At 60.5% G+C, this 57,671-nt stretch carries 48 protein-coding genes and 3 pseudogenes (1 of these 51 running past the window's edge); 26 read left to right on the top strand and 25 right to left on the bottom strand.

The window, feature by feature from the left end; genetic code table 11:
* The 17 genes from NKK50_RS10135 to NKK50_RS10055 form a co-directional block, all read right to left on the bottom strand.
* A protein-coding gene (locus tag NKK50_RS10135; protein ID WP_352543335.1) for an ABC transporter ATP-binding protein crosses the window boundary here: on the bottom strand, positions 1-356 show its start. It extends 1,537 nt beyond the left edge of the window; only the first 356 of its 1,893 coding nucleotides appear in the window; it begins with the start codon at positions 354-356; its stop codon lies beyond the left edge, outside the window.
* Positions 356-2,224 (bottom strand): ABC transporter ATP-binding protein, encoded by a 1,869-nt coding sequence (locus tag NKK50_RS10130; RefSeq protein WP_352543334.1) that lies wholly within the window; start codon positions 2,222-2,224, stop codon positions 356-358. The genes NKK50_RS10135 and NKK50_RS10130 overlap by 1 nt, the downstream gene beginning before the upstream one ends.
* A gap of 85 nt (positions 2,225-2,309) precedes the next feature.
* Complete coding sequence (locus NKK50_RS10125; protein WP_023727115.1) at positions 2,310-3,203, bottom strand: SIR2 family NAD-dependent protein deacylase; 894 nt, start codon at positions 3,201-3,203, stop codon at positions 2,310-2,312.
* Between the two features lie 32 nt (positions 3,204-3,235).
* A complete protein-coding gene (gene nifT, locus NKK50_RS10120) occupies positions 3,236-3,448 on the bottom strand; it encodes a putative nitrogen fixation protein NifT (RefSeq protein WP_023672220.1) in 213 nt (70 codons plus the stop codon).
* A complete protein-coding gene (locus NKK50_RS10115) occupies positions 3,445-3,765 on the bottom strand; it encodes a nitrogen fixation protein NifZ (RefSeq protein WP_023672219.1) in 321 nt (106 codons plus the stop codon). The genes nifT and NKK50_RS10115 overlap by 4 nt, the downstream gene beginning before the upstream one ends.
* Before the next feature lie 98 nt (positions 3,766-3,863).
* The gene (locus NKK50_RS10110; protein WP_023672218.1) at positions 3,864-4,058 is read right to left on the bottom strand and encodes a 4Fe-4S dicluster domain-containing protein; all 195 of its coding nucleotides are present in this window, start codon (positions 4,056-4,058) and stop codon (positions 3,864-3,866) included.
* Positions 4,059-4,089: 31 nt separating this feature from the next.
* Positions 4,090-5,568 carry a nitrogenase cofactor biosynthesis protein NifB gene (gene nifB, locus NKK50_RS10105; RefSeq protein ID WP_352543333.1) on the bottom strand — a complete coding sequence of 493 codons (1,479 nt, stop codon included), beginning with the start codon at positions 5,566-5,568 and terminating at the stop codon, positions 4,090-4,092.
* 375 nt (positions 5,569-5,943) lie between these two features.
* The gene (locus tag NKK50_RS10100) at positions 5,944-6,258 is read right to left on the bottom strand and encodes a hypothetical protein (RefSeq protein ID WP_023672216.1); all 315 of its coding nucleotides are present in this window, start codon (positions 6,256-6,258) and stop codon (positions 5,944-5,946) included.
* A 51-nt stretch (positions 6,259-6,309) separates the two neighbouring features.
* Entirely contained in the window at positions 6,310-6,609 is a 300-nt protein-coding gene (locus NKK50_RS10095; RefSeq protein WP_023806340.1) for a ferredoxin family protein, read from the bottom strand.
* An 11-nt stretch (positions 6,610-6,620) separates the two neighbouring features.
* A complete protein-coding gene (locus NKK50_RS10090; protein WP_023712672.1) occupies positions 6,621-7,928 on the bottom strand; it encodes an FAD-binding protein in 1,308 nt (435 codons plus the stop codon).
* Positions 7,929-7,938: 10 nt separating this feature from the next.
* Entirely contained in the window at positions 7,939-9,048 is a 1,110-nt protein-coding gene (locus NKK50_RS10085) for an electron transfer flavoprotein subunit alpha/FixB family protein (protein WP_023724582.1), read from the bottom strand.
* Between the two features lie 17 nt (positions 9,049-9,065).
* Complete coding sequence (locus NKK50_RS10080) at positions 9,066-9,917, bottom strand: electron transfer flavoprotein subunit beta/FixA family protein (protein ID WP_023672212.1); 852 nt, start codon at positions 9,915-9,917, stop codon at positions 9,066-9,068.
* Between the two features lie 185 nt (positions 9,918-10,102).
* Positions 10,103-10,483 carry a nitrogenase stabilizing/protective protein NifW gene (gene nifW / locus NKK50_RS10075; protein ID WP_023687348.1) on the bottom strand — a complete coding sequence of 127 codons (381 nt, stop codon included), beginning with the start codon at positions 10,481-10,483 and terminating at the stop codon, positions 10,103-10,105.
* Positions 10,480-11,688 (bottom strand): homocitrate synthase, encoded by a 1,209-nt coding sequence (nifV, locus tag NKK50_RS10070; protein ID WP_352543332.1) that lies wholly within the window; start codon positions 11,686-11,688, stop codon positions 10,480-10,482. The genes nifW and nifV overlap by 4 nt, the downstream gene beginning before the upstream one ends.
* A 25-nt stretch (positions 11,689-11,713) precedes the next feature.
* Positions 11,714-12,880, bottom strand: coding sequence for a cysteine desulfurase NifS (gene nifS / locus NKK50_RS10065; protein ID WP_023685015.1), 1,167 nt, complete (start codon positions 12,878-12,880; stop codon positions 11,714-11,716).
* Between the two features lie 36 nt (positions 12,881-12,916).
* Positions 12,917-13,267, bottom strand: coding sequence for a hypothetical protein (locus NKK50_RS10060; protein ID WP_155921674.1), 351 nt, complete (start codon positions 13,265-13,267; stop codon positions 12,917-12,919).
* Positions 13,268-13,322: 55 nt separating this feature from the next.
* A complete protein-coding gene (locus NKK50_RS10055; RefSeq protein ID WP_023672207.1) occupies positions 13,323-13,643 on the bottom strand; it encodes a HesB/IscA family protein in 321 nt (106 codons plus the stop codon).
* Positions 13,644-14,179: 536 nt separating this feature from the next.
* On the opposite strand from NKK50_RS10055, the gene hemP reads away from it, so the two are divergent.
* The 6 genes from hemP to NKK50_RS10025 all read left to right on the top strand — a co-directional run bounded on the left by hemP (position 14,180) and on the right by NKK50_RS10025 (position 19,918).
* Positions 14,180-14,284, top strand: a complete 105-nt coding sequence (gene hemP / locus NKK50_RS10050; RefSeq protein WP_352543331.1) for a hemin uptake protein HemP — start codon at positions 14,180-14,182, stop codon at positions 14,282-14,284.
* A gap of 30 nt (positions 14,285-14,314) precedes the next feature.
* Positions 14,315-15,406, top strand: a complete 1,092-nt coding sequence (locus tag NKK50_RS10045; RefSeq protein ID WP_352543330.1) for a hemin-degrading factor — start codon at positions 14,315-14,317, stop codon at positions 15,404-15,406.
* An 844-nt stretch (positions 15,407-16,250) separates the two neighbouring features.
* Positions 16,251-17,468 carry a cytochrome P450 gene (locus NKK50_RS10040; protein ID WP_352543329.1) on the top strand — a complete coding sequence of 406 codons (1,218 nt, stop codon included), beginning with the start codon at positions 16,251-16,253 and terminating at the stop codon, positions 17,466-17,468.
* A 40-nt stretch (positions 17,469-17,508) separates the two neighbouring features.
* Complete coding sequence (locus NKK50_RS10035) at positions 17,509-17,700, top strand: ferredoxin (RefSeq protein WP_081725572.1); 192 nt, start codon at positions 17,509-17,511, stop codon at positions 17,698-17,700.
* Between the two features lie 332 nt (positions 17,701-18,032).
* The gene (locus NKK50_RS10030) at positions 18,033-18,644 is read left to right on the top strand and encodes a nitrogen fixation protein NifQ (protein ID WP_023687343.1); all 612 of its coding nucleotides are present in this window, start codon (positions 18,033-18,035) and stop codon (positions 18,642-18,644) included.
* Between the two features lie 776 nt (positions 18,645-19,420).
* Positions 19,421-19,918 carry a hypothetical protein gene (locus tag NKK50_RS10025; RefSeq protein ID WP_023706369.1) on the top strand — a complete coding sequence of 166 codons (498 nt, stop codon included), beginning with the start codon at positions 19,421-19,423 and terminating at the stop codon, positions 19,916-19,918.
* 269 nt (positions 19,919-20,187) lie between these two features.
* On the opposite strand, the gene NKK50_RS10020 is transcribed toward NKK50_RS10025, so the two are convergent.
* The 3 genes from NKK50_RS10020 to NKK50_RS10010 form a co-directional block, all read right to left on the bottom strand.
* Positions 20,188-20,430: a hypothetical protein gene (locus NKK50_RS10020; protein ID WP_352543328.1), complete on the bottom strand. Its 243-nt coding sequence runs from the start codon at positions 20,428-20,430 to the stop codon at positions 20,188-20,190.
* Positions 20,431-20,478: 48 nt separating this feature from the next.
* The gene (locus NKK50_RS10015; protein WP_352543327.1) at positions 20,479-20,886 is read right to left on the bottom strand and encodes a hypothetical protein; all 408 of its coding nucleotides are present in this window, start codon (positions 20,884-20,886) and stop codon (positions 20,479-20,481) included.
* 289 nt (positions 20,887-21,175) lie between these two features.
* On the bottom strand, positions 21,176-21,379 hold the full coding sequence (locus NKK50_RS10010; protein WP_023731283.1) for a DUF6471 domain-containing protein: 204 nt from the start codon (positions 21,377-21,379) through the stop codon (positions 21,176-21,178).
* An 89-nt stretch (positions 21,380-21,468) separates the two neighbouring features.
* On the opposite strand from NKK50_RS10010, the pseudogene NKK50_RS10005 reads away from it, so the two are divergent.
* From NKK50_RS10005 to NKK50_RS09980, 6 genes and pseudogenes are all read left to right on the top strand, one after another.
* Positions 21,469-21,948, top strand: a pseudogene (locus tag NKK50_RS10005) (transposase); the annotation flags it as partial.
* Between the two features lie 284 nt (positions 21,949-22,232).
* Positions 22,233-23,666: a hypothetical protein gene (locus NKK50_RS10000; protein WP_352543514.1), complete on the top strand. Its 1,434-nt coding sequence runs from the start codon at positions 22,233-22,235 to the stop codon at positions 23,664-23,666.
* Positions 23,659-24,477, top strand: coding sequence for a hypothetical protein (locus NKK50_RS09995; RefSeq protein WP_023687338.1), 819 nt, complete (start codon positions 23,659-23,661; stop codon positions 24,475-24,477). Before NKK50_RS10000 ends, NKK50_RS09995 begins: the two co-directional genes overlap by 8 nt.
* On the top strand, positions 24,477-25,790 hold the full coding sequence (locus NKK50_RS09990) for a hypothetical protein (protein ID WP_023672193.1): 1,314 nt from the start codon (positions 24,477-24,479) through the stop codon (positions 25,788-25,790). Before NKK50_RS09995 ends, NKK50_RS09990 begins: the two co-directional genes overlap by 1 nt.
* Positions 25,787-26,827, top strand: coding sequence for an OmpA family protein (locus NKK50_RS09985; RefSeq protein ID WP_031198374.1), 1,041 nt, complete (start codon positions 25,787-25,789; stop codon positions 26,825-26,827). The genes NKK50_RS09990 and NKK50_RS09985 overlap by 4 nt, the downstream gene beginning before the upstream one ends.
* Before the next feature lie 59 nt (positions 26,828-26,886).
* A complete protein-coding gene (locus tag NKK50_RS09980; protein WP_352543326.1) occupies positions 26,887-28,041 on the top strand; it encodes a DUF4236 domain-containing protein in 1,155 nt (384 codons plus the stop codon).
* Positions 28,042-28,074: 33 nt separating this feature from the next.
* Here NKK50_RS09980 and NKK50_RS09975 read toward each other — a convergent pair whose 3' ends face one another.
* Positions 28,075-28,668: a thermonuclease family protein gene (locus NKK50_RS09975; protein ID WP_352543513.1), complete on the bottom strand. Its 594-nt coding sequence runs from the start codon at positions 28,666-28,668 to the stop codon at positions 28,075-28,077.
* Positions 28,669-29,440: 772 nt separating this feature from the next.
* Between NKK50_RS09975 and NKK50_RS09970 the strand changes: the two genes are divergently transcribed.
* The 4 genes and pseudogenes from NKK50_RS09970 (at position 29,441) to NKK50_RS09955 (ending at position 41,660) form a co-directional block, all read left to right on the top strand.
* Positions 29,441-35,029 (top strand): DUF3320 domain-containing protein, encoded by a 5,589-nt coding sequence (locus NKK50_RS09970; RefSeq protein ID WP_352543325.1) that lies wholly within the window; start codon positions 29,441-29,443, stop codon positions 35,027-35,029.
* Positions 35,030-35,100: 71 nt separating this feature from the next.
* Positions 35,101-36,360, top strand: a complete 1,260-nt coding sequence (locus tag NKK50_RS09965; RefSeq protein WP_352543324.1) for a metallophosphoesterase family protein — start codon at positions 35,101-35,103, stop codon at positions 36,358-36,360.
* Entirely contained in the window at positions 36,357-39,827 is a 3,471-nt protein-coding gene (locus NKK50_RS09960) for an AAA family ATPase (RefSeq protein WP_352543323.1), read from the top strand. Before NKK50_RS09965 ends, NKK50_RS09960 begins: the two co-directional genes overlap by 4 nt.
* A gap of 637 nt (positions 39,828-40,464) precedes the next feature.
* Positions 40,465-41,660: pseudogene (locus NKK50_RS09955) on the top strand (IS256 family transposase).
* Between the two features lie 145 nt (positions 41,661-41,805).
* Here the strand turns inward: NKK50_RS09955 and NKK50_RS09950 are convergent.
* The 4 genes from NKK50_RS09950 to NKK50_RS09935 form a co-directional block, all read right to left on the bottom strand.
* Positions 41,806-43,023, bottom strand: a complete 1,218-nt coding sequence (locus NKK50_RS09950; protein WP_352543512.1) for an MFS transporter — start codon at positions 43,021-43,023, stop codon at positions 41,806-41,808.
* A gap of 57 nt (positions 43,024-43,080) precedes the next feature.
* The gene (gene rpoN, locus NKK50_RS09945) at positions 43,081-44,517 is read right to left on the bottom strand and encodes an RNA polymerase factor sigma-54 (protein ID WP_352543322.1); all 1,437 of its coding nucleotides are present in this window, start codon (positions 44,515-44,517) and stop codon (positions 43,081-43,083) included.
* 69 nt (positions 44,518-44,586) lie between these two features.
* Complete coding sequence (locus tag NKK50_RS09940; RefSeq protein ID WP_352543321.1) at positions 44,587-45,120, bottom strand: peroxiredoxin; 534 nt, start codon at positions 45,118-45,120, stop codon at positions 44,587-44,589.
* Positions 45,121-46,306: 1,186 nt separating this feature from the next.
* Positions 46,307-46,609, bottom strand: coding sequence for a hypothetical protein (locus tag NKK50_RS09935; RefSeq protein ID WP_352543320.1), 303 nt, complete (start codon positions 46,607-46,609; stop codon positions 46,307-46,309).
* A 157-nt stretch (positions 46,610-46,766) separates the two neighbouring features.
* Here NKK50_RS09935 and NKK50_RS09930 point away from each other — a divergent pair, with 157 nt between their 5' ends.
* The 10 genes and pseudogenes from NKK50_RS09930 to NKK50_RS09885 form a co-directional block, all read left to right on the top strand.
* On the top strand, positions 46,767-47,969 hold the full coding sequence (locus tag NKK50_RS09930; RefSeq protein ID WP_352543319.1) for a cytochrome P450: 1,203 nt from the start codon (positions 46,767-46,769) through the stop codon (positions 47,967-47,969).
* A 91-nt stretch (positions 47,970-48,060) separates the two neighbouring features.
* On the top strand, positions 48,061-49,350 hold the full coding sequence (locus tag NKK50_RS09925) for a cytochrome P450 (RefSeq protein WP_352543318.1): 1,290 nt from the start codon (positions 48,061-48,063) through the stop codon (positions 49,348-49,350).
* Positions 49,334-49,477 (top strand): annotated as a pseudogene (locus NKK50_RS31310) (ferredoxin); the annotation flags it as partial. The gene NKK50_RS09925 and the pseudogene NKK50_RS31310, both read left to right, overlap by 17 nt.
* Before the next feature lie 168 nt (positions 49,478-49,645).
* Complete coding sequence (locus tag NKK50_RS09915) at positions 49,646-50,488, top strand: SDR family oxidoreductase (RefSeq protein ID WP_352543511.1); 843 nt, start codon at positions 49,646-49,648, stop codon at positions 50,486-50,488.
* Positions 50,488-51,831: a cytochrome P450 gene (locus NKK50_RS09910; protein WP_352543317.1), complete on the top strand. Its 1,344-nt coding sequence runs from the start codon at positions 50,488-50,490 to the stop codon at positions 51,829-51,831. Before NKK50_RS09915 ends, NKK50_RS09910 begins: the two co-directional genes overlap by 1 nt.
* Before the next feature lie 147 nt (positions 51,832-51,978).
* Complete coding sequence (locus tag NKK50_RS09905) at positions 51,979-52,968, top strand: polyprenyl synthetase family protein (protein ID WP_352543316.1); 990 nt, start codon at positions 51,979-51,981, stop codon at positions 52,966-52,968.
* 145 nt (positions 52,969-53,113) lie between these two features.
* Complete coding sequence (locus NKK50_RS09900) at positions 53,114-54,664, top strand: hypothetical protein (RefSeq protein ID WP_352543315.1); 1,551 nt, start codon at positions 53,114-53,116, stop codon at positions 54,662-54,664.
* Entirely contained in the window at positions 54,661-55,563 is a 903-nt protein-coding gene (locus NKK50_RS09895) for a terpene synthase family protein (RefSeq protein WP_352543314.1), read from the top strand. The genes NKK50_RS09900 and NKK50_RS09895 overlap by 4 nt, the downstream gene beginning before the upstream one ends.
* A gap of 28 nt (positions 55,564-55,591) precedes the next feature.
* On the top strand, positions 55,592-56,695 hold the full coding sequence (gene fni, locus NKK50_RS09890) for a type 2 isopentenyl-diphosphate Delta-isomerase (protein WP_502896571.1): 1,104 nt from the start codon (positions 55,592-55,594) through the stop codon (positions 56,693-56,695).
* A 408-nt stretch (positions 56,696-57,103) separates the two neighbouring features.
* A partial coding sequence (locus NKK50_RS09885) for an IS256 family transposase (RefSeq protein WP_352543313.1) occupies positions 57,104-57,671 on the top strand: 568 nt, incomplete at its 3' end.

Genomic DNA, 57,671 nt, shown 5'->3' with positions numbered 1-57,671 from the left:
AAGGCTTCCTGCATGTAGCCGGCGGCGAAATTGACCAAAATCGCCGAAAGGAACGCGCCGACGGCCGCAAGCTGGGCTGAGCGATCGGGCCTTGCCGGGTTCATGCCGAGGTCGATCGCGTAGCGGATGATCAAGGGGATGAGAAGCTGCGTCCCGGTGAAGATCAGCATCGCGACAATCGTGACAACTACCTTTGCCCGGTAGGGATGGACGAAGCCCCAGATGCGACGGAGGATGCTCTTGTCGAAAGCCCGGCCGAACATCTCCTCCTCGATCCGGTGCGAGCCGACGACCGCGCGCGGAGGGCGTCTCCCGTGGTCACGTTCGGCTTCGAGTTCGCCGCGGCCCTGGTCCATCAGCGGGCGCCCCCATCCTGGCTAATAATGCTATCACCCGGGCGCGTCTGGAGATCGTAAAGGGCCCTGTAGCGTCCCCGCTTCGCCAGAAGCTCTTCATGCGTGCCGCGTTCTACGATTTCGCCGTTATCGACAAAAAGGATTTGATCGGCATGCTTAAGCGCACTCAGCCGGTGCGCGATGATGATCGTCACCCGATCCTTTGCGAAGCGCCGCATCGCCGCGCGAATGCGCAGCTCGGTGCCGGCATCGATCGCGGCCATCGAGTCGTCGAAAATGATGAGGGAGGGGCGCAGCATCATGGTGCGAGCAATCGTGAGACGCTGGCGCTGGCCGCCAGAGAGAGAAACGCCGCGTTCGCCCACGACCGTCTCATACCCTGCCGGGAGCCCGAGGATGTAGTCGTGGAGCTGGGCGAATTCTCCAGCGCGTTCAATTCGCTGTCTCTTCGCCCAGGGATCGCCATAAGCGATGTTGTTCTCGATCGTTGTGGTGAATAGGAACGCATCCTGCTGTACAACCGCGACCGCCTTGCGAAGGCTCTCGAGGGTGACATTGCGTATGTCCTGGCCGTCCAACGTGATGGCGCCACCGGTCACGTCGTAAAAGCGGGGGACCAGATGAGCCATCGTCGATTTGCCGGAACCCGGCGGACCGACGATCGCGATCGTCTCGCCTCTCCGGGCCTCAAAGCTGAGGTTCTTCAGAATGGCGCGGTTTTCGGCGTTGGGGTAGGCAAATGAGACATTGTGGAAGCGCAGAGTGCCGTCACTTATCTCAAGCGGTCTGGCCTCGAGAGCATCCCTGATGGTGATCTCCTGATCGAGGAGACCGAAAAGCCGCGAACCGCAGCTAGAAGCGCGGGCAAACGCATTGACCATGAGACCGATCTGGCGGACTGGCATTTGCAGCATGGTCATGAAGGTCAGGAAGGTCGCCATGGTTCCGACGCTGATCTCGCCAGCGACGAGCTTGTTGCCACCGATCCCAAGCACCAATCCCATTGCGAAAAAGTAGGACAAGGTCATCGCCGACGTGTTGGGTACGTAGATGTCAACGAGATCGTTGGCGAGGTCGAGCGCGTTCTTGGAAGCGCCGTCGAACTTCAGCATCTCATAGGATTGAGCCGCAAAAGCTCGGACCACACGGATACCTGCGAGATTTTCCTTCATCACGCGGCTTAGTACCGAAAGGCGCTCATAGAGGTCGAGCCAGGTGGCGCGCAGCTTAAGCTGTGTGGTCGATGAGCGCCAAGCGACAAAAGGCACGAAGCTGAGCGCGGCCAAGCCGAGCACGGGATCGGTCGAGATCATCATGTAAGCGCCAATCCCGATCAGCATCGTCAGCAGGAGCACCCGCATGAGCCCGGTGGAAAAATACATCCGCACGCCTTCGAGATCGAGCATTCCGGCGGTTATCAGATCGCCTGAATGGGCCCGGTCGTGAAAGGAAAAGCTGAGACGCTGGATCTTGTCGTAGTAGGCGAGCCGCAATTCGTACGCGACATGATGCCCGACGGCTTCGGCAAAATAGTTCTGCGCCATCGTGAAAACGCCGCGTAGCGCGCTGACGGCGAGCAGCAGGAGAGCCGGGGCCCAGAGCGCTTGTCCTGCCGCAGCCCCCGCGACACCGCCCCCGATAGCTGTCTGGGTCTGGTCGACAGCCCGGCCGAGAAGCTGGGGAATGAGCAACTGGAGGATTGCCGCCATGATCGTCGAGCCCATAGCGAGGGCAACCTGCCACGGATGGCGCAGATTCATACGCGTGATGCGCAACAGCGTACTCAAATCCCGGCCCCAGCGCTCCGCTTCAACATGGGCCAACGAATTCAGTGCGTTCGTTGCGCCGCTGACAGCTTCACTGTTCACGGGTGTATTCCCGACTGCATTTTGCGCCTTCGAGGAAAGCCGAAGCAGACATCATCAAAGGCATCCGCCATTGTTAATCCCGTCCTCAACCTGCAGCCGTGCCCGTTCCCACAAGCCGAGCCGCCGCTTGACTTAGTGGCATGTCGATCACCGTGATTCCGCTTGCCGCAAGAAAACGCGCTTCGTTTCTGGTCAGGGTTTCCGCGTCCATTACGGTGCAATAGGGACCGCGGGAGCGCTTCATGATCTGTCTGGCGTAGGTGCGCAGCATCTGATCGTTGAAGCGGCAGCCAACGAAGAAAAATCCACGGGTGATGCGCCGTTCCTTCACAGCGTCTGGGATCGGTGTCTGGATATCAATCTCGGACAGGACTTCGACGTAGTCGGAATCTGCGACGAGAAAGTTTTGCGCGGGCTTAATACTCCCGTGAGGTGAATAGAGAACCGTCTTGGCCCCCAATCGGGGGTCGAGCTCCCTCCCGGACAAATCGTAGGTTTTCGTCCAAATGTTGCCGATTTCATTCGCGCGCGTGACGCCTTGTATCTCAACGACGTCCGTTCGGCCGGTCTCTACCAGAGCCGTGCGCACCGCGCTGTCATACCAGCTGTCGATGATGAGGGAGAGTGGCAGCCTTGCGAGCCAGGCGTGGAAGGGGGTCGGCCCCACCGGCGCTGCGAATATGTCGGTCATCCAAGCTTGAAGCGTCCGGCGATGCCGGCGCTGTTCGATGAACTGTGCAACCGACCACATATTGGTGCGGATCCTGGAAGGGGCTGGAGCCCGTGCATTGAGTGCCGCGGCAACAACCTCCGGGGTATGCGGCACAGGCGGTTCCACACAGTTCAACTCAAGAAGACCCGGACCGAGATAGGGGATCACCTCATCGGCGGCGAGCGCTTCCTTCGCCAGGTCAAGCAGCTTTTCAGCAAAACTGTCCCGCACAATGACGAGGTGGCCCGATGTCAGGATCGTGTTCATCTCGTTTCCTCGCGACGCACCTAGGGGCAGCATCAGCCCTCTTCGGAAATCTTCCTTGCCTCGACGGTGATCGGCAGACGCGTATCATGTGGGAGATCGGGTAGGAGGAGCCGCCACCCGTTCCTGAGCGTGACCGTTCCGCCCCACAACTCTTCCTTCTCGAGTTTGATGATCGGCTCTTCGAGGTCCTTTTTGGGGACATACGCCGACAAACCAGCATCGGTCCTGCGGATCATGACTTTCATCTGGCCGTCCCTTCATTGGTATTGCTTTCAGCACTGCAGGGCGCCTCGGCCTCGTCGAGGCTCATCAGTTCACGCGCTCGCATACCGACGACGGTGCCACGGTCGATCCACTCGACCGCATAGATGAAGAACTGCTGGAGAAAGGTGCCAATGTCGCGCACATATCCCTCGTCCCCCTTCCGCACGAGATTTTCGCCGATCTCCCTGCCAGGATAGGTGCCGTCATTCTTTATGTGGCGAGTGGCACGTACCCGCTCTCCCGGCATGAATCGTGGAGGCCTGCGGATTTCGATCTCCTCTTCGCGTCCGAGCGACATGTCCGTTCCCTGATTTCTCTTGCGGCTGAGATTGCGAACAAGGCGTTCCAGGCGTCCTGCGTAGACAGCCCCCAACCATGTCGGCAGTCCAATGTCCGTTACGCAGGAACGCAGGTCTTCGGCACCGGACATACCGAGGCACATTGCTGCGCATCGAAGACCCCCTCGCATTCGGTGCACTTCTGTGACTCGATCACGTAGCTCTCGCCTTTGAACTTGATCGCGCCGGAAGGACATTCGAATTCGCAGGCGCCGCATTGGGTGCATTGGGATGCGATGATCTTGAAAGCCATTTTAACTCCTGGTCCGAATGAATGAGACAGCTCAGGCCGTCGCCGCGAGTGTGGGGGTCCCAGATGCGGCGATGTAAATCGCGCTGATTGCTGTCTCGATATAGTCATGGGCACAGGCATCGGTGGCCCTGATTCCAGCCTCCGCGAGCTGATCCTGCGGGCAATTTCCAATCTTGGCGCACAGCACGATATCTATGCCTTGAAGCGCTGCGATGACGCCATCGAGGGCGGCTTCTGCGCCCCAGCCGCCAAGGCAATACTTGTCCACCTTCCGATGCCCGACGAAGCTGATCCCTTTCAGCGAGGCTTGATAAACCTGGAATTCCTTCGCATGGCCGAAATGCTCATTGACGCGGCCGCCGCCCTTGGTCGCCACCGCGAAGAGAAGGGACTTGCCGGGGCTCGCTGCCTTGACCAATCCCATCGCTTCTCTCCTAGCCTCGACGTGATCACGGCGCTCCTCCGCGACCAGCTCCCGATAGGCCTTGCGTTTGCTGGCATCGTAGGTGACCTCGCCGGGAATCCGGTCGACTGTGAATTCCTGGCCACGATCTTCTCCGAGCAGGCCCACGGCATCTGCCCGGCACTGCCGGCAGTGGCGCATCAACTGGGCGCCGTTTTCGACACGATCCTGAAGAGCCTTCATCTCCATTGCGTTTGGGCCGCGCTGCCCGCTCAGACCGTAGTGCGTGCCGTGGGCCGGGTCCGAAATCAGCGGCATAAGGTTGTGCAGGAACGCGCCTCGCTCCTTAATCCATCTATTCACCTCGATCAGATGCTCATCATTCACGCCCGGGATCACCACCGAGTTGATTTTGGTGAGGATGCCCCGCGCGGTCAGCATCTCCAGGCCCAACATCTGCCGCTGGTGCAGGATCCGGGTGGCTTCAATGCCGATGTAGCGGCGATGATCGTGAAAGATCCAAGGATAGATCTTTGCACCGACCTCAGGGTCGACCATGTTGATCGTGATCGTCACGTGATCGACATTCATGTCAGCAAGCTCATCGACATGGTCGGGCAGCGCCAGCCCATTCGTGGATATGCAAAACTTGATGTCTGGGATTTCCCTGGCGACCCTGGCGAAGGTCGCCTTCGTCTTCTTCCAGTCGTAGCAGGCGTCGCCCGGTCCGGCGATGCCGAGCACGGAAAGCTGCGGCACCTCGTTGGCGACCGCGATCACCTTGCGTAGCGCCTGATCGGGCGTCAGCTTTTCAGAGGCCACCCCAGGCCGGCTTTCGTTGGCGCAGTCATATTTGCGATTGCAGTAGTTGCACTGGATGTTGCAGCCCGGCGCGACCGCGACGTGCATACGCGCGAAATAGTGATGCGCCTCTTCTGAAAAGCAGGGGTGATCCTTGATCTTCTCCCAGACAGCCGGATCCGTGTCGTCGGGCTTTGTCGACGAGCCGCAGGACGAAGACGCGCAGCCCCCGAGTTTCATGGTGCCAAGCAACTGGTCACCGAATGTCGTGCTGAGGCTCTCAAGCGAAATTGCCGGTGCAGACATGAACGGCTCCGTTGCTGCGTGATGTCGCAGTTCAAAGCGCAAGAGCTATGCCAGCCCAAAGAGCTGTTTCGGTTCATTGAATAGGCTTCCCGTGTCACATTCCTTCGGATTGCTCCGACACACCTGTCGGGCTTACGACAGTGGACAGGCAAATAGGGTCGCGAGGCTTAGCAGCCTCGGGCGCGCAGAGTGTGAGCGAGACCACTCCGGGCTGCTTACGCTTGACGTCATCACGACGTCCCGAATTTCTTAACCTTGATACCATGCCGGCGCAGGGCGTAGCCGATTATCCAGGGCGTGAGGCCAGGGATACGAGCCGCCCTGGCAAAACCCAACCGGCCTTGTCAATCGCGTCGATCAGCCACTAGCGTTCCGTCAGATGCGGGCGACAAGCGGCATGGTTCGGACGCCGGCCGTAAGGGGAGATACCTTGCTGCGGAGGCGCCGATGCGACTGGCCGGCAGCCGCAATCCGCTCGATCTGGTACAGCCTGTGGTATGAGGCGGCGAGTGCCTGATTGAGGTGCGTGGGTGTTGCCGGCAGTGGCGGCAATCTCCGGCTCTCCTTCAGCGTCCAGACGACGACTTCTCCATCACCCGTCTGCAGAAACGTGGGCAGGACGTTCACGACAATTGCCCAGCGTATGGCGAGCGTAATCTCCAGCTCGCTTGGCGCGGTCAGCACCTTCACATATCGTAGAGTCCCTGAGCGCGGTATCTGCTTAGGGCATGCGTGCGCCGGTCATCCGAATTTAAAGAGGATTCCGAAACCGCCGCGTGGATAGTTCCACTCGATCTCACCAGTCGTCCCGCACAAAATCCGGCAGGTGCCGCACTCCATGCAGCCGTCGGCAGTGATCTCCACTTGACCCTTGTCGTTCAACTCATAACATTTCGCCGGGCAGACGTGGGTCAGCGCGAGCAAATTCGCGCTCGGCTTCTGGTGCGGTCGCACTTTGATGTGCGGGCGGCCGGAATCCACCAAGTAGCGGTTCTGGTAAAGCTTGTCCTCGACACGTGACTTCGTCGCTGCGCTGGTCATTTCGTCTCCCCTCAGCGCCACGCCAATGCAAGGCGGACCGCGTCGCTGACCAGCCCCCAGCGCGAGCGCGCCTTGATGAAGGCCGCCGTGGTCGCCTTTTCCTTCTCGATCTTCGGCGTGCCGTCGACACGCATGAAGTTCTGCGCAGCTTGCGACATCAACCGCGGATAAGTCGTGAAATAATTGCATGAATTGGTGTGGAGCAAGGCCGGCATGTCTTTGTATTTCCTCAGGTCCTTGACCACGAAGGACTTGTCCAGCATGGCTTTGTAAAGGGCGAGATTCCGTTTGTTCATCGGACCGTTGCGGCTCTTGACCTCGACGATTGCCTCAGCCGCAATGCGGCCGGAGGTCATGGCGAGGTTCGAACCCTCGCGGTGAATGGCGTTGTTCAGTTGCGCGGCATCGCCGACCACGACCCAACCATCGCCAAAGAGCTGCGGAATAGCCTTGTAGCCGCCTTCGGGAATGAGGTGTGCGGAATATTCTTTCACTTCCGAGCCGGCGATCAGCGGCCGGATCGAAGGATGGCTCTTCAAGGCATCAAGGAGAACGTAGGGGCTCTCGACCATCGCGGCAAAATCGGAGACGAGGCAGCCAATGCCCAGTGAGATGGACTCCTTGTTGGTATAGAGGAAGCCGAGCCCGGCCATGCTGCGGGAGGTCGTGCCCACCGCCTCGATCACGCAGCCCTCATCGCCCTTTACGCCGAACCGCTGCTCAATGACCTCTTCGGGCAAGAAATGCATTTCCTTGACGGCGAGGGCCACGGTTTGCGGCTTTGGCATCTCGCGCAGGCCGGCTCGAGTGCCAAGCAGTCCGCAGACACCTTCTGCGAGAACGACCACGTCCGCGTAGATGGCTCCGCCCGCCCGGTCTGTGCGGACGCCGATCACCCTGTCATTGGCATCACGGATGAGTTCCGTCACGGTCGTCTCGCACAGAACGGTCGCGCCGGCCGCGCGCACCTTACGCGAAAACCATTTATCGAACTGGGCACGGATGATCGTGTACCGGTTGGGCTTCGCCTCATTGAAGTCGTCCGACCTATAGTGAATCCCTGTATGGGATGTGTCGTCCATCACCCAAAGCCGCTGTTCAACCAAATGCCGCTCGAGAGGCGCATCATCCCGGAAATCCGGGATGATCTTCTCCAGCATGTTGGCGTACATGATGGCACCCTGGACATTCTTGGAGCCCGGATATTCACCCCGCTCCAACTGCAGCACCTTCAGGCCATGGCTGGCCATGGTGTAAGCAGCTGCGTTTCCGGACATGCCTGCCCCAACAACAATGGCGTCGAAGTTTTCCTCGATCATGTCCATCCCCTTAGCTCGAAAGCTTATCGCGACTGTGGGGCGACAGCCGCCGGGTGAAGGCTTCCGTCAGTGCGGGCAGGAAGCGGATCGCGTCGGTGACGATTCCGAGGTGAGCGAAATCGAAAATCGGCGCGTTCGGGTCGGTGTTGATGGCCACGATGAGATCCGCCCCCTCCACGCCAACCCGATGCTGGACGGCGCCGGAAATCCCGGCCGCTATGTAAAGCTTCGGCCGGATCGTCTTGCCAGTTTGGCCGATCTGCCGATCAGCTGGCATCCAGCTCTTCTGGACCAACGGACGCGAACAGCCGTGCTCGGCGCCGATTGCTCGTGCGAGGTTCTTCACAAGCTGCAGGTTCTCCGCCGCGCCAAGACCAAGGCCTCCCGCAACCACGACGTCGGCATAGGCAAGGTTTGCCTTCGCCGACTGATTGTCCGGCAGGAAGCCGAGGACTTTGGTAGCGATCTCGTCCTCGGCAAGCGAAAGCTTGTGCCGGATGACCCGCCCGACCGGTTTATCCGTCCGCTGCGGCATGGGCATGACCCTCGGCCGCACGGTCGCCATCTGCGGGCGGAAATTGAGCGTATAGATCGTGCACAACAAGGAACCGCCGAAAGTCGGACGCGTGGCGGCGAGCGAACTGTCGGTATCCACATCGAGTTCGGTGCAGTCGGCCGTGAGCCCCGTCTGCAAGGTCGTCGCCACGGAGCCGGCAAGATCCCTGCCCAGTGTGGTGGCACCGAGAAGAAGGATTTCGGGTTTGTGGGTATCGACCAGATCCGTCAGCGCCTTGGTGAAAGGTTCATTCCGATAGTCGGCGAGCAGGGGCGCCTCGGCGATGTAGACAAGGTCAGCGCCATACGCGAATGCTTCGGCAACGGCGTTCCCGACGGCCTCTCCCGGCGGTCCAAGCACGACGCCTGCAAGCTGGACCTGAAGCTTGTCTGCTAAGTTGCGGCCTTCGCCGAGCAGTTCGAATGATACCGGATGGACCTCGCCACGTTCGAGCTCGATGAAAACCCAAACGTGCCGATAGTCCTTGAAACGGGCGGGCAATTCCTTCTTTATGCCGGCGCGGCCGGCGGCAGGGCGAGGGGTTTCTCCGTTCGCGGTCGACATCGTTTTGCTCCTTGCCGTCACGCGCCGCCGTTAAAGGCGAGCTCATGTTCCAGCGCCGGCTGGCGGGTGAAGATTGCGGTGATGAGTTCGTCAGCGACATCGCGCAAGGCCTTCTCGGCGGTGTCGATTTGTGCCGCCTTTTCAGCTCGAGCAGGAGGGGCGAAAACACGTTTGACGACCGTCGGTGAACCGCGCAGACCGCATTTGGTGAGATCCTCAATGCCGGCGTCGGCCGCGCTCCATTTCAAGACCTGGCTGCGCGCGGCGCACAAGGCGTCCTGGATCGAGCCCCGGCGGATCTCGTTTGTGCCTTCCAGCATGGTGATGAGGCAAGGGAGCCTGCTCTTCAGCATCTGTGTGCCGCCTTCGGAACGGCGCTCGACCTTGATCTCGCGTGCAGCAAGGTCGACAGAAGGGATCTTCGCGACATAGGTCAGTTGCAGGAGTCCGAGGCGCTTGGCGATGCCGGGCCCGACCTGGGCGGTGTCGCCATCGATCGTCTGCTTGCCGGTGAAGACGAGGTCTGGCGTGCCGAACGTCTCGCCAATCTTCGCGATTGCCTGGGAAAGGGCGAACGAGGTTGCCAGCGTGTCGGAGCCGGCAAAATAGCGGTCGGTCAAGAGCACCGCTCGGTCGGCGCCGTAACCGAGCGCCTTGCGCAGCGCGTCCTCTGCCATGGGCGGACCCATGGTGAGCACAGTGACTTCGCCGCCATGTGCGTCGCGCAGTCTGAGCGCTTCTTCGAGGGCGAACAGGTCGTAAGGGTTGATGATGGTCGGAACACCCTGGCGCATGATCGTGTTCGTGACCGGATGGACCCTTATCTGTGCCGAGTCCGGCACCTGCTTGATGCAGATTACGATGTGCATTGGCGGTTTCTCTAGGCTCCTGTCCGGGTCCGGCATTGCGGTTATCTCCTTTGTCCGCATTATTCGTGCCAAGTCTCTTGCGCTCCCCCTTTCCTACAACTTCGGCTGGTTGCTTCTGACGGCGCTGTGGTGATGACCGCATTTGGCGGCTGCTCGACATTGTCGCGTCGCACCCTTGTCGCCGATCATTCCCGTCCGAACCGCTTCAGTACCGAGTCGAACGGAACAAAGGTGTGACCCGGCGCGGCAGGTTTGTTCGGATCGTGGTCCTTGAGCACCTTGAAAATCCGATGCGTGAGCGGCGAGGAAATCGCAAAGTCCTCGTAAGCTCGTTCGAGCGTCGCGCGCACCCTCGCGGCAATCACCTGGTCGGGCAGACCGGAGAAATCTTCTTCGGCGAGGTATTGGCCCACACGCTTCATGATATGGAGCCGCGAGACATTCAGTACCTTCGGGTCATAGGCGACGCCTAGGACTGAGAAGAATTCCTCTGCAGCCGACAAGCGCTTCAGTCGTGCGAGGATGTCGGTGACATCCATGGGGCGGCTGTCAGCGGAACAATTCATTGCATTCTTCCTGGTCGCAAAACTGTGGCCTTTGTGCGCTCGCGCACGGCTGACTTGGACCCGCACAGCTCGATGAGGGATGGCTCGCTGCACATTCCATCGTAGAGCTCGACCAGTCGAGTTGCAGTGACGGTCGATTTGGTCTCGGCCGCCTCGCGTCGGACGCGGGCCACCATCGCGGCTGCCAGATCCGGGTCGAGATCGCGACCGCTTTCGCTCAGCACATGGGCAATCGCAGTGGCGCCGGAATGCTTGCCGATGACGATCCGCCGGCAGCGGCCCACGAGAGTCGGATCGAGCCCCTGATAAGTACGCGAGTCCTTCAGCAGCCCTGCGACGTGAATGCCGGATTCGTGGGTGAAAACATCGGCGCCGACGACCGGCTTAGTGGCTGCGGTCTGCCGGCGGGCGGCCCAAGCCACCTGGGCGGCGAGGCCGGGCAATGCGGTCAGCTCAATGCCGGTGTCTGCGCCGTCGAAGACTGCCATTGCGGCGGCCACCTCCTCCAGCGCGGCATTGCCCGCACGCTCGCCGAGCCCCAGGACGGTGACGGAGGCATGGCGCGCGCCTGCGCGGATCGCCGCCAGCGTGTTGGCGCCAGCAAGTCCGAGATCGTTGTGCGCATGAAATTCAAGGTCGATTGGAGACTGCACCACGAGCTGGGCGACAAGTTCGAAGGTCGAAAACGGGTCGAGAACACCGACTGTGTCGGCCAGCCTCACGCGGCTTGCGCCGGCGCGTGCGGCCGTCTCGATGACGCGGGCGAGATGATCCCGATTGGCCCGCGAGGCATCCTCGCAGCCCACCGCGACGAAGAAGCCGGCATCGGCGGCGCGCCTGACCATATGATCGATGACCTGGAGCGCTCCCGCCTTGTCGAGGCCGAGCTTGGCGGCAAGTTGGATGTCCGACGCAGGCAGCGACAAATTGACCGCTTGGACGCCGCTCTCGATCGCTGCATCGAGATCCAACGACGTCATCCGGCACCAGGCCATGAGCTGAACCGGAAGACGCCGCGCTACCACGGCGCGAATTGTTTCCATCTCGTCGACGCCCATGACCGGCGTGCCGATCTCGATCTCTGTCACGCCAGCCGCCGCAAGAGACTCAGCGATCTCCAGCTTTTCCGTCGTGGTGAAGGCGACGCCCGGCGCCTGCTCGCCATCGCGCAAGGTCGTATCGTTGAGGGAGACATGACCGGTCATGACAGGCAGCCTGTTCTTCTGCGGCTCACGCATAGACCGGACTACCCGGCCCAGAACCGGAAAAGCTGCGCAGCTTCCCCACGATTCCCGGCATGACCTCGAGCACCCGGTCGATGTCCTCTTCGCTGTTGTCCCGCGCCAAGGAGAAGCGGACTGCCGCGTGTGGCGTTTTCATCGCGCTTAGGACATGGCTTGGTTCCAGAGAGCCGGAGGTGCAGGCCGAGCCAGAGGAACACGCGATGCCAATGCGGCTGAGGAGAAGTGGAATTCCATCACTTTCGACATGTTCGAAGGAGATGTTTGCGGTGTTGGGCAACCGTTGCAAGGGATCACCAGTGACACAGGTGCTTGGGATGCGCTGGAGGATCCCGCCCTCCAGGCGATCGCGGAGCGACTTTACCCGTGTGGTCTCGTCGTCCATGAATTTCAAGGCGAGTTCGGCCGCCGTGCCGAGCCCGGCTATGCCGGGCGTATTCTCGGTTCCAGCACGCCGGTTGTGCTCTTGGTGACCCCCCTTGATCAGCGAATGGAAATCGACGCCACGTTTTACGAAAAGCGCACCGATCCCTTTCGGCCCGTGCAGCTTGTGGCCGGAGAGCGACAGCATGTCGATTGCGGTCGACTTCAGGTCCATCGGAAGCTTGCCGACCGCCTGCACAGCATCGGTATGGAATAGGGCGCCCACTTCCTTGGCCAACTCGGAAAGCCTTGCCACGGGGAAGATCACACCAGTCTCGTTGTTCGCCCACATTATTGACACGATTGCAACCTGTGGGGTGAGGGCGGCCATATAGGCGTCGAGATCGAGCCGACCACGGCAATCCACCGGGATCCTGTGCACCTTGAGGCGGCGGGTCTTCTCAAGATGCGCGCAGAGCGTCAGCACGGCGGGATGCTCGACCGCGGACGTCACGATCTCGGTTCGGTTGGGCGCCGCCTCGAGCGCTGAAAGAAGCGCTGCATTGTCGCTTTCTGTCCCACCCGAGGTGAAAGTGATCTCATCCTCGAACTCCGCGCCGATCAGAGCTTGCAACTGCCTCCGCGCCTTTCTCACCGCCGCACTGACTGAGGCGCCAAGAGCGTGTGCCGACGAAGGGTTGCCGAATTGATCCCTAAAGAACGGCAACATCGCTTGCACGACCTCAGGATCGACCCGTGTGGTTGCGTTGTTGTCGAGGTAGACAGGCTTCATAGGTGCGATCCTCAGTTAAACAGAATGACGCGAGCGCTAGACCGACTCGTTGAGCCTCTGGCGCATGCCGTTGATGATCATTTGAACTGGCAGCGCGCGCAGGCGCCCGGAGTGTTTGACGTAAACCGGATCTCCGTCGATATGGACATGTTCGCAGTGGCCGTAGGTCAGCCCGCAGGTAAGGACGCCCGAACGCGATAACGCTACCGATGAGCCGAATTTGGCGCAGCGGCGCGATTTGTCCGCAAGCAGCTCGGGTGCCACCAGGAACCGAGCTGCTTCGGGAGGCGACGTTCTTTGAATCCTACTGGGAGCGAATGGCGGTCCCGAGATCGGCTTTGACCTTGTCTTGTTTTTTAGGACGGGGACATCTGTTGTGCCGGCCATATAAGTCTCCTCTGCCGCAAAATCACTCTGTCGGCCGCACAGACGCTTCGGGCGTTTAACTGAAGGACTTGCCGCAGCCGCACTTTTCGCGCGCATTGGGGTTATCGAAGACAAAACCGGAAGATTGGAGCCCGGTGAGGAAGTCGACGGTCATGCCGGCTACATGGGGTTGGGAGCCCGCGTCCACGAACAGCTTGACCCCATCTGTGTCAGTGATCGCGTCGCCCTCGCGCGACACGCTCTCCAGGCCCATTAAGTATTTGAAGCCTGCGCAGCCGCCGGCCTCGACCATAATGCGAAAGCCTTCCGCCGGCTCGCTGGCACGGCAAAGAGCAGTCTTGAAGGCGGCAACAGCGTTGTCGGTGAGCGTAATCATGGCTCCATTCTCCTCAGTCCGCGACCTGCTTGCCCATCACGTTGCATGCACCGTGCCAAAGCCAAAAAACGTTTCAACACAGCGCGGCATCTCTCGCACTGGTGCCTCTTGATTGCTGATAAGGTGTCGGCCAATCGACACGTGCTGTCGGGTTTGTCGGGTCCGGCACGAGGGATGTTGGCCTGAGTTCTTGGGTGAACTCACATCACCAAGGACAGAACTTCTTCTGAGCTTGCCTCGGCGCAATTGGCACGGTTTTTGAAGCTCCGTTTGGCGAGACGGCAAGAGCATGCCGATCCACAACCATGCCGTGGGTGCCATCGCGATGGATGGGGCGAAGCAAGGGAGTAACATGTCAGGACCGTGGTCAGATACGCGTTGTTGGCAAAGCAGCGCCGCTCGTGGCATCCGAATGCCCGCTTGGCCGATTGCGACAACATCCATACTGGCTCACCACCGCCCAGTAGCCGCCGACCGGCTCGATGGGATGCCATCGGCATGTGGCTGCTCGCCGGTTTTCGCATCGGTGCGACGCCGTGCGCACGCTGTCCAGCGACACCTTGTTCATGGGCCAGCAGCAGATCAGGATCGAGCATTTCGGCGCGCCTTATCGGCTGCAGATTCCCGGGCAGGGCAGATGATCCTCACACGTCGTAGAAACAGGGGTAAGCATGGACCAACGCGAGAAACCGTCGCCCGACGAAATCCGGCGGGCGTGCAAAGACAATCCGAAGATCCGGGAGCATGATCTCGCCGCTCGATTGGGCATTTCGGAAGCCGAGTTGGTCGCGGCGCATTGTGGTCACGGCGCGGTGCGCATCGAGCCGCGCGTCGATGATCTGCTGACCGGCCTCGAAGCGGTCGGCGAGGTGATGGCGGTCACCAGCAACGAAAGTGCCGTGCACCAAAAGATTGGCGTCTACGGCAAAGTGGTCACCGGCAACCAGCATGCCATACTGCTCGGCGACGAGATCGACCTGCGCATCTTCCCGAAAGCGTGGGCGTATGGCTTCGTCGTCGAGAAGCGCGAGGGGGCCGAGATCCGCCGCAGCCTGCAATTCTTTGATGCCACCGGCGAGGCGATGCACAAAGCTCATCTCACGCCCGCCTCGAACCTGCAGGCCTATCAGGATCTGACGGCAGAGCTTGTATCCCCCGACCAGGAGCCGATCATATCGCTCGAGGCGAGCGGGGCGCGCGATAACGCAGTGAGTCCAGACCACGCCACCACGGTCGACGACCTACGCGAGCACTGGGGCCGGCTAAGCGACGTGCATCAGTTCTACCATATGTTGAAGACACTGAAGCTCAGCCGCTGCCAGGCGATGCGTATGGCCGACGAGGATGACGCCTGGCTACTCGACAATGATGCCATTGGCGCCCTGTTCCAACAGGCGGCCGAAGACGAGATGCCGATCATGTGCTTTGTCGGCAATCGTGGTTGCATTCAGATCCATTCCGGCCCGATCAGGTCGGTCAAGCAGATCGGGCCGCGGATCAATGTGCTCGAAGAGACCTTCCATCTGCATCTTAGGACCCATCGCATCCGCGAGGTCTGGGCCGTGCGCAAGCCGACGAGGGATGGTCACGTTACGTCCATTGAAGCCTATGGCGCGGACGGCAAGATGATCATCCAGTTCTTCGGCACGCGCAAGGAAGGCGAACGCGAGGGCAGCGACTGGCGGTTTCTGGCCGAGAGTCTGCCACGCGTTCCCGGTCCGACCTCCAGGGGTGTGTTGACTGCCGACAGGTCCTCGGATTGAATTGGCCGCGATAGGACTCAGCACCACGTTCCGACAGCGGCTCGCGAGCAAATCGAGGTCCATGAGCGGAAAGGATGCCGTCGTAGCGCATGCGCATGGTCAGGTGATGCACGCCGGAATGGACCGCATCTATACAGTCAAGCTGGTCGCCGGTCGGCACCGGTGCGCACGAGTGCATCGCCGTCTGCCGGAAAAGCCTTGCAGCGCCTGCGAGCGATAAAACGCATACGCCATCAGCGCCGAACCGAAGCGCGGCTTGACCTTTTTGATATTTCCGATCGTCTCGCGCAAGCGCCGTCGGGTCTTCTCGGACCGCACCCGATCCTTGCGCTGGATCGCGTCATTGCTCAATCCGGGCCGTGCGAGCGATCTACTCGCTCGTCGACCGGCAGGCTGTGCAGCAACAGTCAAGCCGAACAGCCCGATGTCGCGGGCTCGACAAAACCGACCACGGATGTCGGTTGTCGGACGTTGTCATAAGAATGATGGACAGGTGATCATCAGCGGCAGACCCAGCGCAGGCTGGCATTGCTTGGTGCACCGCCATGGCTACCCTATCCGGCACGCGACTTGCTTCGACAATTTGATCAGCAGGGCAGAGGTGATTGACCAGTCTCTCAACCCTAACTGGGAAGCGGCCGCTTTGCTTCATGACCGGAGCGCGGCGGAGATGCCCCTCTGATCGACTTCGCAACCCATCTCATCCGCGCTGGTGCAGGTGGGCTGTATCAGGCGACAGAATCTAGAAGGCGCCCGACAAGAGACGTGCCCATGCTGGAAATCGACTTTATGAACAGCGGTGCAATCTCAATTGAGCCATGAACGCCAATGTAGAGAAAACAAAATGGCGACCAACCCCGTTCCAGATCATGTCCCGCCCGAAATGGTGAGGGACTTCAGCCTGTTTACATCGCCAGGGATGCCACCAACACCCAACGGGGATCCACACGCAGCTGTCGCTTGCGTACATGACGGGCCTCCGATCTTTTACTCCCGCTACAACACGCAAGATGGCCGGGGTACCTGGGTCATCACCCGTGCCGCGGACCAGCGGAAGGTGCTGCAGGACGCAGAGACTTTTTCCAGCCATCGCAGCATCTTCTCCTCCATACTCGGTGAGAACTGGCCGACGATCCCGCTTGAGCTCGATCCACCGGCCCATGGCGTCTTTCGCTCACTGCTTAATCCGCTGCTTTCGCCAAAGCGGGTGTTGGCTTTGGAACCGGCTGTCCGCGAACGGGCGGTCGAGCTGATCGAAAGGATCGCCGCGTCGCGCACAAGCTGCGACGTGATGAAGGATTTTGCCTTTCCTTTCGCGGTGAGCACCTATCTTCGCTTTCTGGGGTTGCCTGATGACCGACTCGATACATTCGTCGGCTGGGGGAAAGATCTGCTCCACGGCGACGATAAGGAACGACCTGTGGCTGCCCGGACGATCGTGGCATTCATCGACGAACTTGCAGCCATGCGCCGCGATGAGGCGGTTGACGATTTCATGACCTTTATAGTGCAGGCACAGGTCGAGGGCCGCCGGCTGACTGACACCCAAGTCCGCGGCATCGGCGTGCTTGTCTTCGTCGCTGGGCTCGACACGGTCGCAGCAGCTATAGGCTTTGACTTGGCGTACCTCGCACGCAACCTCAAAGATCAGCAATTGCTGCGGAGCGAACCGGACCGCATCCCGCTCGCAACCGAAGAATTGCTGCGGGCCTATCCGCCCATTCAGTTGATCCGCGTGGCCACGAAAGATATCGACTTCGAAGGCGCGCCGATCCGGAAGGGGGACTATGTTTCCTGCGCCACGATGATTGCCAATCGTGACCCGGCGGAATTCGAATGCCCCAACACGATTGATTTGGAGCGGGAGGACAACCGCCACGCAGCGTTTGGCTATGGTCCCCACCGTTGCCTTGGCTCACACCTTGCCCGGCGCGAGATTGTCATTGGCCTGGAGGAGTGGCTGGCGCGCATCCCGGCTTTTAGGATCAAGCAGGGTACGGCGCCGATAACTTCTGGCGGCCATGTGTTCGGGATCGAAAATTTGATCCTGGACTGGTCTTAGGCCCGCCCCGAGCCCGGGCACAGACAATGGAGGCAGCGCCATGCGCATCATCGTCCAAAAGGCCAAATGCCAGGGCCACGCGCGATGCGCGGCGCAAGCGCCGGACATCTTTAAACTCGATAATGACGGTTACATCCTGCCTGGTGACATTGAAGTTGCGGAAGGGGAGGAACTGCCTGCATCACGAGGCGCGCGATCCTGTCCTGAACGTGCGCTGGAACTCACTCGCTGACGCTCTGGATGAGACGGCATTCAACCGTGAGTCTGGCGGCTTGAACCATGTGGCCGCACTCAGCACGCGACCTCTGTCCCGCACGGTTCACGTCCAACTCTGCGGGGCAAATTCCGGCGCCAGTGTTCCCCGTGAGGCGCAAACGGCAGGGCCGGGGTTCGCGAACCTCTTCGAATCACAGAATTTGCGCCAGAGCCGATGGACCAGACGAGAATTGCCGAACTACTCGACGCGAGGCGACCCGGAGTGCCGTACCGAAGAACTGCCCGACCCATGTTGCGGCAGGCCGGGTCTCTGCATGATTTGATAGGGCGAAACCAGGAGAACGCACCATATTTGCCCAACATTATGCCCGGCTCAGCACCGGCCAATGGCCGCAGCTGGAGAGAAGGTTCGACCAGCATGTGCTTGCCTGTGTGCTTTCACGTGCGCTCGAGGAGATCGAGGCCGGCGAGGCGACGGCGACGGAGGCAACCGGACTTTCGCGCGCCGAGTTGCGCGATGTCCTGTCCCGCTGTTTCCCTGCTTTTCCTATCAACGCGTTTGCCTTGGAAGAGGGGAGCGAGCCTGAGCCGGATCTGGAAGAAGAACTTCTGCGCGGACTGCTGCTGGCGCATGCCCGGCCCGACGACAAGGCAAGCGCCCGCTTCGCCAAGATCATCGCCCGCCGTGCCATGCGCAATGACCACCTCTGGCAAGACCTTGGTCTTTTTAGTCGAAGCGACCTCGGCCGCCTGCTCGCCTCGCATTTTCCGACGCTGGCGGCCGGCAACACCCAAAACATGAAATGGAAAAAATACTTTTACCGAAAGCTCTGCGAGGCCGAAGGCTTTTCGCTGTGCAGCTCCCCCAGTTGCCGGGACTGCAATGATTTCGAAAGCTGCTTCGGCCCGGAGGAAGGCGAAAGCCGCCTCACACGGACCAAGGACAACGCCCAGGATTGAGAGCCGCTTGCGTCAGTCGTACAGCGTCAGAGCTCGCGCCGCGCCATCTGTCTGTTGTCAAATCTCGACGGACGCCTTGGGGGATTTGAATACTGTGCGCTCGCGATGCTCGCTTCGGCGGGTCGTCGTCATGGCAGGCGCGAGTCGAATGTTTGTTAGATGCCGCCACAACCTAAGCCGGCATCATCAATCGCTACAAGCGCAAGGAGTTGAAGGACACGTTGCGCGATCTTGAGCAGGCCGGACGAAACGGGGTCTGCAGTGTTTTCTTCCGCTTCGGCGCCACATAGCTTTCAACCAGGCGAAATGCTCGACGTCGACAGTTACCAGCGGCCGTAGGTTGATGGTCACCGTGTTTGGCGCTCAGAACTTCCTCCGTGCTAGTCAATGGCGAGCATCGGAAGCGATTTTGCAGGTTTTGCGCTGACGGGATTCTGGCTCGGCCCGCCGGTCGGGTTCGTAAAAAGGTGCTAATATAGCGTTGTATGTCCGATCGGCGGTAGTAGCCGCTTACTGATCGCCGGACGGTCATCCCTGAACCTTGTTGCACCGCACCTGGAGTGCTTAGGGAATGATATTATCTGACAAATGGAAAAATCACGCAGGGAGCCAAAGTAAAATTTTATTATATCTGATTCCTGAGAATTACCAAGTAATGATCCAAGAACGAATCTTTCGCGGGCCGTTAAGTTGTTTTTCAACTCTAGTGCGTCACTATGGGGTCCGTAGGTCCCAAAAAATGTCCCATCCTTTGCAGGGCAACAAGGAGGCGTACTATGGCAAGAATTTTTGAAATTCTTACGGGCAGTCTGACTGCCGGATGTGTTCTCGTAATTCTTTGCATGCCAGCGACTGCAGCTGGAATTAATGTCGGAGGCGTCGGCGGGGTATCCGTCGGCAGCGGAGGCGCCAGCGCTAATGTGGGCGGCAACAGCGGCGCTACGGCTAGCGTATCCCTAGGCGGTTCTGGGGCAAATGCCGCAGCCTCCGTCGGCGGCACTGGCGGAGCGACTGCTTCCATCGGCACCGGCCGCGCCAATGTCGGTGTCGTCACCGGGGTCGGTACCGACGTAAATGTCGGCGTTGGAACCAATCCAGCCGCCAACCCCAGCAACCCGACCGCTTCGAGCAACCCGAATCTGGCTAGCGTTGTCGGCGATATGTCGAACGCCCAGGTCACTCGGATGAAGAAGCGCTGCGTCGAAGTGCTTAGCAACGAAGATACCTATGATCGTGAGCTGCGCCGGCTCTGCTTGCTGATCTCGCGCCGCTAACCAGCGACCCCTTTCCGACCTGTCGGGGCTGTCGACATGACACTCTCCAGTTCCGGCAGTGGAAGCCCGCCCGCCGAAAGGTTGGCGGGCTTTTACAGTCGGCGTTTTTCCATCCGCAGCAGGCAGGATGTTTAGGCACTTTCGCGTATGTAAACGTTGACACTTAAGACGCTTTCGCCTCGTAGGCAAGTTGTGTAACGCCTTGTTCTTGAACAAACAATGTGAGAACGCCTAGTTGCTTAAGCGAAAAGCGCCTTGTCGAGCGGATATCAAAAATAAACATTGTAGCGATCTTGCAACCGCCCGAGGCCGCTTTTACGCGTTCGGAGCAAGTCTAAGGCCGATAACTCATCGTTTTGCTTATGTTTCTTCACGTCACGGTGGCGGTAGGTGTAGCCGGGAATGTCCTGCAAATGGAACGTATTGCCGGGAGGCGAGTAGCGGTAGATAAATCCGAATTGGTCGGTGATCCCGTTGACGCTCGTATAAGTGATCTCGCCATACAGATACATATGGAAGGGAACCCGCCCCTATGTGAGTATCGGACAGGAAAAGCTCATTCAGCACATTGTTTGTGATAGGGCCGCCGCGATCAAAAGCTGCAGGGCTAAGAGCATCGTCTGCCCCGAGCACCCGTTCAAATCATTGATTTCTCCGGGATGGTAATGCGGAGTTGGCGGCAAGTTGCAAAGCCGGAGGCTCGCCCGAATCTCGTTTATGATGGCAGGAGTGCGTCCGAAATTCTTAATCGAGTATGCCGCTTCCGGAATTGGTCTTTTGTTGTCGGGCTTGTCAGCCCAATCGTGCGTCACCCCCACCAACGGTTTGGTGGCGGTGACGAACAAATACGGGCGCTCGATATCGAGCAAAGCCTTTTCGGCAATGTCGGCGCTGCGCTGGGTGTGCCTAGCAGCCTCTTTGGCGTAGTAAGCAGCGGCCATAGCAGCGGCGAGCGTGAAAGCACCCACGATAGCGCCAATGGTGGTCCAGTTCGCCGACTGTTGGGCAGCGTCGGCAGCGTTCCACTGGGCACACAGATCGGAACTGCGATCATCGTGACCTGCTTGGCATGGGTTAGTGTAACTTGGGGGTTCATTTGCCTGTTGGACTGGCGGAGGACTCGCCGCAACAGGTTTGCCTATGGTCTCTTGATGCTGTTCCGAATGTTGGGGCTGAGTGCTCTTGCGCTCGTCTGGCGGTAAAGCCGCCCCGAGTAAAACTACTCCGAAAGCCGCAATGAGGATGCCCCGATAGCGTCTAAGCATTGCAGTAAGAACGCAGCGCTAAAGCCCCCCGGCTTATTTTGTTGTTCAAATTACGCTCGGTTTCGTGGATGTCCATAGTCGCCAATTTTTCGGCGAGTTGGGCATAGGTAACGCCCTTCCGCTTCAACTCTGACTTCAAAAGGTTCTTGGCTTTCGTCTCGTATTCGACGGTCTGCGGGTCGTCCTTGCCTGCCATAGCCTCGCCTCAAAAAATATCATCACAGTCGGTGGTACAGGCCCCTGTATTTGGCGATACAAGCCCGCATATAACCGGATATGATGACAATAGCCCAACACTTCCTCCTTTCCGCCGAAAGCCGCTCCCTTTCTCTGAAAGAGATTTACAAGGGTGGCGAGGAAAAGGCTTACGACGCGTTCAAGCGCCTTCGCTGGGCTTCAACTCAAGGCGAGCCTGTTTGCCGGAAATGCGGGTGCCTGGATCATTACGACATTCCGACCCGTCGCAAGTTCAAGTGCGCCGCTTGCGGGGGCGCAGTTCTCGGTTACGAGGGCACGATCTTCGCCTTGGCGCAAGCTGTCGTTTGTCGATCTGCTCGCCGCGATCTGCCTGTTTGTTAACGGCGCGAAGGGCATGTCGGCGGTCCAGTTCTCTCGCGATCTGGACGTGCAGTACAAGACCGCCTTTGTGCTGGCTCACAAGCTGCGCGAAGCCTGTCGGCTGAAACCAAGAACGAAACCCTTGAAGGCGAGGTCGAGATTGACGGCGCTTACTTTGGTGGCGTGGTGCGCGCCGAGGGCGCGCGCTTCTGCTACTGCGCGAACGCCTCTGGAGTCGATTTTTAGCAGCTCATTGGCGTGATCTTCAGTTCCTTCGCCACAAAGCCCGGCGGAGAAGAGTATGCTGCCTGGCCTATTCATTGGCCCAAGTCCGCTTGCCACGGCAGCTATCGTTGTCATTTTTACATCAGACGATCGTCTCGTGAGCAGTGGACCGCAAAGTTGCGAAGACGCAGTTGCCCTTTGCTTCTACTGTGCATAGAAGCCATTTGTGCGGGCAGAGGTACAAAAATGGGTGCGGTGCTGTGGGAATAAAATTCGAAAAGCTAAATAAACTGCGGGAGTCTCTACTAGAGGCAAATCACGATTTCCGCGCCAGCACCCAATTGTTCAATAGCTTGGATGTCGCGAAAATTGATCGCGAAATGGATCTTGCAGGTCGTGGAGCGCAGCGAGGCGAGGCTAACCAGCCCCCGAAAACGGCCAAGAATTTCGACGATATAGAGCACACAGTTATCGAGAGGGTCGAGGACGAAAAGAAGGCCGCACATCACACACTCGAAGACAGCCTACAGCTACTCTCCGGCCGATTGGCTGGCCTCGACTTTGAAGAGCAGTTTGGTCTGATCCGTCAGGCGAACGCCGCCAGTGTTTCCGATTTCAAGGCCTCGATCGCGGTGGGCCTGGACGAACTTCACGGATTGCGCAAATCGCTCAACGATGCGGAGAAAGAACACGACTGGTTCAAACAGAAGCACGGGCTTGTCCGGGCTGTGAGGGTTCAACACGGAGCGGCCCATGTTTTCCGAGTGTCCCTGCTAATCTTCCTGTTCCTCATTGAAACGGCGATGAACGGAAATTTCCTCGCAAAGGGAAATGAACAGGGATTCTTTGGCGGGCTCCTCGAAGCCGCCGCTTTCTCGTTTTTGAACATCGGCGCCGCTCTGCTGTTCGCAATATTCTGTGCACGCCTGGTGACTCACAGATCGCTTTTTGTGAAGTTGATCGGCGCGCTGTCGATAGTGGCCTATATCGGCTTGGCATTGACCATAAACCTAGCGCTTGCGCATTACCGCGAGGTTAGCGGGTCCTTTGTGGACGGAGCCGGCGTCGAGGTCGTGCGCAGCATGCTCGCCAATCCGGCTGGCCTTATGGACGTGAAATCCTGGCTTCTGTTCGGCATTGGTCTCATGTTTTCGATCTTTGCGTTTATCGACGGCTGGTTCGTTCTCGACCCATACCCGGGCTATGCGGGTGTCGAAAACAGATTGGTGGCTCGCCGGGAAGACTACATCGAGCGCAAGAGCGAGCTCATCGAGGCTCTGCAAGAGGTGCGCGATGAGCACAACGAGAAGGTGGAGGACATCGTCAAGCGGCTGGGGAGCAGACGCAGGGAGCATCGAGCGATCATCGACCATCGGTCGAGGCTGCTGACGCTCTTTGCGCAGCATCAAGACCAGCTGGAGCGAGCCTGCAACCAGCTTCTCTCAAAGTACAGGGAGGCCAATTTCCAGGCCCGCAGAGAGCCAGCGCCAAAACATTTTGCCACACCCTACAAACTTGAGCGCATAAAACCCCTGATATCGTCCGACGATGAATGGAGCGAGAAGGACCTGGGCGCCTCAATTCGTGACGCGCAGGAAGAACTCAACGCTCAGGTGCGGCTCATCGGGCTGGAATGCGAGCGCGGGATCGAACAGTACCGAGATCTCGACAAGCTTCATCCGGATAGCGTGAATGGCTAGGCGGGGTCGCAGAAGAAAGAAAGGCAGTGGCGGCACAATTGTCGCAGCAGCCGGATTGGCCGTGCTGTCGGCTGTGATGCTGGCCGGTTTTGTTTGGATGTGGTCGAGATCCGGGAAGGACCAAATCGACATCAGCACGAATTGCCCACTGAACGGACCTGTGAGCCTGACAGCGGTCTTGATCGACGCCACCGACCCGATTTCGCCGATAACCATGGCGGATCTGAAGAATGAATTCCGCAAGACCATTGGGCGCGTCGAGCCTGGCGGCTATCTCAAGATATTGACGCTGGGCGCGAGGCCCGGCGACCTGACTGTGATGTTTGATGGATGCAATCCGGGCGACGGCTCGACGGTCGACAGCTGGACGAACAATCCGTCTCGGCGGCAGAAGAAATGGGAAGATGCGTTCGAGGACCCTTTGACGAACCTTCCCGACCAGATTCCCAATGGAGAATCCGCGAGCCAATCTCCGATCATGGCCGGAATTCAGAAAATCAAACTGTCGCTATTCGATAGCAGTTTGGCGAAAGAGAAGACCGCTAAGCGAATAATAGTCGCGTCAGATATGATCGAACATACGGCGCTGTACTCACAATATCGTTCGGGTCTCGATTATCAGAAGTACCTTGATAGCGCGGCTGACAGGACTTACGGGACATCGCTCGATGGCGTCGGGTTTACGATACTCTACGTCGATAGGGCGAAGAAGCCATTTGGCTCTTTCGAACATGCAGAGTTCTGGACCCGGTGGGTTCAAAGCCATCATGGTGATTTTGAGAAGCTGGTAGGGTTGGAGGGGTTAAACTAATGGCCAAGAAGCGAGGGGAGTCGTTCTTAGGACATCCGAGCCTGCCCCTTTTCGTCTTTGCGACGCTAACCCTGGGTGGCTGCGTGTTCATCGCAATAGCCAAGCTGTCGGGCGTAGACCCTATAATGGCGGCGAGCGCACCGGTGTGCCTGATGCTCATCTATCTTGCCGCGTCCGTCTTCACCGGCAAGCTACGGCTCCACGATGAGCAAACAGGCGACAATCTCTACTACATGGGTTTCCTGTTTACGTTGACGAGTCTCGGCGTATCGCTGTTTCAGTTTGGTTCCGAAGGATCCACCGACACAATCGTGAGGAACTTTGGTATCGCGGTGACGTCGACGATCACGGGCATTGCTTTGCGGATCTTTTACAATCAGATGCGCCGCGATCCTGCCGACATCGAACGGACGGTCAGGCACGAACTCGCGGATATGACGCGGCGTGTAAGAGCCGAGATGGAAAGTGTAACCAGGGAATTCGCTGACTTTCGCCGCGTAAGCAATCAGATGTTGGAGGAGGGTTTTGCCGAAATCGCCGTTCAAGCGGAGCGGAACGGAGAGCACATAAGATCGGCCCTGGATAAAATCGCGATGGAATCGATCAGACCAGTTCAAGAGGCCTCGGGAAAGCTCAGCAATGCTTTGAGCCACAATTTTGGGCAGATCGAAAGTCAGTTCTCGTCGATCGCACAGCGCGTCGAGGCGGCAGCCGATCTGCTCGACAAAGCCAACAGCTCAATGTCCTCTTCAGTTGGCAGACTGGGTGAACAGGCCGAAAGCGTAGCCACCAAGTTGGAGAAGGTTGTCGTCCCTGATGAGGTCCTTAAGAACGATCTGGCGCCGATGGTGAAACTTCTTGGCAGCGCGGTCGCTCAGTATGCTGTCAAAACAGAGACGGCTTCGCAGGAACAGCAAGCCCGCATGGCGGGCATCGTTGATGCTGTGGCTAAAGTGGCCGCAGGTGTGGAAAAGGCTGTGGCAGCCGCAGAGCAAACAGCGGAGAGCGTCCAAGCGCAACAACGCTTGACCCAGGCGCTTGCCGCAGTGGTGCAAAAGCAAAGCAAGGACACCGGAGACCTTGTCGCAACCTTGGCAGGAAGAACCCTTCACGCGCCGAGGCCTGTTCCCCCTCTCAACGCTCCTATCGCGATTGAACAGCCACTGGCAGATCTGGCCGCAAATGACACCGTCGAGAGCGCACCAATTCGGGTCGAGCCTGAGCCCCAACCAGACGCTTTCCAAACTCTGGGAAGCGAGCCTCCCGCCGAACGAACGGAACCGCCTAAGCGAACCAGTTGGTGGGGCAGGTGAGTGACGCTGGCGGGACTTCGGTCGCCTTCGAGCGCAAGGGTTTTGGCCGCGGTTTGATACTGGGCCTGACCATGGCCGAGACGATGCTGCTTTTGGTGTTCTGCCTGTTGCTAGCAGCCGGTGCTATCATCACGAAAAAGCAGAAAGAGACCGATGAGGCACTGCGAGCCACTCAATCAAATAAGGAAAACGTGCAGAGGCTCGAAGCCGAGAACAAGCGGCTTCTGGCTCAGATAAAAGCGGTGTTTCAGCCCACGAGGGGAGGAACCGTTCCCGACGAACAATGGCGCGAGCTGGTCCTGGCCAAGGATGCTGTTAAGTCGGTCAAGGAAGCAGGTATTTCTCTGGAGGAGGTCGTGCGAAATGCCCCTGTCGCGAAAGTCCTTGCGGACAACGACATAAGCATTGATCAGACCAAGGCCATGATAGATGCGGCGAAGGTCTTGAGAGAATTTGGTTACGCCGGCACCGACAAAGGGCTGCAGGATCTGGCTGATGTGCTCAAGGAGGCTGCAGAGCCGACGCAAGCAGCAAAACCTCACGATTGGCCGCCGATCATCAGTCTCAGCGAACTGGATGGCTATAATTTCGATACCGGAAGCGCAGAGCTTTCGAATGCCTTCAAAACAAAGTTGCGCGATCTTGCGAAGACCATCGCCGGGACTGCGACCTCGTACGGTGTCGACGTGATTGAGGTAATTGGACACACGGACGAACAGGCAATGGCGGGCGAATCCTCCAACATGGACAAGGGGCTCCAACCGGTCCTGTCAGGGAAAGTGGAAATCGGCTCACTCCATCCCGCCGACAATGCCGGTCTTGGGCTGGCCCGCGCGATTTCAGTTACAAGTGTGCTCAGTGACATGCCCGCATTAAAGGGGTTTACGATTTTGCCGATGTCTGGTGGTCAGCTCATCCTGCCCGGCGATCATCTCACCGACGGAGCGCAGATTGGCGATGTACGGGCTCGAAGGCGCATCGAGATTAGGGTGAGGCAGCGATCAAAATTGGCGCCGGTTGGTGGCGCCAAGCCATGAATGGGGACGAGAGACTGGCGCCTTAGTCGGTACGGCAGTTGAGTTGGGGGGATTGGGCTATGGGGTTTTACGTTCGAAAATCGATCAGTGCGGGACCATTCCGCTTTAACTTTTCGTCCGGTGGGGTTGGCGCTTCCGTTGGAGTGAAGGGCCTCCGCATCGGCACTGGGCCAAGAGGTCACTACATCCACGCCGGCGTGGGTGGGCTCTACTATCGTGGCACTTTAGGCAAGGCCAGCGCGAAGAAGGTAGTTCAGCTCTCTCAGACCCCATCTGCGCCGCAACCCCGTCCACAATCCTCGCGCCCGGAATACGTCTCTGACGGCGTCGTGATGAGAGAAATCGAGTCCCGCGATGTGGTGGAAATGCGTGACGAGACATTCGCCAATGTGCTCGATGAAATCAATGCCAGGCAATCGCAGACGCGGCTGTCCGTAGCACTCGCGGTTTTGTTCGGGCTTGCAGGTTTCCTTGTGGGGACCAAGCTCGGAGGTGCCGCACCGGTGCTGGGCATCGGTGCCTTTGTGCCGGGTATGCTCATTGGCAAATGGTTTGACAGTTACCGCCGGGTGAGCGTGCTCTATTACGATCTGGAAAAAGACGCGGAGGCCGCCTACGGGCGACTTGTCGGCGCGTTCGAAACTCTCACCGGCTGCGCAGGGAGATGGCATGTCGCTGCCGGCGGCAAGATAGAGGATCTGACTGCTTGGAAGCGAAATGCCGGGGCCAGCATGCTGGTCGACAAAAAGCCCACGACACTTACAAGCTCCTTGCCGAAGGTTGTACGCAGCAACGTTACTCCTCCTTCAATCCATGTGGGTCGGCAGGTGCTCTTCTTCATGCCTGACCTAGTGCTGGTGAAGGACGGAAACCGATACGGCGCAGTCGGATATGCCGATCTGCAGACCCAATTCGCCCCGAGTAATTTTATCGAGACCGGCAAAGTTCCATCTGATGCGGAGATCGTGAGCTACACCTGGGCTCACCCAAACAAAAACGGCGGGCCTGACAAGCGCTTCAAAGACAATCGGCAGATCCCTGTATGCCGCTACGAAGCGTTGCGGTTTTCTAGCCCGTCCGGACTTAACGAGCTGGTGGAATTTTCCAAGACAAACGTCAGCCAGCCCTTTTGCCAGGCTCTATCGGCACTCGCGCAATTGCATCGAAGCTCCGACCGCCAATTCATAACGCTAAATGCGCACACTAGGGAGTGATGGTTGGGGATGGGCTCAAAGCGTGAGCCCAGGTCAGCAAACGCCTTCGCACGGAATCCCGTCGCTATCTCGATCCAACTTGCTCCCCCATGAGCAGTTGGCGAGATACCAACGTGCTTCTTCGCAAGATGAAATCTGCGTGCACAAGCGGCGAGGTTGGCATGAGTAGCTCTGTGCTACTTGGCGACGGCTGACAAGCCCAAGGGGGCTTTTGGTTGGGCTCGCAGATTCGGCATGTTGTTCGCGCCAATCCCAAGGGTTGTCAAACGTCCCAATCCAGATTCCAACCTTTGCGGTTTCAGCATTAGTTTGCTGTTGCGCATAGGCGCCGTGGCTATAGCGGGGCCAGTCCAAGGCTTGGCCATGTTCGACCATCCAGGACGCGGCGCTGACACCGTCCGCGCGCCGACAATCACCGACGAAGCGACGGTACCGATCCCATGAAACAAATGTGCATTGGACAGGCTGCGAAGCCGCAAGGAAATTCGCCAATGCTTCGGCCGCCCGGCGCCCGCAGGGGTATTGATGTGCGCTAGCGTCATTGCAGTATTGGCGGCTTTCGGGTGCATCGATGCCGTTGAAGCGGACGCGCTGCCCGTGGATCTCTATCGTGTCTCCATCAATCACCGATGCTATGCCTACTATCGGCGCCCGTCTCGACCCGGCCGAGTTTGCTATATCGAGACCACGTAACTGGTCACCCGAGCCTGTAAAATAGTGGGTCGCGTAAGCAGCCAAGGCCACCACGATCACCAGGATCAGAGGCAAGCGCACATCTGGAGAGAAACGTCTGCGGACGATTGGTTCAGCGCCGCGCCTTGGTCGCGCGCGGCGACGATGAGAATAGCGATTGTGTTATTCAATTTCCGATCCTTTGCGAAACGCAAGCTGCATGATTTGTAACGTGCCTCTGCACCATTCATAGGCGCCTTTTTCGCTGGCTCTGGTTTGCCTTGTAGTTCGGCGCTTTGAACACCATGGTGCCTTCGCAGATCAGCCCGAAGTCACGACTTTGTAGTTACCTTTTCCGTAAACACGACCATCTTTCCGCGCTGGAGCCTACAAGTTTTCTCGGAATGAAATTAGGAGGCCGATTCAAAAAGAAGTCGGCTTGTGCGCCAGTTGGTCGTGGCCGGCGAGGCGGATGCCAGAGCTGCCAACACCTCGTCCACACGTATGATGGCATTTTGTCTGAAAGGGAACCTCGAGATCAAGGTGGGGATGCGAAGTGTCCGGAACATTAAACAAACATCCGCAATTTTTCCACCAAGCCGCAGTGCTCACAATACTAAACGATTGAAGTGTTGGTGGCAGCCATTCGAGGTTGAAAAACCAGCATTTTATGTTGCGGACAGCCCTTGTCTAGGCTCTATGTGTCCAGCCTATCAGGGGGGTGTGAGTGTCGGAAGTTGAAAAATCGGTCTTCCAAAGCGATCTGCCTTTAAACGAAAAGCTCGAGCGAGCCAGGATGGAATTGCTCGACCTTTCTGCTCGCAACCGACTTTTGAATGTGCCACGGTTTTCAAAGAGCGCGAAGACGATCGATATTGTCGACGAGAGGTCGTCTGAGATCTATCGATTGCTGGTGAGCGAAGGAAAGGCTTTTACCTTCCTGGCCGGCAAGCCGGATCGGCCGAAGGCAGGCCAGGTTGAAAGCAGCCCTCCAGACGAGGAAATCGACTATTCCCCCGTTGCTCTTGCTCAGCCTGAGGACGAAGGATTCGACGACAGAGGGGTATCTGCGCGACATTCTGACACCAAGCTTCAGACGAGGATGACCCCAACGGGGCTGCAGCGCCGGCTCCTTGATCTCTACCACGATGCCCGCACACTTGAGGAAGAGCAGGGCGTCAATATCCTCTTTCTGGCCCTTGGCATGCTGAAGTGGATTGACCCGAGCAACAAAGAAAACATCCGTCAGGCTCCTCTCATTTTGGTCCCGGTACGGCTGGAGCGAGGGGCCGCTGGAGAAAAGTTTCGGCTGCGAGCTCGTACGGAAGATCTTACCGCAAACCTCTCCTTGGAACTCTATCTCGACCGCATTCACAAGCTCGCCCTGCCGCGTTTTGAAGTAGGAGACGACTTCGACGTCTCGGCCTATCTCGAAGCCGTTGCCGAAGCAGTGTCGACCAAAGAGGGTTGGCAGGTTCTTGCCGATGATATGGTGCTCGGCTTCTTCTCGTTCGCTAAGTTCTTGATGTACCGTGACCTGGATCCGGATCTCTGGCCGGATGGCGCAAAGATTATCGAACAACCGAAGATCCGCTCGCTTCTTTCAGATGGTTTCGAAACACGCGAACCGCTGATGTCGGACGACATTGCGATTGATCCGCATATCGCGCCTGCCGAAATGTTGCATATCGTCGACAGTGACAGTTCTCAGACGCTGGCGATCCATGATGCAAGAAAGGGTCGCGACCTCGTTATCCAAGGTCCTCCCGGGACAGGAAAATCGCAGACGATCGCAAACATTATCGGGTCGGCCGTTGCCGATGGAAAGACCGTGTTGTTCGTTGCGGAAAAAATGGCCGCACTTGAGGTCGTAAAGCGACGGCTTGACACTGCGGGGGTGGGGGACGCCTGCCTTGAGCTCCATAGCAACAAGGCAAACAAGCGCATGATGCTGGAGGAGTTGCGGCGCACCTGGCAACTCGGATCGCCTCGCGGACAGCTTGCTTCTTCCCTTACTGAACGCCTGCTGGAGGCTAGGGATAAACTCAATGCACATGCTACAAGGATGCATGTTCCATTTGGAACGTCCGAACTCACTCCATACCAGGTTCTTGGCCAGCTAACCCGACTAAGGCAGAACGGGCAAAAGACAGTTGATATTGAACTTGAGGATGCCACCGCTTGGACGAATGACGGTGTCTCGCAACGTCGCAAACTTCTCGATGACGTGTCTCAGCGGATCAACGAGATCGGCTTGCCGATCCACCACCCATGGCGGGGAGTTGGCCTGGATGTCGTCCTACCATCGACCATTGAGAGGCTCGTCCCACGCATTGCGTCGTCGCTGGATCAAGCAAAGGCTCTGCACGCCAAACTGGCCGATATTGCTGAGCGGATCGAGGCGAAGCCTCCGCAAATCCTCAGCGACAGCGGCGAGGTAGAAGATCGCGCTGAGCTTCTCGCGTCCGCACCTGGACTTCCTGCCGAGGCGCTAGTCTCGCCGGTTTGGGATGAGCGTCCAAAGGACATTGCATCGCTTCTCTGGACAGGAACAGATTTCAACCGCAAATCCGAGGAACTGTCGGAGCAGTTGGTGGCGACGGCTATCGACACGCCAATTGAAGGTCTCGAGACAGAGCTTGCTAAGCTTCCTTCAGACTTTCCGAAAGATGGTTTCGTTCGTGCGCGCCAGCTAACCGTGTTGCTCCCACGCTTAAGAGAAGAAGCTGAGCGGCTCAATCAAGAACTGGGGTCTACGGTTTTACCGGACACGCTTGCAGGACTCCTCAGGTTAGTGATGACCGGCGAGAGAGTTGCGGCAGCCCCCGATGCGAGCCCTGAGGCATTCGCAGCCACAGTTTGGGACTCCGGGCTGGAACAGGCTGGTGACCTTGCCGACAGCGTAGCAAAGCTAGAGACTGCTAGAGCCGAGCTTCAGGGCAAAGTTGTTGATGCCGCGTGGAGTACCAACGTGGCCGCGGCGCGGCAAGCGCTCGCCGAGCACACGGGAATATTGAAAGCATTGAATGGCGACTACCGTCGTGCCACTGCACTTGTGCGGACTATTTTGGTGGCCCCTAGCGCGCCTGCGGCGGAGATAGTGGGTCTCCTCGACATTCTAATGAAGGGCCAGGCGGCCGCAGCAAAAGTGCGCGAAGGCGACGCCTTTGGCGGTTCCGCCTTCGGAGCCGATTGGCGCGGTGAGAGATCGTCTTCGGCACCACTCCAGGCCTTAGTGGAGTGGATGCGCACGCTGAGGGGACTTGGCTCGGAACCGCGAATTATAGCCGGGCGGATGGCGGAGCGCTCTGAAGCGGGCGCGCGTGCGGTCCGAGTTCGTAAGGTGATCGATATCGGTCAGCCGATTATCGAGGGGTTTTGGAACGATTTAGGCCACCTTGCGTCATCCCTGCAAGGTGACGTGGCTTCCGCCGAGCGGGCCTCGCTGCAAATCATGGAAGCGAAGGCAAGCACTGTAGCTCAAGCCGATGACGCGTCACGACAGGTTCTGACTGACGTTCCAGATCTGATCAGTGAGCGGGTGGAGATACTACGCCGACTAGGCAGACTACAAGCGCTTGATCAAGAAATCGAGGACGGGGAAAGCCTTGGCAAGTTCGCATTCGGCTCGTCGTGGCTCGGTCGAGGATCCGATTGGGCCGCTCTCGCGCAAGCCGAACTTTGGCTGAGAGAAAATGGCTCAATCCGGCATTTGGCTGCGCGGTTGCCTGAAAGAAAAGAGATCGCAAACTTGGCGCGTTCAGCGCGTGAAGCGGCCCAAGCGGCAGCGCGGGAATTGAAGGCGCTTGCAGGGGATTTGAAAGCCGATGCTCCCTCCTTGTTTGGAGTAGACGATTTTCCAGACGTCGCGATAGTCGAGGTTGTTTCTCGACTGGAGGGGTGGCTTGATCATCAGGAACAGCTCTCAAAATGGGTTGCCTATGGAGAGCGATCCGAAACAGCCCGAAAGGCTGGACTGGGACAGTTGATAGACGGCCTGGCCGACGGCCAGATTACAACAGGATCGGCGCGATCAGTCTTCGATATGGCCTACTACGAACGAATGTTTCTAGCGATGGCGACCGATGAGCCGGAGCTGGCAAGGTTCGACGGGGAATTGCATTCCAGGGCTGTACGTGACTTCGCGGATCTGGACCGACAGAGGATCAAGGCCGGTGCCATCGAAGTTGTGACGGCTCATCACCGAAAAATTCCTTCAAGAGACGGCGGAGCTGGACCAGTCGGACTGCTTCGTTCTGAGATGGCGCGCAGACGGGGCCACATGCCTATCCGGCAGTTGATGCAGAAGGCAGGGCCTGCCATCCAGGCACTCAAGCCAGTGTTCATGATGAGCCCGCTTTCGGTGGCCCAATTCCTGTCGCCCGGCAGGATGTCCTTCGATCTTCTTGTGATGGACGAGGCGTCTCAGATACAGCCTGTGGACGCGCTCGGCTCGATCGCTAGGGCCAATCAGGTGGTCGTTGTTGGCGACGAACGCCAACTGCCACCCACGACATTCTTCGCCAAGGTGACAGGCTCGCAGTCTGAAGATGACGAGGGTGAGGGCGCGCAGGTCGCCGACATCGAAAGCATCCTCGGCCTGTTCACGGCCCGCGGCTTGCCGCAGCGTATGCTCCGCTGGCACTACCGTAGCCGTCACCAATCTCTGATCGCCGTATCGAACAGCCAGTTCTACGAGAACCGGCTTTTCATCGTGCCAAGCCCCTATACCCAAGAGGCAGGCATGGGGTTGCGGTTTCATCATGTGCCAGAGGGGGTCTTCGATTCCGGTGGCACAGGAACCAATCCGGTAGAGGCGAGAGCAGTAGCCGAAGCGATCATACGTCATGCGAAGGTGAACCCGCGAGAGACTCTAGGCGTTGCAACATTTTCGGTTAGCCAACGCCGCGCGATCCAGGATGAACTCGAAGGGCTGCGGCGACTAAATCCCGATACGGAGGAGTTCTTTCACGCGCACCCCAGCGAGCCATTCTTCGTCAAGAGCCTTGAAAATGTTCAAGGCGATGAGCGCGACGTGATCATGATCTCAGTGGGGTATGCCAAGAATGCGCAGGGGTACATGGCCATGCGTTTCGGCCCTCTTGGTGCGGAAGGCGGCGAGCGTCGGCTCAACGTCCTCATAAGCCGCGCCAAGCGCAGCTGCGAAGTATTCGCGTCCATCACAGACGAGGACATCGACCTGGAGCGTGGCAAAGGGAAAGGCATCTTCGCCTTCAAGCTCTTCTTGCACTACGCGAGAACAGGGCGAATTTCGCTTGCCCAGGCCACGGTTCGCGAAATGGATTCAATCTTTGAAGAGCAGGTAGCCAACGCGCTGATCGGAAAGGGTTACCAGGTTCATGCTCAGGTTGGCATTGCAGGCTTCTTCATCGATCTCGCGGTTGCTGATCCGGAGAGGCCAGGCCGCTATATTCTTGGCATCGAATGTGATGGCGCAGAATATCATTCATCGCGCTCGGCCCGAGATCGAGACCGGCTACGGCAGTCTGTTCTGGAAGACCATGGTTGGATAATCCATCGCATCTGGAACGCTGACTGGTTTCAGAGGCCACGCGAGCAGCTGGAGCGAACCATATTAGCGATTGAGGCTGCGAGAAAAGAGCTCGATGAGCGGGCCGAATTGGGGGTCCAGAGAAATCGTGCTGTAGCCGTGCAGGTTGTTACGGTCGACAGAGGCAACGTGACGGAAATCGGTCTCGAAAGCACAAAGGGATCCGAGATACCCAATCGAGCCTACGAAGAGGCCGAACTAAACCGACCGGGATCGTTCGAACTCCACGAGACGCCCAGCGGAATCATGGCCGGACTGGTCGAGCAGGTGGTGGCTATAGAAACACCAATCCATGTCGACGAAATAGTTTCGCGTATTCGGGGCGCGTGGGGTCTGCAGCGGGCCGGTGGCAGGATTCAGGATGCAATCGAGCGAGGGGTAGGCCTAGCGCAGAGAGGTGGTGCAGTAGCCCGTCGAGGCAGCTTCTGCTTCAAGCCAGGTGCTCCTGTTCGTCTCAGGGATCGCAGCGGCGTCGTGTCCGCTGGATTGCGCAAGCCCGAAATGATTGCGCAGGACGAAGTCGCCCAAGGCGCCATGGAAGTCGTGAAATCCAACCTCGGTGCGACGGAGGAAGAAATCGCAATAACCGTTGCGAGAATGCTGGGCTTCAAAGCCACAAGTGCACAATTGCGGCAGTTGATTTCAGCTGGGGTCGCCGATTTGATTGCCAAGGGCTTGCTGCGGCCCCAAGACGGTTTGTTGGTGGCCGGCGAGTCCGCGAGCGAGGCATTAGCTGAAGTGTGACCGGGCATTGTAGAGCCCTCGTTGCAATCTCTGTTGAAGCTCGGAACACCTCTTTTGCTGGCGGAGGCCGAATGGCATTTCGATTCGTACACACGGCCGATATTCATCTCGACTCGCCGCTGCGTTCGCTCGCGATGCGTAATCCCGATCTTGCCGGGCTCGTGGGCGACGCCAGCCGCCAGGCATTCGTTTCGATAGTGGATCTCTGCCTAGAGGAACGCGTGGATGCGTTGGTAATAGCCGGCGACCTATACGATGGTGATCAAACCTCGATGAAGACGGCGCGGTTCCTGGCAGCGCAGATGACACGCCTGCACCAGGCCGGCATCAGGGTTTTCAAGATCCGCGGCAATCATGACGCCCTGTCGCGGATTTCCAAACAGCTGGTGTTTCCTCACACCGTGACCATTTTTGGCGGTCGTGCTCAGTCGGTATTGCAGACAGCCGGCGGTGTGGACGTCGTTTTCCATGGTTTGAGCTTTGCGAACCCTAAGGCGCCGGACAGCCTGCTGCCCAAATATCCGGCTGCTCGCGAAGGAGCCGTCAATATTGGCATCATGCATACCAGTCTGGCCGGATCGCCCGGTCACGACGTTTACGCGCCCTGCAGCATCGCTGACCTGCACGCCCACGGTTTCGACTATTGGGGGCTTGGCCACATTCATCTTCGCCAAGTCCATTCCGGCGCAAGCACGGTGGTGATGCCGGGAATACCGCAGGGGAGGGATATCAACGAGGCCGGCGAGAAATCAGTCACCCTTGTGACGGTGCGAGACGACCGTTCGGTGGAGATCGAGGAAAGGCTGACCAGCGTTGCGCAGTTCGAAAGGGTCAGCGTCGACCTTACGGGAGCAGTGGAGTGGTCCGAGGCCGTCGCGCGTGTTCGAAACGCACTCGAAGAGATGCGGGCCGCCGTCCGGTCGCGTCATGCTGTGGCCCGCGTTGGCCTAACAGGAACATCACCATTGTTATGGGCGCTGATCCGCGACAGAGATCTCCTTCTTGCCGAAGCCGAACAGGCTGCGGAACAGCTAGGCCATACGTGGGTGGAGAAGCTCGAGCTTGACCTCGCGCCACCTCGGGCGGAGACGGCCGAGGATATTGCTGATCCGATTTTCGAACTCGAGCAATCCATGCGCGCCGATGCCACCTCGGATGCCTTCCGCGCCGAGGCGAGGGCGTTCGTCCAAAGGATGGTCGCCGACCTTCCGGCCGACGGACGGGATTTTGCTGGGAAGGACGAAGCCGGGCTGGAACGGTTCCTCGATCAGGTGCTTTCCAAGGGCGCAGACTTGGTGACTTCCCGCCTTAAGTCCGGTGGAGCGTCATGAGACTGCAGCGCCTTGACCTCATTCGCTATGGAAAGTTCACCGATGGTACGATCGACTTCGGACCCAAACCGGAATCCGGACCTGATCTGCATATCGTGTTTGGCCTGAATGAGGCCGGCAAATCGACAGCGCTTTCCGCCTATCTAGATTTGCTGTTCGGCATCGAGGAACGGAGCCGCTACAACTTCCTGCATGAGTACAGCGCCATGCGCATCGGTGGGGTTCTGGAACTGGCCGGCTCCGAGCACACGTTCACGCGTACGAAACAGCGTACTAATTCGCTATTGAACGCGACGGGCCAATCGATGAGCGAGGTGGCGATCACGGCGCATCTCGCCGGACTGTCGCGTGACGCTTACACGACTATGTTTTCACTCGATGACGAGACGCTGGAAGCCGGCGGAAAATCGATCCTGGAATCGCGGGGCGACCTCGGCAAGCTCCTCTTCACGGCCAGCGCCGGTCTTGGGAACGCAAGCGATACGTTGAACGCCCTCGAGGCCGAAGCAGACGCGCTGTATCGGAAGCAGGCGCATGGCACCGAACTGGCGCTGCTGAAGAAGCGCCTTGTTGACGTGAAGTCGCGCAGGGATGCGATCGACACACTTGCATCGACCTATGAGGGGCTGGAGGCCGAACGTCTCGATGCATCGCAGCAGTACGGCCGAACCATCAGCGATCGGGCGGTGCTGGTGGCCAGGCTGGATACCATTGCTCGTCACGTACGTGCTGCGCCGATGCTGGCGGATATGCGCCGCAAGATTGCCCGGCTGGATCAGCTGCCGGACATCACCTCCCCAGCCCGGACATGGACGGGAAGTGTCACCGAACTAATCGATGACGATGCCAGCCTCAGAACGCGACTGTCCGCAAACATCGATGAGGTCGAGCGGCTGTCGGCAAAAGTCACTGCGGTCGACGAGGACGAACGGATCCTGTCGATTTCCGAACGCATTCGCAGCTTGGCGGAGGGCAAGGTGCGCCATACCGCGGCTGGCTTTGACTTGCCCACTCGCAGGATGGGGCTGCAAATCCTCAACAACACCGTGGCAAGCTGCCTTGCCGCCTTGGGCCGGTCTTCCGAGCCGGATCCTGCCGCACTGCTTCTGCCTGCCGTCACAGTTGGCGTCGTTCGCGCTATGGTCGAGCAGAGGTCCGGTATTGCTACGGGCGCGCGCGCCGCCCGCGACGAGGCGGCGGCAGCACTCGATGCGTTGCAGGTGGCAAGGCAGCGGGTCGGCGAGGAAAGGGCGGTGCCCGAACCCGCCAGGGCAAGGCTGGGCTCGGCTTTGTCGAAAGCGCGAGCAAGCGGACACAAGGCAGAGATCAAGACGGCTCGCGAGGCGGGAGATGCGGGAACAATCCGATGGAAGGCATCGCTGGCTCGCTTGCGTCCATGGAACGGAGATGCCCTCGCTCTCGTCAACGTTGCGGTTCCGAGCGCCGGGCAGATTGCCGCCTGGAAGACAGTAGCGTCAGTACTGGCAAGGAACACCGCGGTACTTGCCGAACGCCTCGCCGAATACGAGGGCCACCATGCAATGCTCGCCGCACGATTGGATGCCCTTCGAGCCTCGGTCGACGTTGTCGACGATGAAGCGGCTGCCGCCATCCGCCGTCTCCGCGATGATGCGTGGGCAACGCACCGCGCAATGTTGACTGGTGACACCGCTGACGATTTCGCCGTGGCACTGACGCGCGATGACGTTGCCAGCGCAGGCCGGCTGGCCGGCGCGGCGGATCTGGCCGAGATCCGGGCAATGACGCGTGCCCTGGCCGAGGCCACGGCCAACCTGTCACGAAACGGCATCCAAAGCCAACAGCTCGTCAAGGATGCGGATACCCAATTGTTGGAAATCCGTGTGGCCGCCAGCGACCTCCTCGGAGAAGCCCTGGAACCTTCGTCTGAGCGCCTGATCGAAAGGATCGAGGATCAGATCGAGGCGCGCAGCGATGCGCTCGCTGCCTGGGAGCAGATCGAACTTGCTCGCTTGAAAGCCGAGCGAGCCGCTGACGCAGGCGAGCAGATACACTTGGAAATGAGAGCGGCGCTGGAAAGTGTCGGCATAGTATCAGAGCCCGGCGACACCCTCGAAGCAATCATGGCCATCGCGGAGCTGTTTCTGGACCGGCAGCGCAAGGTGGACGCCGAGTGTGCCGAGGCGCTCAGGATGGTGAATTCCAAAGAAGAGGATCTAGCTGCCCGACGGGTTGCGGTAGGGGTGGCGGAGCGTCGCGAGGAGGAATGGCTGGCCGGCATTACCGAAGCGCTCAAGGGAACGTGGCTCGAAAGCGGTCTGTCCGCGTCAGGCGTTGGCGCTGTGCTCGATCAATTGGCCGAACTGTCAAGAAGCCTGCAGGAACGGGAGGATCTGCAGCTGCGTATCGACAAGATGGAGGCCGACAGGGCCAATTTTCTGGTCGAGGTCATCGCCGTTGCGGTCGAAGCCGACGAGCCGACGAAGGATGGCGAGCCGGAGCAGTTGGCCACCCGCCTTGCCGAGCGCCTGGAGCGTGCCGAGCGGACACGTGAAACGAAGGCAAGCCTCGGCAACGAGCTGAAGCGCCTCAAGGAGGCGCGCGAAATCCTCGACACCGAGATTTCGGCACACGAACGCCGCAAGAATGAAGTGCTGGGCGTCTTTGGCGTCGCCACTCTGTCCGAGGTAGTCGAACGCGACGAGCTGCTGCGTGAGCGCGATGGCTTGCGCACTACCGTCGCCGAACTTGAGGAGCGGATAGTGGCGGAACTCGCAGTCGATGGATTCGACCAGGCACGCTCGATCCTGGACGCGATCGATTTCGACAGCCTCGCGGTCGAGAAGGCTGAGGGCGAGCAGCGGCTTCGCCAGTTCGATGAAATCATCCAGCAACAGCTGATCCGACAGACCCGCGCGGCAGACAAGTTGGACGCCATCGGCGGTGACAGCGCGGTTGCCCGCCTGGATGCCGAACGGCGCACAACCCTGTTGGAAATCGAGGAGAAGGCCGTTCGCTACATTGAGCTGAAACTTGGTATCATGTCGGCTGGAAATGCTTTGCGGATCTACCGTGAGAACCACCGTTCGGGGATGATGGCGCGTGCATCAGACGCATTCAAGCTAATGACCCGTGGGCAGTATTCAGGCCTTACAACCCAGCCCGTCAAAGGCGAGGAGGTTCTCATCGCGGTGCAGCGCGACGGGCAATCCAAGCTCGCTGAAGCGCTTTCGAAGGGCGCGCGCTTTCAGCTCTACCTAGCACTGAGGCTCGCCGGTTATTACGAGTTCGCCCAATTCCGGCCCTCGGTTCCCTTCATCGCCGACGACATCATGGAAACCTTTGACCATATTCGCTCGGAGGAAGTTTTTAGATTGTTTGGGGAGATGGCGAACACAGGTCAGGTCATCTATCTCACGCACCACAAGCACCTATGTGAAATCGCCAAGGCTGTTGTGCCACAATCTACCATTCACCAGCTGGATTAGGCTCGATTAGATTTCGCGTCAAAACGGTTCAACTAACCAACTCGGCTGACATAGGAACCTTCGATCGAATCCATCATGACGTCCCATAGAGGCTGAGAAATGCCTATTTTGTTCTGCAATGTTGCGTGGATGAACGACTACTCCGGGCGGAGCGCGGATGACCCGCCTCTCGGTGGCGGGGTATTTCGAGTAAGCAGGCTTATTGCGCCGAAGAATGCAACTTTGTTGCAGCCAATGACGGGTACGTTTACGTCGCTTCGAGACGATTAAAGGCGAATTGGATCGGCAGGTGCGCCCACAATATGGGTTCAGTTCAAGGGGCGTAACCCGCCCAGCACTACAAGGATAAGATCAGGTCGTTCAGGGCTAGGACGCTCGCCGAAAATGCATTCGTGCTGCCCCGGAGGGATAGGCACCGTGTCAAAGGGTGAGTGGCCAGGCAAGCTGATGGCATGCGAACGATACGACAGATCGATCCGCCAGAGCATTCGTCAAGAGAGTAAAGGCATTATCGAAGGCGAGCCAGTCGCTCCCGTCGGGGGTAGTGTGCTGAGAGTTCTGCAAATTCGCTGAGAGAGGGCGGTCATGGCAGGCTGGTGATGTTCAACGTCACCGATTCCCTGGAAGGAACGCCACCATGACCAAGACAGAAGGTAAATCGACCAGCGCTGCCGTCAAAGACATTCTGCTTTCGAACCCGGAGGGGCTGCACGAAGTGATCCGTGCGGTAATGCAGGAGGTTCTCGAGGCCGAGATGGAGGAGGCGCTGGGTGCTTCGAAGGGCGAACGCACGCCTGAGCGCCTTGGGTATCGCTCGGGTTACTACGGCCGCACCCTTGTGACGCGGGTCGGCAAGCTTGAGCTGCGGGTTCCACAGGACCGGGCGGGTCACTTCTCCACCGAGCTGTTCGAGCGCTACCAGCGTTCGGAGCGGGCCTTGGTTGCGACGCTTGCGGAGATGTATGTGCAGGGCGTGTCGACCCGCAAGGTCAAGGCGATCACGGAAGAGCTGTGCGGCCATGCGTTCTCGGCTTCGTCGATCTCGGCCATCAACAAGCGCTTGGACGAGAGCCTGAAGGCGTTTGCCGACCGACCGCTTCAGGAGCCATTCCCCTACCTCATTCTCGATGCCCGCTACGAGAAAGTGCGCGAAGCCGGCATCGTGATGAGCCAGGCGGTGCTGATCGCGGTCGGCATCGACTGGGACGGAAGGCGCCAGATCCTGGCCGTGGAGATGGCCAATCGCGAGAGCCGCTCGGCCTGGAAGGACTTCCTCGTCGGCTTGAAACGACGCGGTCTCAAGGGCGTCGAACTGGCCGTGTCCGACGACCATGCCGGCCTGGTCGCGGCGATCGGCGAGGTGATCCCGGAAGCAGCATGGCAGCGCTGCTACGTCCACTTCCTCAGGAACGCGCTCGATCACCTGCCCAGGAAGCACGGCGACGATTGTCTGCAGGAACTGCGCTGGCTCTACGACCGGCGCGATCTCGCCGAGGCCAAGGCCGATCTCGCCGCGTGGCTGTCCAAATGGTCCGCCCGCTACCCGCGGCTGACCACCTGGGCGGAAGAAGCCATAGAACAGACGCTGACTTTCTTCCGGCTGCCGCGTCAGCATCACAAGCACCTCAAGTCCACCAACATGCTTGAACGGCTCAACGAGGAAATCCGCCGGCGCACCTATTCGTGCGCATCTTCCCGAACGCCGAAAGCTGCCTGCGCCTGGTCAGGGCGCTGGCCGTCGAAACCAACGAAAACTGGATGGAGGCCAACCGCTATATCAACATGGATGATCTGCGCGAGCACAAGAAGCTCGCTCTACGCCAAGCCGCATGACCAGTTTCATGATCGCCCATTTTGCAGAACTTGACGCACACAACCCCGTCGGGGCATCGCCCGCAAGCGGAGGATCGCGCCGCGCCGTGCATGCGATTGGACCTCTCGTCCCGCTGCGCTGCTGAGATCTCTCCTGTCAAGCGATCTAGGTTCCGCGCTTCGGGCCGAGCAGGAAAACTATGAGGGCAGCGACGAACGTGGCAACAGCGCTGTAGGCAATGGCGCTGGCGATCCCCGCATTCTCCACCAATAGCCCGCCGAAAATCGCGCCGGCTGCGATTGCCACTTGGAATGCTACGACCATCAGCACACCGGCGCTTTCGGCCTGCTCGGGAACGGCCCGCCGCACCATCCACGTCTGTAATCCCACCGGCACCGCGCCGAAGGCAAAGCCCCACGCGCCAACCGCAATCCCCGAGGCGAAGGCCGATGCTCCCGCCGTCAGTAGCGAAACAGCCGCTATCCCTATGAGCAGCGGTGCAAGGGCCGCGACTGCCTTGAGACTGTACTCGGCCAGAAGCCCGCCGGCCAAATTGCCGAAGAATCCGCCGATGCCAAAAGCAAGCAACACAAGCGAGATCGTCTCGACGTCAAGCGCGGGAATCTTTTCGAGGAAGGCGCGGATATAGGTGATTCCGGCGAAGTGGCCGGAAGCGACCAGCAGGATGACAAAAAGCGCAACCTTGACCATCGGAATCTTTGCCACATCCAGCAGGCTGCGGACGCTAGTCACTCCAATCGGAGGCAGTCTCGGAATGGTTATGAGCTGCACGAGCAGTGTAGCGACACCGCCGGCTGCGGCGAGCATGAAGGCGCTTCGCCATCCCCAGATATCGCTGACATAAGCGCCGATTGGAGCTGCGCAGACGGTAGCTACGGAAACGCCGGTGAGGATGATCGACATAGCGCGAGGCAGGAGGTGGCTTGGAACGAGTCGCATCGCCAGTGCTGCCGACATCGACCAGAAGCCTCCGAGCGCTATGCCGAGCACGACGCGTGCAGTCAGGAGAACCGCCAGCGACCACGCGCCGGCCGCCAGAACGTCCGACAGGATCAGCAGCAGCGTCATGGTCCACATTACGGTCCTGCGGTCCAGGCGCTTTGTGATGATGGCCACCGTCGGCGCCGAGATCGCCCCGACGATAGCTGTCGCCGTCATCGCCTGTCCAGCCGCTCCCTCGCTGATACCGAGATCATGCGCGAGGGGCGTGAGCAGGCTGACAGGCAGAAACTCTGCCGTGACCAGCCCGAAGGTGCCCAAGGAAAGCGAAATGATGGCACCCCATGCGGGACCAGACGGTGGGACAGGCTTTTCTGGGTCGTGCAGAACAGCGTTCATGACGCCTGCTGCGGATCGGGTCATGAACGAAGTCTCCACTTTGATGCAATGCAACGTGATGTAGGCTGCCTTGACCCAAATCTAAAAACACAAGCGCATTTCCCGGCGGCGTTGCACTGAGGAGGGGATGTTCATTGCTTCGCGATACTTTGTGACGGTGCGACGCGCAACATCAATGCCGGTTTCCTTCAGCCGGACAGCGATGTCCTCGTCGGAAAGCACGTCGCCGGGAGATTCTGCGGCAATGATCGCTTTGATCCGATGCCGGACAGCTTCCGCGGAGTGCGCATCGCCGCCTTGGCAGGACGCGATCGCGACGGTGAAAAAATACTTCAGTTCAAAAACTCCGCGCGGGGTAAGCATGTACTTGTTCGAGGTCACCCGGCTTACCGTCGACTCGTGCACGCCGATCGCGTCAGCGACGGTTCTAAGATTAAGAGGCCGCAGGTGGGCGACGCCATGTTCCAAAAAGGCATCCTGCTGACGCACGATTTCAGCCGCAACCTTAACAATCGTCTTGGCGCGCTGATCGAGGCTGCGGATTAGCCAGTTCGCGTTTTGCAAGCATTCGTCGAGAAATGCTTGATCTTTCGAATTTTGGGCAGTCTGACGCGTGACTTCGGCATAGTAGGTTTGGTTGATCAGCAGCTTCGGCAGCGTGGCGGGATCAAGTTCGATCTGCCACCCGCCTTGCGGCGAGGGCGTGACCCAGACGTCGGGTATGATTGATTCAGACGCACCGGATTCGAATCTGTTCCCAGGCTTTGGATCGAGCGCACGAACCTCATGCATCATGTCGAGAAGGTCTTCTTCGTCGACGCCGCAATGCTGCTTCAGCGCCTCAAAATCGCGTCGCGCAAGCATTTCAAGATGGGCAACCAAAGCTGCCATTGCCGGGTCGAGCCGGTTTCGCTGGCGCAACTGAATCTCGAGGCATTCTCTGAGACTTCGCGCAAAAACTCCCGGTGGATCAAATTGCTGCAAGGTTCCGAGAACCCGTTCCACAACAGCCTCATGGACATTTAGGTTCTCGGCCAGCTCCAAAAGGTTTGCCCGAAGATAGCCAGTGTCTTCCAGATCGGCGGCAAGCTGGCCAGCGATCAGCCGCTCCTGTGGTGTGAACGCAGTGAGGGCGATCTGACGAGCGACATGGTCGTGCAATGTTTCGGCGAGGGTGGCAAACTCGTCGAGGGAAGGGCCATTGCCCGGCGGGTTGTTGGTCGTGTTGCGAAGTGATTTCCATTGCCCGAGCCGTTCAGGCGACCCTGCCCCGGTCGGACCTTCAACGGCGTTTGCCCCAAAGCCGACAGGCTGATCCGCTCCCGAAATCGAAGCATCGTCAAAAGGCCCGCCATCGTTTGACGCAGATTCCAAGAGCGGGTTCTTCTCGATTTCCCCCTCCACGAACTGATGCAGTTCGGTATGCGCCAGTTGCAGCAAGCGAATCGACTCAATGAGTTGAGGCGATGCGACGATGGATTGCTTCTGGCGCTGAAACAGGCTTGCTGAAGATTGCATGGTGTGTGCGATAATCCCGTCGAGGAGCCTCTTGGGGCCTGCAATGGCGCCAGTGAGACGTTTTCTAGGTCATGCGGCGGCTTTCATCGTTTCGAGAACGTTTTGCGGGGATGAGACGCCATACGGGTCGGCCTCGCAGTTGTCGGAGAAACCTTCCTCCTCGAACCAGTGCTCCACCACGCCATTGTTGATCAGGGCGGCGTAGCGCCATGAGCGCATCCCGAATCCGAGATTGTCCTTGGCAACCAGCATGCCCATCTTGCGTGTGAACTCGCCTGAGCCATCGGGGATGAGCTGGACCTGCTTCAGGCCCAAGGACTTCCCCCACGCATTCATGACAAAGGCATCGTTGACTGAGAGGCAGTAAATCGCGTCAATTCCCTGCTTCGCAAACTCATCATAGAGCTCTTCGAACTTGGGCAATTGGTAGGTCGAGCAGGTCGGGGTGAAGGCGCCAGGCAGCGAGAACAGGATGACCCGCTTGCCGGCAAAGTAGTCGTCAGATGTTTTTTCTTGCCAGCGATATGGATTTGGCCCCTCGACCGACTTATCGTGAACACGCGTGAGAAAGGTGACGAAGGGAACTTTCTTTTGAACTGTCATCAAGTTGCTCCTAAAGAAGACTGCGCTGAATTCTGGCAGAGGCTGGCGCAATACCGGGCAAAGGCTCGTATGCCCGGCACGGAATGAGGGCCTCGCGGCTCGCAACCTCCTTTTTCCCTCCCGACCATGGGAACGTCTTGGCGGTGTCTTGGCCACCCGAACGCAATCGATCTGAGCGATCTGGACACCGTCGAGCCGGTGCTTTCCACGGCTATGGCGCCGGAAGCGGGATCGGTCATTAGCGATCGTGCGTTTCGAAAAAGGATAGCGGCCGGAAGGAGCCAATATCGCAAGCATATGGGGGCCTGAAATGTCTTCATGCAACACACCCGCGTCACAGGACTCCGAGTCACTGGACTGGTTCAGCGTGTTGTGGATATGTGGCAGTGACCCGCCGGCCTTGGCTTGGGTGACCCTTTGACAAGGCTTTTCGGCACTCACATGCTGAACAGAACCGGCAAACCGCATTTGCGCGCGCGGCCCGTGTTGGCGTGCCGGCATCGGACCAGCCATGCGCAAAGCGTCCACCCAGAACGGACTTCCGGAGGAGACGATGCCCCGATGTTCAGCTGGAAGGGGCACCGTCTCCTCAGGCCACGGTCTGGAGCTTCGCGTGTCGGGCATGGTGCAAGTCGCTTTCATCGTGATTTGATGGTGCTCTAACCAGGAGCAGCAAGCGGCGTGCCATTTGGAATAGAGGGGCTGTTGGACCGCCCCTCCTTCTCGGAGGCCGTGTCTTGGAAGATGCCGGGCGCGCGCTATAACCGCCTCGTCACACAGGCAACAACGATGCTGTATGGTGCGGATATTCGGCGCTTCAGCCCCGGCTGGGCAAAGACGAACAGGAAGCCGAGCCGATGCATTCCTGAGGCTGGAGGGCACTCCAGTCATTGCGTAACATGTGGCGCTAGCGTTCATGGGTGCGCCGGCACGGCTATCGCGAACATGCGCCTGTCGCAGCGACCATGAGCGGGCGCTCTTGGGCAAGCGGCCCCGAGAGGATCGAATTCCCCAATCGTGTCTGTTTGCCGCTCTCTTATGTTCGAAACTGGACCAGAATGTCGCAAGCCCGACCTAAAGGTCGCCGAGGCGTTCTGTCCGACACTGTTCCGTCGCCTTTGTTGGCCCGCGACACCGGCCTATTCGCCTAGCTCTTCTCTGGCCTCAGGCTAAGCCCCTAGAAGCATCACAGATTTTTTTCTTCGGTCGGCCAAATTGGCACGATTTTTGAAGCCTCTTCGTTGCGGGCCGGGAGCCGCCAACCGACTTTCATTTCGTGGATGGCACGAATGGAGCGAAGAAAGAAAAGCAAAATGTCAAATCCGCGTCGGATAGCGTCTATGGGCATGGGGTCCCCGGCGAAACCGCCCTTACCCAACAGCTCGCCGTTCTTGTCGACCCTTGCGCAGGAAATCTTGGCTGGCGGCGGCTCAAAGGCCCACCACACCGATTTATCCTGAAATCGATGGTGCAGGATAAAGTTCTGCATCTCGCCGCGCGGTGTGCCTAGACAGTTACACGTTGGCCGATGTTGATAATCGGTCTGCCTTCGGACGACGTCCTCTACATGCCGTCTTAGGTCTTCGCTGCCGCAGCACCCGCCGGTCACCTTCCGCCCTTCCATCGGTATAGAGTGAAGTGCCAGCATGTCCGAACAACCTTTGCCGACGCTGCCGATGTGGCGCGTCGATCACATTGAGCCCTCGCCCGAGATGTTGGCGCTACGGGCCAACGGTCCGATCCACCACGTGCGCTTCCCGTCCGGGCACGAAGGCTGGTGGGTCACAGGCTATGACGAGGCCAAGGCGGTGTTGACCGACGCGGCGTTCCGGCCCGCGGGAATGCCGCCGGCGGCATTCACCCCGGATTCGGTGATTCTCGGTTCGCCAGGATGGCTGGTCTCGCACGAGGGGGGCGAGCATACGCGGCTACGCACGATCGTGGCGCCGGCCTTCAGCAACGGCAGGGTGAAGCAGCTCGCGCAGCAAGTGGAGGCGATCGCCGCGCAGTTGTTCGAGACGCTGGCGGCCCAGCCCCAGCCCGCCGATCTGCGGCGCCACCTCTCCTTTCCGCTTCCTGCGATGGTCATTGGCGCGCTGATGGGCGTGCTCTACGAGGATCACGCCTTTTTTGCAGGGCTGTCCGACGAGGTGATGACGCACCAGCATGAAAGCGGCCCGCGAACCGCGTCGCGCTTGGCCTGGGAAGAACTCCGCGCCTACATTCGCGGCAAGATGCGGGACAAGCGCCAGGATCCGGGCGACAACGTGCTGACGGATCTGCTCGCGGCGGTCGACCAGGGCAAGGCGACCGAGGAAGAGGCGATCGGCCTGGCGGCAGGCATGCTGGTGGCGGGGCACGAGAGCACCGTGGCACAGATCGAATTTGGCCTGCTGGCCATGTTCCGCCATCCGCAACAGCGCGAACGCCTGGTGGGCGATCCATCCCTGGTGGACAAGGCCGTGGAGGAAATCCTGCGCATGTACCCGCCGGGCGCCGGCTGGGACGGCATCATGCGCTATCCGAGGACCGACGTGACCATCGCGGGCGTGCATGTTCCCGCAGAGAGCAAGGTGCTGGTCGGCCTGCCGGCGACGTCGTTCGATCCGCGCCATTTCGACGACCCGGAAATCTTCGACATCGGACGTGACGAAAACCCGCACCTGGCGTTCTCCTACGGACCCCACAACTGCGTCGGCTTGGCGCTGGCCAGGCTGGAACTCAAGGCGGTGTTCGGTTCGATCTTCCAGCGCTTTCCCGCGCTGCGCCTGGCCGTGGCGCCCGAAGAACTGAAGTTGCGCAAGGAGATCATCACTGGCGGGTTCGAGGAGTTCCCGGTGCTCTGGTGATGCGCGGACGCCACCAGGAATCCCGATGTTCTCGAGTTGCCGGCGCGCCTGCCGCGCGCCGATCAGATCAGCCAACCAACAGGTGACCAAGATGGACGTGCAAGAAACCACGGCAGCATGCCGGGACGCCTTCGCCGAACTGGCGTCGCCAGCGTGCATTCAGGACCCGTATCCATTCATGCGGTGGTTGCGCGAGCACGATCCGGTACATCGCGCGGCGTCGGGCCTCTTTCTGTTGAGCCGCCACGCCGACATCTACTGGGCGCTCAAGGCCACGGGCGATGCTTTTCGGGGGCCGGCGCCAGGCGAACTGGCGCGCTATTTCCCGCGTGCGGCGACCAGCCTGTCGCTAAGTCTGCTGGCGTCCACTTTGGCGATGAAGGAACCTCCAACGCATACGCGTCTGCGCCGGCTGATCTCGCGCGATTTCACCATCGGCCAGATCGACAAGCTGAGGCCGACCATCGCTCGCATTGTCGCAGCGCGCCTGGACGGCATGGCGCCCGCGCTGGAGCGCGGGGAGGCGGTGGATCTGCATCGGGAATTCGCGCTGGCCTTGCCCATGCTGGTTTTCGGCGAACTGTTCGGCATGCCCCCGGACGACATTTTCGGGCTCATCACCGGCATCAGCGCCATTCTGGAAGGCCTGAGCCCGCACGCCAGCGATCCGCAGCTCGCCGCGGGGGACGAGGCGAGCGCCAGGGTGCAGGTCTACTTCGGCGACCTCATACAGCGCAAGCGCACCGATTCCCGCCACGACATCGTGTCAATGCTGGTCGGCGCACACGACGACGATGCCGAGACGCTGTCGGATGCGGAATTGATCAGCATGCTCTGGGGCATGCTGCTGGGCGGCTTCGCCACCACTGCTGCGGCCATCGGCCATGCTGTCCTGGCGATGCTGGCGTATCCCGAACAGCGGCACTGGCTGAAGGGAGATGCCGTGGGGGTGAAGGCATTCGTCGAAGAAGCCCTGCGCTACGACGCGCCCGCCATGTTCAGCTCCATTCCGCGTATCGCCCAGCGCGACATCCAAATGGGCGGCGTGGTGATCCCGAAGAACGCGGACGTGCGCGTGCTGATCGCGGCCGGCAATCGCGACCCGGACGCCTTCGCCGATCCCGATCGCTTCGATCCCGTGCGGTTCTGCGGCACCAGTCCTGGCATGTCGATCGACGGGAAGATCATGCTGACCTTCGGCCACGGCATCCACTTCTGCCTTGGTGCGCAGCTGGCCCGGGTGCAGTTGGCCGAAAGCCTGCCGCGCATCCAGGCGCGCTTCCCCACGCTGGCATTGGCCGAGCAGCCGACCCGGGAGCCCTCCGCGTTCCTTAGGACGTTCCGCGCGCTGCCGGTGCGGCTGCATGGGCAGGAGGGCTGAGATGCGCGTCGTGGTCGATCAGGATCTGTGCGGAACTACCGGGCAGTGCGTGCTGACGCTGCCGGGCACCTTTCGCCAGCGAGAACCGGACGGCGTGGCCGAAGTGTGCGTGGCGACGGTCCCGCAGGCGCTGCACGCCGCCGTGCGGCTTGTGGCCAACCAGTGCCCGGTCGCCGCGATTCGGGTGATCGAAAGCGACGCCGGCCATGACGAGCGCGCCAGCGCCGACCCTGCGCCTCCTCCGGCGCAGGCCGAGCGGCATGCCGCGAAAGAACAATGCAATTCAGGAGGCACGATGGGACGGTTTGAAGGCAAGGTGGCCGTGGTGACCGGCGCCGGCGCCGGCATCGGCAAGGCATGCGCTCTCGCCATCGCGCGCGGGGGCGGCAGAGTGGTGGTGGCCGACATTGATGGCTCGGCGGCCATCGCCTGCACCGCGCAGATCGCGGCCGATGCAGGCCACGCGCTGCCCATAGCCATGGATATCGCCGATGACCAGGCGGTGGCAGCGCTGTTCGAGACGGCGGAGCGGCACTTCGGGGGGGTCGACCTGCTGGTGAACAATGCGAGCGCCATGCATCTGACCCCGCGCGACCGCGCGATCCTCGACCTGGACCTGGCAGTCTGGGACCAGACCATGGCGACCAATCTGCGCGGCACGCTGCTCTGCTGCCGGCAGGCCATCCCACGAATGATCGCCCGCGGCGGTGGCGCGATCGTCAACATGTCATCGTGCCAAGGGCTCAGCGGTGACACGGCGCAGACGTCCTACGGCGCGTCGAAGGCGGCGATGAACATGCTGTCGGCCTCGCTCGCCACCCAGTACGGTCACTCTCAGATCCGCTGCAACGCGGTTGCGCCGGGTCTTATCATGACCGAGCGTCTCCTCGCCAAGCTGGACGAGTGCATGCAACGGCATCTGCGCCGGCACCAGCTCCTGCCGCGCGTCGGCCGTCCCGAGGACGTTGCCGCACTGGTGGCGTTCCTGCTCTCCGACGATGCTGCGTTCATCACCGGCCAGGTCGTGTGCATCGATGGCGGCATGCTGGCGCATGTGCCGACATACGCCGACGGCGGCAACAGCTGCGCCGCGCGCCCTGTCGGCGACACCGAATCGGCGGCGCCGGCGCGCTGCTGATGGACATGCTGCTCAACCCGCTCAACCGTCGGCACCGGCTGCGGTGCGACATCCCGGTCATGCCTGGCGCTTTCCCCCTGGTCGGGCATCTTCCCGCCATTGTCTGCGACCTGCCGCGCCTGCTGCAGCGAGCAGAACGGACCCTGGGGAGCCACTTCTGGCTGGATTTCGGCCCTGCCGGACATCTGATGACCTGTGTGGATCCGGACGCTTTCTCACTGCTCAAGCACAAGGACGTGTCCTCGGCGCTGATCGAAGAGATCGCGCCCGAATTGCTTGGCGGAACGTTGGTTGCCCTGGACGGCGGCGCGCACCGGCAGGCGCGCGATGCCATCAAGGCAGCGTTCTTGCCCAAGGGACTGACCCAGGCCGGGATCGGCGACCTGTTCGCGCCCGTCATCCAGGCGCGGGTGCAGGCGTGGCGCGCCCGGGGCGAGGTAACCATCCTGCGCGAAACCGGCGACCTGATGCTGAAGCTCATCTTCAGCCTCATGGGAATCCCCGCGCAGGACCTGCCGGGATGGCATCGCAAGTATCGGCAATTGCTGCAGTTGATCGTCGCGCCACCGGTCGACCTGCCCGGATTGCCTTTGCGGCGCGGCCGCGCTGCCCGCGACTGGATCGACGCGCAGTTGCGCCGGTTCGTCCGCGATGCGCGCGCGCATGCCGCGCGCACCGGGTTGATCAACGACATGGTGAGCGCCTTCGACCGCAGCGACGGTCCGCTCTCCGATGACGTCCTGGTCGCGAATATTCGCTTGCTGCTGCTTGCCGGTCACGACACCACTGCCTCGACGATGGCCTGGATTGTAATCGAGCTGGCGCGGCAGCCTGTGCTGTGGGACGCTCTGGTCGAGGAGGCGCAACGCGTGGGCGCGGTGCCGACCCGGCACGCGGACCTGGCGCAGTGTCCGGTCGCCGAGGCGCTGTTCCGCGAGACACTGCGCCTGCACCCGGCGACCACGCTCCTGCCGCGTCGCGCGCTGCAGGAATTGCAACTCGGCCAACGGCGCATTCCCGCGGGCACCCACCTATGCATCCCGCTGCTGCATTTCTCGACCTCGGCGCTGCTGCACGAGGCGCCTGATCAGTTCCGCCTGGCGCGGTGGCTGCTACTCACAGAGCCGATCCGGCCCGTGGACATGCTGCAGTTCGGTACCGGCCCACACGTCTGCATCGGCTACCACTTGGTATGGCTGGAAATGGTGCAGTTCTGCATCGCCTTGGCGCTGACCATGCACAAGGCCGGGGTGCGGCCGCAGTTGCTGAGTGACGTCGAAAAAGGCAGTCGCTATTACCCTACCGCACATCCGTCAATGAAAATTCGAATAGGCTTTTCATGAGCTGGCATCGCATGCCCTGTGTGGCAAGGCAGCGGCGCCGGCGGGGCGCGGCATTGCTGCGCTCAGCGCACCTACTCGTGTGACGCCGGCAACACCGTGACGACTTGCGCTCGCCGTGGCCGTCTCAGCTACAAGGACATCAACAACATGCAGACCGGTTCCACTCCACGCGACCGAATTGGCGTTTCCGCATTCGGCGGATTGGGCGCGCAGGCGCGCGGCGCATCTGGCGGGCTGCTCCCCGAGATCTGGATGCAGGACGGCGCAAAGCGGGTCGAACAGGCTCTGGGGCGTCTGCTCTGCGCTGAAGACGACGGTGAGACAGAGCTGATGGCGGCCATGCGCTACGCCACCTTGCATGGCGGAAAGCGCACCCGCGCCTTACTCTGTCTGGCTGCCGGCGCACTGGCGGGCACGCCGGCGCACATGCTCGACGACGTCGGTGCCGCCATCGAGATGATGCACGCCTGTACCCTGGTCCACGACGACCTGCCCGCGATGGATGACGACGTGCTTCGCCGCGGCCTTCCGACCGTGCACGTAAAGTTCGGCGAAGCCACTGCGATCCTGGTCGGCGATGCGCTGCAGGCCCACGCCTTCCTCACCCTGGCGAGCCTGGATGCGCCGGGCGACAACCGTATCGCGCTCGTGCGCGAACTGGCGCAGGCGGTGTCCGCCGAGGGTGCCGCAGGCGGGCAGGCCATCGATCTGTCGCTGGTCGGAAAGCACGCCGGGCTGGACAGGATCCTGGCGATGCACCGGATGAAAACCGGAGCGCTAGTGCGCGCGTCGGTTCGCATGGGCGCGCTATACTCCATCGCGGAGGATGCCGCGCACACTACGCTGTACAGTGCACTCGATCGCTACACCGCCTGTTATGGCCTGGCGTTGCAGGTGGCCGACGACATTCTCGACGCGACGGCGAATACCGCGACTCTTGGCAAGACCCCCGGCAAGGACGCGGCCGCGCAGAAGCCGACCTGCGCGTCGATCATGGGGTTGCAGGCAGCGCGCCAGTTCGCGCTGTTTTTGTTGCACGACGCCGGGGAGGCCATCGCCCCTCTGGGGGCGCGTGCGGAAGGGTTGGCGCAGATGCTGCAGCGGGCCAACGTCTATCTGTCCGCGCCATACGCATGAGCGCGCCCATCCATAAGGACTTGCCGCTGTGCTGCTGCGATCGGCCGGCGGGCGCTGCATGCTGCACTGTGTCCGTGTCGGCGGCGACGTGCGCGGCGTCTGCCCGTTTCTGTTCTCATAGCCCTCTGCAGAAGGAAAATCCCGCGTGAACGCGCTGTCCGAACAGATCCTTTCCGAATTGCGCCACCTGCTGAGCGAGATGAGCGACGGCGGCAGCGTCGGTCCGTCCGTATACGACACGGCGCGAGCTCTGCAGTTCGACGGCAAAGTCACCGGTCGGCACGAGGCATATGCGTGGCTCATCGCGCAGCAACAGGCCGATGGCGGATGGGGAGGTGCGGACTTCCCGCTGTTTCGCCATGCGCCCACCTGGGCGGCGCTGCTGGCATTGCAGCGTGCCGATCCTCTTCCCGGCGCCGCCGACGCAGTCCAGGCTGCAATCCGGTTCCTCGAGCGCCAGCCCGATCCCTACGCGCATGCGGTGCCGGAAGACGCGCCCATCGGCGCGGAGCTGATCCTGCCGCAGTTGTGCGACGAGGCCGCATCCTTGCTGGGCGCCTTGGCGTTTCCGCGCCACCCGGCGCTGTTGCCGTTGCGGCAAGCACGCCTGGTCAAGCTGGGGGCTGTGGCGACCTTGCCGAGCGGCCATCCGTTGCTGCACTCCTGGGAAGCCTGGGGGGCGTCGCCGGCGACCGCATGCCCGGACGACGACGGCAGCATCGGCATCAGTCCGGCGGCCACCGCCGCGTGGCGTGCGCACGCCGTGACACAGGGAAGAACGCCGCAGGTCGGGCGCACCGACGGGTATCTGCAGGCGGCATCGCGGGCAACGCGCACCGGCATCGAAGGTGTCGTTCCCAACGTCTGGCCGATCAATGTGTTCGAGCCATGCTGGTCGCTGTACACCCTGCATCTGGCCGGTCTGTTCGCGCATCCCGCGCTCGCCGAGGCGGTGCAAGTGATCATCGCGCAGCTCGACGCCCGCCTCGGAGTCCGCGGTCTGGGCCCTGCCTTGCACTTCGCGGCCGATGCGGACGACACCGCCGTTGCGTTGTGCGTCCTTCGCCTTGCAGGCCGCGACCCGGCGGTCGATGCATTGCGCCATTTCGAAACCGGCGAGCTGTTCGTCACCTTCCCCGGCGAGCGCAATGCCTCGGTGTCGACCAACATCCATGCCCTGCATGCGTTGCGAATGTTGGGAAAACCCGCCGCCGGCACCAGCGCCTACGTCGAGGCCAATCGCAACCCGCACGGTCTATGGGACAACGAAAAATGGCACGTTTCGTGGCTGTATCCAACCGCGCATGCGGTCGCTGCGCTGGCGCAAGGCAACCCGCAGTGGCGCGACGAGCGCGCGCTGGCAGCGCTGCTGCAGGCGCAGCGCGACGACGGCGGCTGGGGCGCCGGTCGCGCGTCCACATTCGAGGAAACCGCCTATGCGCTGTTCGCGTTGCACGTGATGGACGGGACCGAAGAGCCGGCAGGGCGCCGGGGCATAGCGCAGGCGGTGGCGCGGACGCTGAAGTGGATGCTCGCCTGCCACGTGGCGCATTCACTGCCCCAGACGCCGCTGTGGATCGGCAAGGAACTGTATTGCCCGACCCGGGTGGTGCGCGTGGCCGAACTCGCCGGGTTGTGGCTGGCGCTTCGTTGGGGGCGGCGTGTTTTGGCCGAGGGAACAGGAGCCGGGCCATGATCCCGACCGATCGCGCGCTGCAGCAGGTGCTGGAATGGGGGCGTTCCCTGACCGGGTTCGCCGACGAGCATGGCCTGGAAGCAGTCAGGGGCGGCCAGTATATCCTACAGCGCATCCATCCGAGCCTGCGCGACACCAGCGCCCGCACCGGCCGCGATCCGCTGGACGAAACGCTGATCGTGGCGTTCTATCGCGAACTGGCGCTGCTGTTCTGGCTGGACGATTGCAACGACCTTGACCTGATCGCGCCGGAGCAGCTCGCCGCGGTGGAGCAGGCGCTGGGGCAGGGCGTGCCGTGCGCGCTACCAGGATTCGAGGGCTGTGTTGTGCTGCGCGCTTCGCTCGCCGCGCTCGCCTACGATCGTCGCGACTATGCCCAGCTTCTCGAGGATACCCGGTGCTACTGCGCGGCGCTGCGTGCCGGACACGCGCAGGCGGCAGGGGCAGAGCGCTGGTCCTACGCCGAGTACTTGCAGAACGGCGTGGATTCGATCGCCTACACGAACGTGTTCTGTTGCCTGTCGTTGCTGTGGGGGCTGGACATGGCGACCTTGCGCGCGCATCCGGCGTTTCGCCAGGTCCTGCGGCTCATCTCCGCGATAGGGCGCTTGCAGAACGATCTGCATGGACAAGAAAAGGATAGGTCGGCCGGCGAGGCCAACAACGCGGCGATCCTGCTGCTGCAGCGCTATCCGGCCATGCCTGTCGTGGAGTTCCTCAAGGACGAGCTGGCCGGCCACACACGCATGCTGCACCGGGTGATGGCGCAAGAACGCTTTCCCCGGCCGTGGGGACCGCTGATCGAAGCCATGGCGGCCATCCGCGTGCAGTACTACCAGACCTCAAACAGTCGCTACCGCAGCGACCCTGCGGGGGCAGCCCAGCGTGCGCCGGCCTGAACGAGCGGAAAACGGCGGCGTGCGCGCGCTGCCGTCGGTCCGACCCGACGCAACGCCGTCGCCCGATGACGCGGATGGAGCGAGCATCAGCGACACCAAGTTGAGCCGGCGCAAGGACGACCATCTGGACATAGTGCTGAATCGGCGAACGGCACAGGCCAAGGCCGCCGGCTGGGAGTACATCCGTTTCGAACACTGCGCATTGCCCGAGTTGGACCTGACGCAGATCGACCTCAGCGCCTCGCTGCTGGGCAAGACCATGCGTGCGCCTCTGCTGATCAGCTCCATGACCGGCGGCATGCCACGCGCCGAGGCCATTAACCGCCATCTGAGCGAGGCAGCGCAAGCCTTGGGGATCGCCATGTGCGTCGGTTCGCAACGCGTGAGCCTGCAATCCCGCAACTCCCAGGGGCTGACGCGCGCGCTGCGCCGCCTGGCCCCAGACGTTCCCTTGCTGGCCAATATCGGCGCCGCGCAACTGCGCGAGGCCGACGGCCTGGACCTGGCGCGCCGGGCGGTGGATGCACTGGAGGCCGATGGACTCATCGTCCATCTCAATCCGCTGCAGGAAGCGGTACAGCCGGAAGGCGACCGCGACTGGCGCGGCGTCCTGGCGCAGATCGCTCGGGCCGCGCGCAGCGTGGGCGTGCCGATCGTGGCCAAGGAAGTCGGATCGGGCCTGTCCGCCTCGGTGGCCCGTGCGCTCGTCGAGGCGGGCGTGGCGGTGATCGATGTCGCCGGCGCCGGCGGCACCAGTTGGGCCGCGGTTGAGGGCGAGCGCGCCCCCGATGCCGCCGACCGCGCAGTGGCAATGGCATTCGCGGATTGGGGGATTGCGACCCCGGCCAGCGTGCAGGCGGTCCGTCGGGCGCTGCCAGCGGTGAAGCTGATCGCGTCGGGCGGGATCCGCGACGGCGTCGGCGTGGCCAAGGCTATCCGCCTGGGCGCGGACATCGCCGGGCAGGCAGCCGGCGTGCTGCGCGCGGCTACGGTATCCACCGAGGCAGTTGTCGCGCATTTCGAGATCGTCATCCGCCAGTTGGCCGTCGCCTGCTTCTGCACCGGCTCGGCTGATCTGGCGGCGTTGCGCCAGGCCCGCTTATTGCCCTCGGCCCATCTGCCCGCCGGTTGATGCCGGCGTAGCCCGCAGGTGGCGGCGGGCGCATAGCATCGGGGAGGCACCCCGCCATGCCCCGAACGGACAGCCGAGAGTAAAGCGGTATTCGACGGCTATGTCGATGCTTGATCAGGGTGGTCACGCCGATCGAGCCGAGCCCCTGAAAGGGCCGGAACACCAGGTGCGGCGGGAGACCGGCAGGAGCAGATGGTGCAAATCCATTGCAATGAAGGAGTATTCCTGCAAGCAACGGAGAAGGTAAGCCAGCCTCAATCCCTTGTGTTTGCTTGGTGTTATGCAAATTAGGCACCGATCCACATTGCCCCGGTAGTGTGCTGAGAGTTCTGCAAATTCGCTGAGAGGGGGCGGTCATGGCAGGCTGGTGATTGTTCACGTCACTGATTCCCGCGAAGGAACGCCGCCATGACCAAGACTGAAGTTAAGACCGCCAGCGCTGCCGTCAAAGACATTTTGCTTTCGAACCCGGATGGATTGCACGAAGTGCTCCGTGCGGTGATGCAGGAGGTGCTTGAGGCCGAGATGGACGAGGCGCTGGGTGCCTCGAAGAGCGAGCGCACGCCCGAACGGCTTGGCTATCGCTCGGGCTATTACGGCCGTACCCTTGTAACGCGGGTCGGCAAGCTCGAGCTGCGGGTTCCGCAGGACCGGGCCGGGCGCTTCTCCACCGAGCTGTTCGAGCGCTACCAGCGTTCCGAGCGGGCCTTGGTGGCGACGCTGGCGGAGATGTATGTCCAGGGCGTGTCGACCCGCAAGGTGAAGGCGATCACGGAAGAACTGTGCGGCCATGCCTTCTCGGCCTCGTCGATCTCGGCCATCAACAAGCGGCTGGACGAGAGCCTCGCTGCCTTTGCCAGGCGCCCCCTTCAAGAGCCGTTTCCTTACCTCATCCTCGATGCGCGCTACGAGAAGGTGCGTGAAGCCGGTGTTGTCATGAGCCAGGCGGTGCTGATCGCGGTCGGTATCGACTGGG

The organism is Mesorhizobium sp. M0001, from assembly GCF_040324255.1.
GTDB lineage: Bacteria > Pseudomonadota > Alphaproteobacteria > Rhizobiales > Rhizobiaceae > Mesorhizobium.
The sequence above is the reverse complement of the archived record's forward strand: the minus strand, read 5'-3'. Positions and strand labels throughout refer to the sequence as shown.

Excerpts from the sequence above, each read along its gene's own strand:
- NKK50_RS10020 (WP_352543328.1), bottom strand. The coding sequence starts at position 20,430 with ATGTATCTGTATGGCGAGATCACTTATACGAGCGTCAACGGGATCACC.
- NKK50_RS09930 (WP_352543319.1), top strand. The coding sequence starts at position 46,767 with ATGTCCGAACAACCTTTGCCGACGCTGCCGATGTGGCGCGTCGATCAC.
- NKK50_RS10095 (WP_023806340.1), bottom strand. The coding sequence starts at position 6,609 with ATGACCAGCGCAGCGACGAAGTCACGTGTCGAGGACAAGCTTTACCAG.
- NKK50_RS09935 (WP_352543320.1), bottom strand. The coding sequence starts at position 46,609 with ATGCAGAACTTTATCCTGCACCATCGATTTCAGGATAAATCGGTGTGG.
- NKK50_RS10045 (WP_352543330.1), top strand. The coding sequence starts at position 14,315 with ATGGACCAACGCGAGAAACCGTCGCCCGACGAAATCCGGCGGGCGTGC.
- NKK50_RS09940 (WP_352543321.1), bottom strand. The coding sequence starts at position 45,120 with ATGACAGTTCAAAAGAAAGTTCCCTTCGTCACCTTTCTCACGCGTGTT.
- NKK50_RS09980 (WP_352543326.1), top strand. The coding sequence starts at position 26,887 with ATGGGGTTTTACGTTCGAAAATCGATCAGTGCGGGACCATTCCGCTTT.
- NKK50_RS10010 (WP_023731283.1), bottom strand. The coding sequence starts at position 21,379 with ATGGCAGGCAAGGACGACCCGCAGACCGTCGAATACGAGACGAAAGCC.
- NKK50_RS10035 (WP_081725572.1), top strand. The coding sequence starts at position 17,509 with ATGCGCATCATCGTCCAAAAGGCCAAATGCCAGGGCCACGCGCGATGC.
- NKK50_RS10025 (WP_023706369.1), top strand. The coding sequence starts at position 19,421 with ATGGCAAGAATTTTTGAAATTCTTACGGGCAGTCTGACTGCCGGATGT.
- NKK50_RS09950 (WP_352543512.1), bottom strand. The coding sequence starts at position 43,023 with ATGACCCGATCCGCAGCAGGCGTCATGAACGCTGTTCTGCACGACCCA.
- NKK50_RS10080 (WP_023672212.1), bottom strand. The coding sequence starts at position 9,917 with ATGCACATCGTAATCTGCATCAAGCAGGTGCCGGACTCGGCACAGATA.
- NKK50_RS09910 (WP_352543317.1), top strand. The coding sequence starts at position 50,488 with ATGGACATGCTGCTCAACCCGCTCAACCGTCGGCACCGGCTGCGGTGC.
- NKK50_RS09895 (WP_352543314.1), top strand. The coding sequence starts at position 54,661 with ATGATCCCGACCGATCGCGCGCTGCAGCAGGTGCTGGAATGGGGGCGT.
- NKK50_RS09965 (WP_352543324.1), top strand. The coding sequence starts at position 35,101 with ATGGCATTTCGATTCGTACACACGGCCGATATTCATCTCGACTCGCCG.
- NKK50_RS10060 (WP_155921674.1), bottom strand. The coding sequence starts at position 13,267 with ATGGCCGGCACAACAGATGTCCCCGTCCTAAAAAACAAGACAAGGTCA.
- nifV (WP_352543332.1), bottom strand. The coding sequence starts at position 11,688 with ATGACCGGTCATGTCTCCCTCAACGATACGACCTTGCGCGATGGCGAG.
- NKK50_RS09925 (WP_352543318.1), top strand. The coding sequence starts at position 48,061 with ATGGACGTGCAAGAAACCACGGCAGCATGCCGGGACGCCTTCGCCGAA.
- NKK50_RS10055 (WP_023672207.1), bottom strand. The coding sequence starts at position 13,643 with ATGATTACGCTCACCGACAACGCTGTTGCCGCCTTCAAGACTGCTCTT.
- NKK50_RS10125 (WP_023727115.1), bottom strand. The coding sequence starts at position 3,203 with ATGAACACGATCCTGACATCGGGCCACCTCGTCATTGTGCGGGACAGT.
- NKK50_RS09990 (WP_023672193.1), top strand. The coding sequence starts at position 24,477 with ATGGCCAAGAAGCGAGGGGAGTCGTTCTTAGGACATCCGAGCCTGCCC.
- NKK50_RS10085 (WP_023724582.1), bottom strand. The coding sequence starts at position 9,048 with ATGTCGACCGCGAACGGAGAAACCCCTCGCCCTGCCGCCGGCCGCGCC.
- NKK50_RS10110 (WP_023672218.1), bottom strand. The coding sequence starts at position 4,058 with ATGGCTTTCAAGATCATCGCATCCCAATGCACCCAATGCGGCGCCTGC.
- nifT (WP_023672220.1), bottom strand. The coding sequence starts at position 3,448 with ATGAAAGTCATGATCCGCAGGACCGATGCTGGTTTGTCGGCGTATGTC.
- nifW (WP_023687348.1), bottom strand. The coding sequence starts at position 10,483 with ATGAATTGTTCCGCTGACAGCCGCCCCATGGATGTCACCGACATCCTC.
- rpoN (WP_352543322.1), bottom strand. The coding sequence starts at position 44,517 with ATGCAATCTTCAGCAAGCCTGTTTCAGCGCCAGAAGCAATCCATCGTC.
- NKK50_RS09960 (WP_352543323.1), top strand. The coding sequence starts at position 36,357 with ATGAGACTGCAGCGCCTTGACCTCATTCGCTATGGAAAGTTCACCGAT.
- nifS (WP_023685015.1), bottom strand. The coding sequence starts at position 12,880 with ATGAAGCCTGTCTACCTCGACAACAACGCAACCACACGGGTCGATCCT.
- NKK50_RS10040 (WP_352543329.1), top strand. The coding sequence starts at position 16,251 with ATGGCGACCAACCCCGTTCCAGATCATGTCCCGCCCGAAATGGTGAGG.
- nifB (WP_352543333.1), bottom strand. The coding sequence starts at position 5,568 with ATGTCTGCACCGGCAATTTCGCTTGAGAGCCTCAGCACGACATTCGGT.
- NKK50_RS09915 (WP_352543511.1), top strand. The coding sequence starts at position 49,646 with ATGGGACGGTTTGAAGGCAAGGTGGCCGTGGTGACCGGCGCCGGCGCC.
- NKK50_RS10090 (WP_023712672.1), bottom strand. The coding sequence starts at position 7,928 with ATGATCGAGGAAAACTTCGACGCCATTGTTGTTGGGGCAGGCATGTCC.
- NKK50_RS09995 (WP_023687338.1), top strand. The coding sequence starts at position 23,659 with ATGGCTAGGCGGGGTCGCAGAAGAAAGAAAGGCAGTGGCGGCACAATT.
- NKK50_RS10115 (WP_023672219.1), bottom strand. The coding sequence starts at position 3,765 with ATGTCGCTCGGACGCGAAGAGGAGATCGAAATCCGCAGGCCTCCACGA.
- NKK50_RS09905 (WP_352543316.1), top strand. The coding sequence starts at position 51,979 with ATGCAGACCGGTTCCACTCCACGCGACCGAATTGGCGTTTCCGCATTC.